This is a genomic window from Microbacterium sp. NPDC089698 (assembly GCF_044749045.1).
Lineage (GTDB): Bacteria > Actinomycetota > Actinomycetes > Actinomycetales > Microbacteriaceae > Microbacterium.
Window position 1 is genome coordinate 1 of record NZ_JBIVHE010000003.1, and the last position, 55,554, is coordinate 55,554.

A 55,554-nucleotide genomic window follows, 5' to 3' on the forward strand; every position below is an offset into this window, starting at 1 on the left:
TCAAACACCAAACCCCCTGGACAGTGACACAACGCGGCGCCGGCATCCTCGAATGGACCAGCCCCACCGGCGCCACCTACACCGACAAACCACCCACACCCGTCACCTTCACCGTCGAAGACCCGGACCCACCCCCAGAACCCGACCCCGAAACACCCGCATTCTGACGCCCCCGAATACTGAGACACCAGGATCCAGACGCGCGACGATCGCCTGACCGCCGCCGGGATCCCGCTCGTCCCGGCTCAGCGCCGGCGCGCTTCAGCGATCCCGGCTCAGCGCCGTCGGGCGTCGGCGATCGCGGCGCGGAGGTCGTCGGCGAGGGTGCGCAACTCCGTGTCGTCGAGGGTGTGCGCGGTGAGCCGGATCTGCGGTGAGGCCTCATCCGCCTCGAGCAGGAACCCGCCGCCCGTGCGCACCAGCCAGCCGCGGCGCATCATCGCCTCGGAGACGGCACGGCCGTCGACGCCGCATTCCACCCACACGTTCAGGCCGTCGTCGCCCCGCACCGTGATGCCGCGCTCGCGCAGCAGGGCCCGCAGGGCGTCGCCGCGCTCGGCGTAGTGCGCACCCGCGCGCTCGAGGGCGGCGGGAGTGTCCGGATGGTCGAGCATGCCCACGGCGACCCGCTGCAGGATCCGGCTGACCCAGGTCTTCCCGGGCGAGAGCCGAGTGCGCAGCTGCGCGGCGGTGTCGGGATCCGAAGCGAGCAGCGCGAGCCGCAGATCCGGCCCGAGGAACTTCGACATCGACCGCACGAGCGCCCAGCGCGGGTGCCCTTCCGGGATCACGGAATGGTACGGCCGGCGCGACAGCAGCGAGTAGTGGTCGTCTTCGATGATGAGCACGTGCGGCGCCTCGGCGAACACCGCGCGCAGGTCCGCCGCACGCTCGGCGGTGAGGCTGATCCCGGTGGGGTTGTGCGCTCGGGGGGTGCACACGACCGTGCGGGCGCCCGCGTCGATCGCCGCGCGCAGGCCCGCGACCGTGATGCCCTCCTCGTCGAGCGGGATGCCGACCGGGCGGTACCCGCCGAGGCGGACCACGTTGATGCTGGAGAGGAAGCACGGATCCTCGAGTCCGACCACGTCGCCGTGCGCGAGCGAGGCGACGAGGAGTCGCTCGAGCGCGTCGACCGCCCCCGAGGTCACCGAGAGCTCGAAGGGACGCGGCTGCGCCTCGGCCAGCCATCCCGTCGCCCAGCTGCGCAGCCCTTCGTCGATGAGCGCATCTCCGTAGAGCGCCGGGGTGCGCAGATCGACCTCGGCGAGCACGGGCAGCGGGAGCAGGTCTGGGTCGGGGTTGCCGCTGCCGAGGTCGCGCAGCACCGTCTCCGCCGCGAACCCCTCCTCCTCGGTGCGCACAGGCCCCGCGACGACCGTTCCGCCGCGCCCACGGCTCTCCACGGCGCCGGCACGGGCGAGCGCCCGATAGGCCGCGGCCACGGTGTTGCGGTTCACACCGAGACTGTCCGCGAGCCCGCGCACGGTGGGCAGCACCTCGCCAGCCGCGAGCGCGCCGGATCCGATCAGGGCGCGGATCGAGTCGGCGATCTCATGCGCCGTGCTGCCCTGGATCGCCGTGTCCGTCACGCCCTCAGCCTATGGGCAGCCGCGGCCTACCCTGGAGGCATGGCCGACATCCGCGATCGCGACGACATCCTCGTGCTGGTGCGGACCTTCTACGAGACCGCGTTCCAGGATCCGCTGATCGGGACGATCTTCACCGACGTCGCCCGTATGGATCTCGACCACCACCTGCCGATCATGGGCGACTTCTGGGAGAGCGTGCTCTTTCAGGCCGGCGGCTATCACCGCAACGCGCTCGCCCTGCACGCCGCGGTGAACGCGAAGCACCCGCTCACCGCGGACCACTTCGATCGCTGGCTGCTGCTGTGGAACGCCACGGTCGACGGCCTGCACGGGGGCCCGGTCGCCGACGCCGCGAAGCAGCAGGCCGCGCGCATCGGGCTGTCCATGCAGCGCCGCCTGCAGGGACTGTCCGGCAGCCTGCTCGAGACGATCCGGATCCGGCCCGACGCCGACCCCGCCTGAGGCCGCGCGGCGGGTCAGCGCGCCGTCGGCACGACCGGGCGGTGCTCGTAGAACGTCTGCAGCACGACCGTCGTCCGGGTGCTGACGTTCGCGGCGAGCCGGATGTCGCGCACGAGCTGCTCCAGGTGACGCGGTGAGGCGACCCGGGCGAACAGCATGTAGCTCGCGTCGCCCGCGATCGAATGGCACGCCTCGATCGCATCGAGGTGCTCGAGCAGCTCGGGTGCGTTGTCGGGCTGGGCGGGATCCAGCGGGGTGATCTCGATGAAGGCCGCCAGCGGCTTGCCCACCGCCTCGGCATCGATCACGGGCCGGTAGCCCGAGATGACGCCACGCGATTCGAGGCGGCGCAGCCGGGCCTGCACGGCCGACACCGACAGCCCCACGGTCTCGGACAGGTGCGCGAGCGTGGCCCGCCCGTCCTGCGAGATGGCAGCCAGGATCGCGAGATCGACAGGATCGTCCATACGTGAAATAATATCGGAGTCCACGAATATTTGCAGGAATATTTCCTGCACTATCTCTGATCGGAGGTCCCGATGTCCCTCATCACCACTCCCAGCAACGCTCTCATCGGCGAACCCGAGGTCGTCGAGGACGCGTCCGTGGCCGAGACCAGTGCCGCGTGGGCTCTCCTCAAGGATGCCGCGATCGCGCTGCGTCCGCTGCAGATCAAGGACGGATCCGTCCCGAACCAGGGCGACCACGAAGCCGCCCGCACCCATGTCGCCGCGATCGTCGCCGGCATCCGCGCCCTCGCGCCGGCCTTCCCGCACGACGCGGAGTATCTCGAGGCCTCGGTCAAGGACTTCGAGCGCTGGGTCGCCGAGGGCTTCGGCGTGCCCGACTTCCTCGACTCGCTGGTCGCGTTCCAGCCGCAGCAGCACCGCGTCGACGGGATCCGCCACCTCGTCGTGTTCCCCATGTACACGCAGAACGGATCCAGCGACCGCCTCGTCGAGGCGCTCATCGTCGAGACCATCTGGCCGGAGTTCATCGCGGATCTGGAGGCCGGCGACTACGGCAACAAGCTGTTCGTCTCGCTGCGCCTGATCGACTTCACCCCCGGCTACGACACGAACTCGGCGGTGCTGTTCCCGGAGACCGTCGCGATGCGCGAGATCCCCTCGTTCACCTGGGGCGCGATCTTCCAGGACCGCGAGGCCGCCCGCTACCGCCGCGTCGTGCGCGCCGCGTCCGAGATCACGAACCTCGACCTCCCCGAGCGGGCCGCGGCCATGCTCGACGACCAGGAGCTCGCGGAGAAGACGTTCGTGATGTGGGACATCATCCACGACCGCACGCACATGCGCGGCGACCTCCCGTTCGACCCGTTCATGATCAAGCAGCGCATGCCGTTCTTCCTCTACTCGCTGGAGGAGATGCGCTGCGACATGACCGCGTTCCGCGAGTCGGTGAAGATCGAGCGCGCGTTCGACGCCCGCGTCGCGGCGGGCGAGCAGCTCACCGCGAGCGAGCAGGAGATGCACGACTACGCGCACCTCGTGCAGTACGCGGTGATCTTCGACCGCATCTTCCGCTTCTCGATCACCGGCAACCGCACCCGCAACTACGACGCCGTCGGCGGGCAGCTGCTGTTCGCCTGGCTGCACCAGCGCGGCGTGCTGCACTGGACCGACACCGCCCTCGCCTTCGACTGGGAGAACGTGCCGGACGCCGTGGTGGCCCTCGGCGACGCGATCGACGACCTGTACTGGCACTCGATCGACCGTCCGAAGGTCGCCCACTGGCTCGCCGCATACGAGCTGGTCCGCGGCACGCTCACCCCGCACCCGGCCTCGCAGTGGGCCCGAGGCCTGTCCGACGAGATCCTCGCCGGCGCCCCCAAGGGCTACACCGACGCCGTGCTGGACGACGAGTTCCCGCTCTCGATGTTCTTCGAGACGCTGGACAAGAAGATGAAGCCGGTCATCGAATCGACCGTGGGGATCCGCGGCACCGACGACTGAGGCTCGCGCTGGGGGCGCTTCACGCCGCTTTGGGGCGTGTCATCCCGTTTTGGGGCGCGCCTCGCCACGATTTCGTGGCGAGGTGCGCCCCAAAACGCATGCTCACGCCCCAAACGGAGCCGGCGCTGCAACAATGGCGCCAGATCCACGGCCGGATCCGACAAGCCGACCGGACCACGAGCCGGATCCGACGAGCCGACCGGACCACGAGCCGGATCCGACGAGCCGACCGAACCACGAGCCGGATCCGACGAGCCGACCGAACCACGAGCCGGATCCGACGAGCCGACCGAACCACGAGCCGGATCCGACGACCCGGCCGGACCACGAGCCGGATCCGACGAGCCGACCGAACCACGAGCCGGATCCGACGACCCGGCCGGACCACGAGCCGGATCCGATGAGCATGGAGGAACCACGATGACCGTCGCAGGACGCACCGTACTTCTCGCCGGGGCCACGAGCCCCTCCGGCCTCGCGATCGCGCGAGCCCTGATCGGCGCCGGCGCGCGCGTCGTCGCCGTCGGCCGGGACAGGGGCAAGCTCGACGCACTCGCGGCGGCGGCGGCGCACCCCGCCGTCGACGCCTCGGCCGACGCCCGTTCCGGCTCGATCCGGGTGGAGAGCTGCTCCCTCACGAACGAATCCGAAGTCGCCGCGCTCGCGACCCGCCTCGCCGAGGACGGCGAGCACATCGACGGTCTCGTGCCGCTGGTCGGCGGCTGGCGCGGCGGCGGCGGTCTCGCCGGACAGACCGAGGAGGACTACCGCGCCCTCGAGCAGGCCTTCACCGCCGTGCGCGTGACGAGCCGCGCGTTCGACGCCGATCTGCGCGCGTCGGAAGCGGGCCGGTTCGCGATCATCTCTTCGACCGCGGTCGCCCGACCGCTCGCGGGAGGCGCGAACTACGCCGCCGTCAAGGCCGCGAGCGAAGCATGGACCCGCGCCGTCGCGCAGGGCTTCGCCAAGGCCGCCCGCGACGCGGAGCAGCCGCTGCGCGCCGCCGCCGTGGTGCTCCGCGTGCGCGGACTCGATGACGCGATCGACCGGGTCGCCGCGCAACTCGTGGAGCTGTGGGACACCGACGCCGCGGAGCTCAACGACCGGGTGATCGATCTGACCTGACGGTTCCGTCCGCCTCCCCCGCGCCGCGTCGGGTCCGCTTCCGCCGGGCATCGCCCTCGCGTGCCACGAACGCCTGCGCGGGACCCGAAAGCAGCAGCAGGAACATCGCCGCGTAGCCGATGTTCGGCACCAGGACCGCGATGACGAGCGAGACCGCGAACAGGACGCTCATGACGACCTCGGCGATGAGACCGCGCCGGAGCGATGGCGGGGCGATGTGATGCAGTTCGGGATGCCGGCGCAGATAGAGCCTGGTGCCGAGCATGAGCAGCGACGAGGCGAGGAGCGCGCCGATGTAGAGCAGCTTCTGCGTCGCGTCGTCGGGCATGACGCCGACCATGGCGGTCGAGACCGGGAGCCAGACGATCGTGAACATCCAGCCGACCTGCAGCCAGACGAGCGCGTTCGTCGCCTTCTCGACCCGGTCGAAGACGCGGTGATGGTTCATCCAGAAGACCGCGATGATGATGAAGCTCAGTGCGAAGCTGAACAGCTGCTTGTTCTCGGTCTGCACGAAGTCCAGGGCGGTCTTGTGCTCCCGCGCGAACTCGGACACGTTCTCCAGCAGCGGCAGGATCAGCAGCGTCATGGCGATCGCGACCACCGCGTCCTCGAACGCCTTCAACCGCTCCGCCGAGAGCAGCGGGCGGGTCGTCTCGATCGTGTCGCTCTGCGGATCGTCCTCTGCGCGGCTCACTCCCGAATGCTCCCGTACCGCAGGGATCCGGTCAAGACGCCGCGCGCGGCGTCGACGGCGAAGCCTCTTCGACCGGGACGCCCCCCTCGGGGGCCTGCGCATAGAGCGCGGTGAGCCTGCGGTACGAGCGGGTGAAAAAGGCGAGACCCGCCGCGACGATCATGATGATCCCCGCCCACAGGCAGATCAGGGCGATCCCGCGGGCGTCGCCATCGCCGAGCAGCCATCCCCACTGGCTACGCCCCGCGTCGCCGTTCATGTACGGGATGATCAGGAACTCCGCCAGCGGCGCGATGAGGAAGGCGGTGATCGGCGCGGCCGCGGCCTCCATCGCCGCCGCGACCCCGAAGACCCGTCCCTGCCGCGCGAAGGGCACGACCTTCTGGATCACGGTCTGCTCCGCCGCTTCGACCGGAGGCACGAGGACCATGTAGACCCACAGCCCGACGACGTACAGCGGCCACCACTCCCGCAGCATGAAGACCGCGCCGAGCAGCCCCATCGCCATCACGAGCAGGAGCAGGGTGCGCATGGGCTTCCGCCCGAGGCCGAACTTCGCCACGAACGCCCCGCCGATGAGGAATCCCGTCGAGGAGAAGGCGAGGGCGAACCCCCAGGTCTGCGCATCGAACAGGGTGAGCCCGTAGGCGTCCATGAGGGCCAGATAGACGCCGCCGATGAGGTTGTTGAACGTGGAGAAGACGATCAGCGCGAACAGGCCGGGAGCCTGCCGGATGGCTCTCGCGCTGCCGCGGACGTCGAACGCGCTCGGCGCATCCGGATCCGGCTGCGGCCGCTCCTCGGGAATACGCACGAACAGCAGGTGGACGAGAGTGAGGACCATCGCCGCGATCGCGATCGCGAGGGTCCACCCCATGCCGAGGAATCCGATCGCGAGGCCGGAGAACACGCTCGTGACGAGGAAGGCGAGGCCCTGCACCGTACCGACGAGGCCGTTCGCGTTCGCGTGCCTCTCCACGGGGACGAGCAGGGTCACGGTCGTGGAGAGGGCGATGCTGCGCAGCTGCTCGATCACGCCGCCGAACAGGATCACCGCCGAGAACAGCCAGAACCACGGACCGCCCAGATCCAGCAGCGACGCCTCCGGGCGCGCGAGGTAGAGGCCGCCCGCGACGAGGAAGGCCGCGGCGGAGACCACGCTCGACAGCACCATGACCGTGTGCTTGCGATGACGGTCCACGATCGTTCCGAAGATCATCGAGAAGAAGGCGATGAAGAGCATGTACGCGCCACCGATGACGCCGGTCGCGAGCACGGACCGGGTCTCGAGGTAGACCCAGAAGGTGAGCGCGAACCAGAGGAAGCTCGTCGTCACGTTGGCGATCAGCGTGTTGATGAGCACGCTCGCGAACGCCCGTGAGGCGACGGTGCCCTTCATGGGTTCGAGAGTAGAACGGGCCTCAGACATGCGGAACCCGTGCTGCCACGGGCACAGCCACGGGCACAGACGCCGGCCGCCGACGGGGCCGGGCGGTCGGCCGGCGGGGCGCCGCGGAATAGACTCTTCAGGTGACCGTTCTGCACGACAAGGCCCTGCGCGGCTTCGCATCCGACAACTACTCCGGCATCCACCCCGAGGTGCTCGCGGCGATCGCGGAGGCCAACGACGGCCATCAGATCGCGTACGGCGAGGACCACTACACCGCGCGGCTGCAGGACGTCTTCCGGCAGCACTTCGGCGAGGGCGTCGAGGCCTTCCCCGTCTTCAACGGCACGGGCGCGAACGTGACGGGGCTGCAGGCGATGCTCCCCCGCTGGGGCGCGGTGATCGCGGCGACGACCGCGCACATCAACGTCGACGAGGGCGGAGCGCCGGAGCGCGTCGGCGGCTTCAAGATCCTCTCCGTGCCCACCGAGGACGGCAAGCTCACGCCCGAGCTCGTCGACCGCGAAGCCTGGGGCTGGGGAGACGAGCACCGCGCCCAGCCGCTCGTCGTCTCGATCACGCAGTCCACCGAGGTCGGCACGCTCTACACCGCGGAGGAGATCCGCACCCTCGCAGAGCACGTGCACTCCCGCGGCATGAAGCTGCACCTCGACGGCGCCCGGCTCGCCAACGCCGCGGCCGCGCTCGACCAGCCGCTGCGCGCCTTCACCCGCGACGCCGGCGTCGACGTGCTGAGCTTCGGCGGCACCAAGAACGGCGCCATGCTCGGCGAGGCGATCGTCGTGCTCACCCCCGGCGCCGCCGACGGCCTCGTCTACTCCCGCAAGTTCAACATGCAGCTGGCGTCGAAGATGCGCTTCGTGTCGGCGCAGCTCATCGCGCTCCTCGAGGGCGACCTGTACCTGCGCAACGCGCGGCACGCGAACGCGATGGCGCAGCGCCTGCGCTCCTCGCTCGAGGCGGGCATCGCCGACGGATCCATCCAGGGCGTGGGCTTCACCCAGCAGACGCAGTCGAACGGCGTCTTCGCGACGCTGCCCGACGGCATCGCCGACCGCCTGCGCGAGACCTTCCGGTTCTACGACTGGGACGCCGCGCGCAACGAGGTGCGCTGGATGTGTGGCTTCGACACCGCCGAGGCCGACATCGACGCGCTGGTCGCGCTCGTCGCCCAGGAGACCAGCCGCTGAGTCGCGTCTCCCCGCAGCACTCTTCGGGACACGGTCCGGGCTTGCCTGGGCCGTGTCCCACTTTTGCCTCTAGAACTGCGGATCCGGAGCCGAATTCGGGACATGGTCCGGGCTTGCCTGGGCCGTGTCCCACTTTTGGCTCTAGAACTGCGGATCCGGAGCCGAATTCGGGACATGGTCCGGGCTTCCCTGGGCCGTGTCCCACTTTTGGCTCCGAAACCGCGGATCCGGAGCCGAATTCGGGACACGGTGGGACCAGAAGTGGGACACGGTCAGCATCGCGACCGGGGATCCGGGCTCAGCGCAGCAGGCCGAGGTGCGCGAGCGCCTGGCGGATGAGCGTGCCGCGGCCGCCCTCCATCTCGGCGGCGAGCGCGTCGCTCGCGGCGTCCTCGGGGCTGAACCAGGTCACCTCGAGCGCGTCCTGACGCGGCTCGCACGTGCCGGTCACCGGCACGACGAACGCGAGCGACACCGCGTGCTGGCGGTCGTCGTGATACGCGCTCACGCCGGGGAGCGGGAAGTACTCGGCGACCGTGAACGGCGCGGGCGACGGCGGCAGCATCGGGAAGGCCATCGGACCGAGGTCGTTCTCCAGGTGCCGGAACAGGGCGTCGCGCACGGTCTCGCCGTAGCGCACGCGTCCGGAGACGATCGTCCTCGTCATCTCGCCCAGGGGCGTCGCGCGCAGCAGGATCCCGATGTCGGTGACCACGCCGGATCCGTCCGTGCGCACCGGCACGGCCTCGACGTAGAGCATCGGCAGCCGGCGTCGCGCCTGGGCCAGCTCGAAGTCGGTCAGCCAGCCCGGGTTCGCCCCGCCGGAGGCGCCGAGGCCGTCGAGACCGGAGGGCAGGCCGGACAGCGCGTCGGGGAGACCGTCGTCGTCGGCCGGATCGGGGTCGGGTGTGCGTACCGCCATGGTCTCTTTCTACCAGCGTCTGCGATGCGCGCCGAGTACGGGACCGGATCCGGGGAGGGGAAGTCCGCGGCCTGGGGCAGGATGGAGGCATGGCCGAACCCGTGGAGATCGATCGCGCCGGGGTGCGCTGGACGCGACAGGGCGAGGCGCTCCCGTTGCTCGTCCTGCTGCACGGATACGGATCCGATGAGCGCGACCTGTTCTCGCTCGTTCCGTTCCTGCCCGAGGGGGTGACCATCGCGTCGCTGCCCGCCCCGCTGAGCGCCCCCTGGCCGATGCCGGGGCGCTCCTGGTACCCGATCGACGAGCTGGAGCGGCGCGACCCCGCCTCCGTGACCGCCGCCGCCGGGGCCGTGTTGCGCTGGCTCGACGCGGAGGCGGCCGACGCGCCGTCGATCGCGCTGCTGGGCTTCTCGCAGGGCGCCTCGGTGGCGCTCCAGACGGCCCGCGAGGATCCCGAGCGGATCGCCGCCGTCGTGAACCTGAGCGGCTATGCGGCGCCAGGGGATCTGCCCGGCGACATCGCACTGCGCGAGCGCCGCACCCCGGTCTTCTGGGGGCGCGGTTCGAGGGACGACGTGATCCCGCCCGCCCTCATCGTGCACACCGCGCAGTGGCTCCCCGAGCATGCGGAACTGACCGGACGCGTGTATCCGGGACTCACGCACAGCGTCTCGGAGGAGGAGCTGACCGACGTCCGGCGCTTCCTCGACGGCTGGCTGGACAGCCTTCAGGCTCCGGTGCCGGAGGATCCGCTCGACGCCTGACCGGGCCCGTCCTCCCGGGGGTCATGGCCGGACGAGCCGGCATCGCCGGCGCCCGCCGAATCAGGAGCCGACTCGCCTTCGGCCTCGGCCTCGGCCCTGCGGCGCTGCTCCTCCCGCTGCATGCGCGTGCCGGAATACGTGAATGCGACCATCACCGCGGCGCCGATCACGAGTCCGACGGCGATCCCGGTGCCCATGTTGTTCATACCGGCGCCGAGCCCCACGCCGACGCCCATGCCGATCGCGAGGCCGGCGCCGAGGCCCACCCGGCGCAACGTCTCGCCGGATCCCGGCCGCTGCTCTTCCATGCGTCCAGGCTAGGGCGCCGCACGAGCCCGGGACCTCCCCCTTGGGACGGATCCTGGTCCGGCCCCGGGTGGGCGCACTCGAAGGGCCGAGGGATCCACGGCCGCGACACGCCCGGGTTGCACGAATCCCGGGCGCCCGGTATCGTCGTCCGGGTCCTGTCCGCCGTGTAAGGAAGTCCCTTGATCTGAGTCGTCGCCTCCGCGTTCCATCCACGCGCTGATCCGACACTCCTTCCTGCCCTCGCTTGTTCCGGCACAGGCATCTCCGGTCCTCGAGATCCGTCCTCTTCGCGACGTCTCGCCTCTGCACAGGACCGATCGGCATCAGCGCACCCGAACACCTTCAGGGAGCCGCCCATGTCATTCCTCACCCCCACCTCCGCGGTCGTGCTCGACCGCGTCACCTTCGCCTGGCCCGACGGGTCCACCGCGCTCGACGCCGTCTCCGGCGCCTTCGGCGCAGGCCGCACCGGTCTCGTCGGCCGCAACGGATCCGGCAAGTCGACGTTGCTCCGCCTCATCGCGGGCGACCTGACCCCGACCTCCGGCCACATCACCGCGACCGGCGATGTGGCGTACCTGCCGCAGCGCCTCACGCTCGACACGCACGCCCGCGTGGCGGAGCTCCTCGGCGTGGCCGGAGCGCTCGACGCGGTCCGTGCGATCGCCGCGGGCGACGTCGACCCCGCCCGCTTCGACGAGGTCGGCGACGACTGGGACGTCGAGGCCCGCGCCGAGGCGGCGCTGGCCGAGGCGGGCCTGGATCCGTCGTTCCTCGACCGCACCGTCGGAGAACTCTCGGGAGGCGAGGCGGTGCTCGTCGCGATCGCCGGCATCCGCGCCCGTCGAGCGCCGATCACGCTGCTCGACGAACCCACCAACAACCTCGACCGCGAGGCGCGGGCTCGGCTCGGCGAGCTGGTGCGCTCCTGGCGCGGCACTCTCGTGGTGGTCAGCCACGACGTCGCGCTGCTGGAGCTCATGGACGACACCGCCGAGCTGTACGGCAGCGAGCTCAGCGTCTTCGGGGGCCCCTACTCCGAGTGGCGCACGTGGCTGGATGCCGAGCAGGAGTCCGCGAAGCAGGCCGAGCGGGATGCCAAGCAGGCCTTCAAGAAGGAGAAGAGACAGCGCATCGAGGCGGAGCTGAAGCTCGCGACCCGATCGCAGATGGCGAAGAAGGCTTTCGAGGAGAAGCGCGTGCCGAAGATCGTCGCGAACGGCCGGAAGATGGCCGCACAGGTCTCGGCGGGCAGGCTGCGCACCGAGGTCGCCGAGAAGGAGGGCACGGCGCGCGACGCCCTCGACGCGGCAGGGCAGCGGATCCGCCACGACGCCACCATGAAGATCGAGCTGCCGGATCCCGGTGTCTCCCGGAGCCGCCGCATCGCGACGATCGGGGACGCCGAGAGGTCCTGGACGATCCAGGGGCCCGAGCGGGTCGCACTGATCGGGCGCAACGGGGTGGGCAAGACCACGCTGCTGCGACGGCTCGTCGAGGCTGCCGGCACGGCTGCGGCCGACGATGGCCCGAGTTCCGGCTGGGTCACCGTGCCGGTCGCGGATCCCGGCTCCGTTCCGAATTCAGGAGCGATCGCCGAAACCACGCCCGCAACGGTCGATTCCCGCGGATCCGCGGATTCCGTGCTGAGAACGGTGCCGCACACCGACCGGATCGGATACCTGCCGCAGCGCATCGACGGTCTCGATGAGACCGCGACCGTGGTGGAGAACGTCGCGGCGCGCGCTCCCGAGATCCCGGAGAAGGAGCTGCGCAACCGGCTCGCTCGCTTCCTGATCCGCGGCGCCGCGATGGACCGTCCGGTGGGAGCGCTGTCCGGCGGGGAGCGCTTCCGTGTCGCACTGGCGACCCTGCTCCTGGCCGATCCGGCGCCGCACCTCGTGGTGCTCGACGAGCCGACGAACAACCTGGACCTCGACACCGTGGATCAGGTGGTGCAGGCGCTCCGCGCCTACCGCGGCGCCGTGCTGGTCGTGAGCCACGACGACGCGTTCCTGCAGCGTCTGGATCTGGATCTGACGCTGGAGCTCAGCCCGGACGGCCTCGCCGAGGTCTCCCCGGCGTCGGCCCGGTGACGAGAACCGGATCCAGCGGCCGTCCAGGACGCGGGGGCAGGATGAGGGGCATGAGCACCCTCGTCCGCCCCCGCAAGGGCCGCGTCATCGCCGGCGTCTGCGCCGCGCTCGCGCACAGGTTCGGCTGGCCCGTCCTCCTCATGCGCCTGCTCGCCATCGTCCTGATGGTGTTCGCGGGACTGCCGCTGTGGGTCTACATCGTGCTCTGGATCCTCATCCCGAAGGAGAAATGAGCCCGCGGAGGCTTCCGGATCAGGCGCGCCGCGCCCGCATCGCGCGGGTGTGGCCGAGCGCCGGATCCGCCGCGAGCCGCGCGTACTCCTCGGACTCGCGAGGGATCAGGGTGACGCGGCCTTCGGCGTCGCTGAGGACGCCCCAGCCGTAGCGCTTGCCCAGCGGAGACGCGCGCAGGCAGGCCTGCCCCTTCGAGAAGAACTCCTCCCGTGCCTCGCCATCCTCGGGATCGATGCCTCGGCGCAGCGCCCAGGTGGCGAAGATGACGTCATCCGAGGTCCGCTCGAACGGGTGCTCGGCGATCATCCGGTAGTGCAGCGCCCCGATCGTCGGGACGGTCCCTGAGTTCGTCGAAGGGCCCGCGGGCGGTTCCTGCGCGTGGTCCGTCGGGCAGTCCTCCGCCACCTCGATGAACGTGCTCGTGTAGTTCGTGGTGTGCGCGGCCATGCCACCATGCTCGCACCGCACGGCGGCGCAGGGCTTGGAGATCCGCGACAGGATCGGAACGCGGGCACGGCGCCCGCCGGGGTAGCGTCGAGGCGTGGAGCCCGCCGACCCGACCGCCCGTCCGTGGCATCGAGCCCGCCCGGCCTCGGCCCTGTGCCTGACCGCCTGGATCCTCGCCGCACTCGCGTGGGTCGTCGCCTCGGGCGCGACACTGCGGTATCTGCACACCGAGGCGAGCATCGTCAGCATCGTCTGGATCCTCATCGCACCCGCCTGCACCGTGCTCGCCGTCGTCGTCGATCTCCTGACCCGTCGCGCGCGCGGCTCCGGCGTGGGGGCTGTCGTGCTGCGCGCGCTCGGCAGCGCCGGCACCGGCCTTTCGTTCGGGTTCGTGATCGCACAGGCGATGATCGTCAGTCGCGGCTACGCGGAGCCGAAGGGGTACGTGCTCGCGATGGCCGCCCTGGTGCCGACAGCGCTCGGCGTGCTGATCTTCTTCGCCCCCGAGATGCGAGAGCGCTCCCGCCGAGCACGCCCCGAACGCGGAGGACGGGAGGAGCGCTGAACCGCACGCCTCCGGTCGGCGTGTTCGGGCCGTTGCGCCCAGGGCGGATCCGCCCCCGAATGTCCGCGGCAGCCGCGAAGATGGACGGATGAGCGACGCTTCGACCGGCTCGGCGCACCGCGTGCTCGACCGCTTCACCCCCGGGACCCAGGACTGGTTCCGCGGGGCGTTCACCGCACCCACCGCCGCCCAGGCGGGGGCGTGGGACGCGATCTCGGGCGGGAGGCACGCGCTCGTCGTCGCGCCGACGGGATCGGGCAAGACGCTGTCGGCCTTCCTCTGGGCGATCGACCGGGTGTTCCGCGAGCGCACCACCGAGGGCGCCGAAACCCTGGGCGAGCGCCCCTCGAAGAAGGACGCCGAACGCCCCGGCCGCACCCGGATCCTCTACATCTCGCCGCTCAAGGCCCTCGGCGTCGACGTCGAACGCAACCTGCGCTCGCCGCTCATCGGGATCGGCCAGTCCGCCCGCCGGCTCGGCGTTCCGGCGCCCGCGGTGACGGTGGGCGTGCGCTCCGGCGACACGACCTCGTCGGACCGGCGCCGGCTCGTCGTGGACCCGCCGGACATCCTCATCACCACGCCCGAGTCGCTGTACCTCATGCTCACGAGCCGGGCCGGCGACACCCTGCGCGACGTGCACACGGTCATCATCGACGAGGTGCACGCGGTCGCCGCGACCAAGCGCGGCGCCCACCTCGCGGTCAGCCTGGAGCGGCTCGACCAGCTGCGCCGCGGGGCCGGAGCCGAGGCCCCCGTGCAGCGCATCGGCCTCAGCGCGACCGTGCGCCCGATCGACGAGGTGGCACGGTTCCTGGGCGGCGCGCAGCCCGTCGAGATCGTGGCGCCTCCCGCCTCGAAGACCTTCGACCTGCAGGTCGTCGTGCCGATTGAGGACATGCTCAATCCCCCGCCCCCGCCGGGCACCGACGAGACCCCGCGTCCCTCCGGCGCCGAGCGCGCGGAGGACTTCGGCGCCGACGCGTTCGGCGAGAACACCGAGATGACTGGATCCGTCTGGCCGCACGTCGAAGAGGCGATCGTCGACAGGATCCTGCAGAACCGTTCGACGATCGTGTTCGCGAATTCGCGACGCCTCGCCGAGCGGCTCACCGGGAGGCTGAACGAGATCTACAGCGAGCGGATCGGGCTCGACCTGCCGGCCGCCATGGTGCCCGCCGCCATGATGGCTCAGGCGGGCTCGACCGCCGGGGCGGATCCGGTGCTCGCGAAGGCGCACCACGGCTCGGTCTCGAAGGAGCAGCGGGCGATCGTCGAGGAGGAGCTCAAGTCGGGTGCGCTGCGCTGCGTCGTCGCGACGAGCAGCCTCGAGCTCGGCATCGACATGGGCGCGGTCGACCTCGTGATCCAGGTGGAGGCGCCGCCCTCGGCCGCATCCGGACTGCAGCGCGTGGGCCGGGCCGGGCACCAGGTCGGCGAGATCAGCCGGGCCTCGCTGTTCCCCAAGCACCGCGGCGACGTGCTGCACACCGCGATCGTGACCGAGCGCATGCTCGCCGGGCAGATCGAGGCGATCAGCGTGCCGCGGAACCCGCTCGACATCCTCGCGCAGCAGACCGTCGCCGCCTGCGCGCTCGAACCGCTCGACGTCGAGCAGTGGTTCGACACCGTCCGCCGCAGCGCGCCCTTCGCCGCCCTCCCCCGCTCGGCGTACGAGGCGACGCTCGACCTGCTCGCCGGACGATTCCCCTCCGACGAGTTCGCCGAGCTGCGTCCGCGCCTCGTCTGGGACCGCGACGCCGGCACCCTCACCGGACGCCCCGGCGCGCAGCGGATCGCGGTCACGAGCGGCGGCACGATCCCCGACCGCGGGCTCTTCGGCGTCTTCGTCGCCGGGGAGACCACCGGCGCACGCGTCGGCGAGCTCGATGAGGAGATGGTCTACGAATCGCGGGTCGGCGACGTGTTCACGCTCGGCACCACGAGCTGGCGGATCGCCGAGATCACGCACGATCGGGTCAACGTGATCCCCGCCTACGGGCAGCCCGGCAAGGTGCCGTTCTGGCACGGCGACGGCCTCGGGCGCCCTTTCGAGCTCGGCGAGGCGCTCGGCGTCTTCAACCGCGAGGTGCAGGGGGCGACCCCGGAGAAGGCGAGGGAGCGGCTCAGCGCGGCCGGCCTCGACGACCGCGCGCAGGCCAACCTGCTCGCGCACCTCAACGAGCAGAAGGAGTCGACGGGCACGCTGCCCACCGATCGCACGCTGACCGTCGAGCGCAGCCGCGACGAGATCGGCGACTGGCGCGTGATCCTGCACTCCCCCTACGGGCAGATGGTGCACGCGCCCTGGGCCCTGGCGGTGAACGCCCGCATCCGCGAGCGCCTCGGGGTCGAGGGATCCGCCGTGGCGAGCGACGACGGCATCATCGTGCGCGTCCCGGACGCCGATGCGGAGCCACCCGGCGCCGAGCTGTTCGTCTTCGCGCCGGAGGAGCTCGAGCGCATCGTCACGGACGAGGTGGGCGGATCCGCGCTGTTCGCCTCGCGCTTCCGCGAATGCGCCGCGCGCGCGCTGCTCATGCCGCGGATGAACCCCAACCGGCGCACCCCGCTGTGGCAGCAGCGGCAGCGCTCCGCCCAGCTGCTCGAGGTCGCCCGCAAGCACCCGACGTTCCCGATCATCCTGGAGACGCTGCGCGAGGTCCTCCAGGACGTCTACGACCTGCCCTCGCTGCGGCGCCTCGCGACCGGCATCGCGGAGCGGCGCATCCGGCTCGTCGAGGTGCAGACCGCGCAGCCCTCGCCGTTCGCCCGCGATCTGCTGTTCGGCTACGTCGGCGCGTTCATGTACGAGGGCGACTCCCCGCTCGCCGAGCGCAGGGCTGCCGCGCTCTCGGTGGATCCGGCGCTGCTGGGCGAGCTGCTCGGCACGGTCGAACTGCGCGAGCTGCTGGATCCGGACGTCATCGCCCAGTTCGAGCGCGAGGCGCAGCGACGGGATCCCTCCCGCCGGGCGCGCGGTGTCGAGGGCGTCGCGGACCTGCTGCGCCTGCTCGGACCGCTCGACGCGGACGAGGTCGCGGAACGGCTCGAACCGACCGATGCACCGGACGCCCTTCGTCTCGCTTCGCTCGCTCAGGGACCGGAAGCCGACCGGTCCCTGAGCGAGGAGCGCAGCGACGAGACGAAGGGCGTGGCCGAAGCCGCCGCCCACCTCGCCGCCCTCGTCGACGCACGCCGGGCGATCGAGGTCACGATCGGCGGCGTCCGCCGGGTCACCGCGATCGAGGACGCCGGGCGGCTCCGCGACGCCCTGGGCGTGCCGCTGCCCGTCGGGATACCGGTGGCGTTCCTGGAGCCGGTCGCTGATCCGCTCGGCGACCTCGTGGCCCGGCATGCCCGCACGCACGGCCCGTTCCTCGGATCCGCCGTCGCCGCCCGGTTCGGACTCGGTTCGGCGATCGTGCGGCAGACGCTGCAGCGGCTCGAGGCCGACGGCCGCGTCACGAGCGGATACTTCCTGCCGGATCCCCCCGGCGCCTCCGAGGCAGGCGCGCGCGCGTCCGCGACGTCCGCGGGCCCGGACGAGACCGAGTGGTGCGACACGGAGGTGCTGCGACGGCTGCGGATGCGCTCGCTCGCGGCCATCCGCGGCAGCGTCGAGCCCGTGCCCCCTGCCGCGTTCGCGCGCTTCCTTCCCGAGTGGCAGCACCTCGCGCGTCCGCTCGAGGGCATCGACGGAGTCGCGACCGTGATCGAGCAGCTCGCGGGCGTTCCGATCCCGGCGAGCGCCTGGGAGTCGCTGATCCTCCCGCAGCGCGTGCGCGACTTCACGCCGGCTCTGCTCGATGAGCTGACCAGCTCGGGCGAGGTCGTCTGGGCCGGCCACGGGGCCCTCCCCGGCCGCGACGGCTGGGTCTCCCTGCACCCGGCGGATCTCGCGCCGTTCACCGTCCCGTTCGCCGCGGAGGCGCCGGAGCCGGGATCCCTCGAAGCGCAGCTGCTCGCCGCGCTCGCCTCGGGCGGCGCGTACTTCTCCGCGCAGCTGCGCGAAGCCACGGGGGCCGACAACGAGGCCTCGGTGGTCGAGGCGCTCTGGAACCTCGCGTGGTCGGGGCACGTCACGAACGACACGTTCGCGCCGATCCGCGCGCTGCTGAGCGGCGGCAACCAGGCGCACAAGGTCGCGCGCCGCGCCCCGCGCGCGCGCACCTTCCGGGGGATGTCGCTCGCGCGGCCGGCCTCCGCGCCGCGACCGCTGAACGTGGGAGGGCGCTGGTCGCTGCTGCCGGAGGCGGAGACGGATCCGGCTCGGCGCGCCACGGTCTCCGCGGGCCTGCTGCTGGACCGGTACGGCGTCGTCACGCGCGGATCCGTGCAGTCCGAGGGCCTGCCCGGTGGTTTCGCACAGGCCTACCGCGTGCTCGCGGACTTCGAGGAGGCGGGTCACTGCCGGCGGGGTTACGTGATCGAGAAGCTCGGCGCCGCCCAGTTCGCCGCCTCCGCCACGATCGACCGGCTCCGCACCTTCGCCGGGCTCGCGGATCCCCCGCCCCGGACCGCTCGCACCCTCGCCGCGACCGACCCCGCCAACCCCTACGGGGCGGCGCTCGGCTGGCCGCGGCGCGACGGAGCCGACACGGCCGCAGGCGCCGTCTCGCACCGGCCCGGCAGGAAGGCGGGCGCGCTGGTCGTGCTGGTCGACGGCGCCCTCGCGCTGTACCTCGAGCGCGGCGGCAAGACCGTGCTCGCGTTCACGGACGACGAGGAGGAGCTGCGCGCCGCGACCGCCGACCTCGCGGCGACGGCGAAGGCGCGGCGGCTGGAGACGCTCACGGTCGAGAAGGTGAACGGCGACGGGATGTACGGCACGACCGGCGGCGCGCTGCTCGGACGGCTGCTGCAGGAGGCGGGGTTCGTCGCCACTCCGCGCGGCTACACGCTGCGGAAGACCCTGTGAGACGTGCCGGATCCGCGACGGCCTCGCGGGGCGCGTACCCTGGCGGCATGATCCGCGAGTTCGCCGCCGGATTCGGCACCCTGGTGCGCGGATTCGGCCTGTGGCGCACGCATCCTCGCCTGCTCGCGCTCGGACTCGTCCCGGCCGCGATCAGCTTCGTCGTGCTCGCGGCCGCGCTGATCCCGCTGGGCCTCTCGCTCGGCGGGATCACGGCCTGGATGACGCCCTTCGCCGACGGCTGGATCGCGGGGTGGCGCGACGCGCTGCGCATCGCCCTCGGCATCGTGCTCTTCATCGCGGCCGCGGTGCTGTCGGGGCTGGTGTTCACGGCGCTCACGCTCACGATCGGCGACCCGTTCTACCAGCGCATCTGGCGCGAGGTGGAACGGTCGCTGGGAGGACCCGAGCCGACCGGCGAGACCGGCTTCTGGAGCACCGTCGGCGAGGGTCTGCGCCTGATCCTGCTGGGCGCGCTCGTCGCCCTGCTGACCCTGGTCCTGGGCTTCATCCCGCTCGTCGGCGGCGTGCTCGCGACCGTGGCGGGCGTGCTGCTGTCGGGCCGGCTGCTCGCGCGGGAGCTGACCGGGCGGGCCTTCGACGCCCGCGGCCTCGATCACGACGCCCGGCTGCGCCTGCTCGGCGCGGGGCGCGCGCGGGTGCTCGGGTTCGGCGTCGCCACCCAGCTCTGCTTCATGGTTCCGCTCGGCGCGGTCGTCACGATGCCCGCGGCGGTCGCCGGATCCACGATGCTGGCCCGCGCCCTGACCGACCGCGCCGCCGTCGACGGATCCGGGAGCCGCACCGGAGAGGCGCCCGCGCATGCCTGAGGGCGACACCGTCTACCGCGTCGCGCACCGCCTCGACGATGCGCTGCGCGGCGGCGTCGTCACCCGGTTCGACCTGCGGGTGCCAGGGCTCGCGACCGCCGACCTCACCGGATCCGTCGTGCACGCGGTGGTTCCGCACGGCAAGCACATCCTGATGAGGATCGGCGACGAGACGCTGCGCTCGCACCTGCGCATGGACGGCGCCTGGCACCTGTACCGCCCCGGCGAGAGATGGCGGGCGCCCGGTTACACCGCCCGCGCGATCGTCGGCACCGTGGAGGCGGTGGCCGTCGGCTTCGACGTCTCGATGCTGGCGCTCGTCCCCACCGCGCAGGAGGACGCGCTCGTCGCGCACCTCGGACCGGATCCGCTGAGCGCCGACTGGGACCTCGTCGAAGCGGCGCGACGCCTCGGCGCCGACCGGCGCCCGATCCACGTCGCGCTGCTCGACCAGCGCAACGTCGCGGGCTTCGGCAACGAGTACGCGGCGGAGCTGCTGTTCCTGCGCGGAGTGCGCCCCACGACGCCCGCGACCGACGTCGACGTCACGGCCTTGCTGGAGCTCGGGGCGCGCACGATCCGCGCCAACCGCGATCGCCTCGACCGCACCTTCACCGGCGTCGCTCAGCGCGGCCGCACCACCTGGGTCTACGGGCGCGCGCACCGCACCTGCCGGCGCTGCGGGGCGCTCATCGAGAGCGGAGAGCTCGGCGCGGATCCGACCGAGGAGCGCCGCACCTTCTGGTGCCCCCGCTGCCAGCGCTGACCCGGGCGCCCGACACGCGCGAACTGCGTGCACGGGAATAGATCCGCGGTCGTCACGGTTGCAGATGTATCCGGGGAAAGTCCCGGGCACGGGAGGTTTTCGTGGGCAAGAACTACGTCGACATCGAGGACGGCCAGGGCGGCACGCTGCGCTATCGCAAGCACGCCAACGGCCGCGGCCTCATCGCGCACGGTGCCAAGGTGCACCCGCAGGCGGTCGTGGAAGCGGGCGCCTACGTCGAACCGCGCGCGAAGGTCGGGGCCGGAGCGCGCGTCGCGCGCGGGGCCTGGATCGAACCCGACGCGGTCGTGGGCGTGAACGCCCGGATCGAGGCCCATGCCCACATCGGGCAGGGGGCCGTGATCGGGGACGGCGCCAGCATCGGCGTGCGCACCGAAGTGGGGGCGGGAGCGCACATCGCGCGCGGCGCCCGCATCGGGGACGACGAGATCATCGCCGCCGGCATGACGCTGGACACCGACCGCAAGGGCCTCTGGCTCGCGGCCTGAGCCGCGCCGGCCGAGCCGCATCGCGCGCACACGACGGGCGCGCGTCCCACCGGGCGCGTGTTCATGACGCGTGCCCGTGATGCGTGCCCGTCTGCGGGCTCGGTCGTGATCAGGGGATCCCGAGTCCTCGCCGGTACGCTGAACCCATGAGCAGGCGAGGCGCATCCGGCGGACGCAAGCCCGCGGTGCGCTCCGCGAAGGGCGGCGCCCGCAGCACCGCCGGCGGTCCGGCCGCCAAGGGCAAAGGCGGCGGGAAGCCCGCAGGAAAGTCCGCGCCGCGCGGCAAGAAGGCGGAGAAGGTCGTCTTCGACGCCCCGGCCCCGGTCGCGGAGGAGCCCCGCACGCTGCGCCTCGGCGCCGTCCCCGGCGCGACCCCCGGCCGCTGGATCGACACCTGGAAGGAGCGGATGCCGCGGGTGACGCTCGAGCTCGTGCCGCTCTCCTTCGCCGCCCAGCGCACCGCACTGGCCGAGGGCGCCGTCGACCTCGCGCTCGTGCGCGGGCCGTTCGACAAGGAAGGCATGCATGCGATCCCGCTCTACGAGGAGCTTCCCGTGGTGATCGCCGGGGCCGAGTCGCATCTGCTCGCCACCGAGGAGCTGTCTCCGGCGGACCTGGAGGGCGAGACGCTGCTCACGACCCACGAGGACGTGCTGGGCGACCTCGACCTCCCGACGACCCCGTCGCTGATCCCTCCGCTCGGGACCATCGAGGACGCGGTCGCCACGGTCGCCTCCGGCGTCGGAATACTCGTCGCGCCCATGTCCCTCGCGCGCCTGCATCACCGCAAGGACGTCGACTACCGGATCCTGCGCGACGCGCCCGTCTCAACGGTGCTCCTGGCCTGGCCCGCCGACGCCACGACGCCCGACATCGAGGCGTTCGTCGGCGTCGTCCGAGGGCGCCGCGCCACGTCGTCCCGCTGAACACCCGCCCGGTCGTCGAGCGAGCCCGCGAAACCCGATCGTCAGGCGAGCAGGGCTGCAGGCCGAGCGAACACCGGTCGTTGAGCGAGCAGGGCCGCAGGCCCAGCGAGACGAAACGCGGCGCCCTCTCGAGAGCACCGCGTTTCGTCCCCGTCGCCTCCGGCGTCTTCGTTCAACGACCGGGTGGGGTCAGCCGCCTCCGGCGTCTTCGCTCAACGCCCGGGTGGGTCGGTCGACCGCGTGCGCTCAGGCCGCCTGGGCCATCTCCGCGGTCGCGGTGACGTGCAGCACATCGCCCGACGCGTCCACGACCACACGGCCGCCGTCGTGCAGCGCGCCCGAGACGAACAGATCCGCGATGCGGTCGTCCACCTCGCGCTGGATCAGGCGGCGCAGCGGACGCGCCCCGTACTCCGGCTCGTAGCCGTGCTCGCCGAGCCAGGCCACGGCGGCGTCGGTGACGTCGAGCGTCACCTCGCGCCCCGCCAGGCGGCGAGACGTCGCCTGCAGCAGGAGCCGCACGATGCGGCCCAGCTCCTCGCGGCTGAGCTTCTGGAACAGCACGATCTCGTCGATGCGGTTCAGGAACTCGGGCCGCATGGCCTCACGGAGCTTGCCCATCACCCGCGCCCGCAGATCCTCCTGGGAGGCGAACCCGTTGGCCGAGGAGTCCTGCGACGCCACGAACCCGAGCGCGCCCGAGCGCGACGCGAGGAACTCGGATCCGATGTTCGAGGTCATCACGATCACGGTGTTGCGGAAGTCGACCGTGCGGCCCTGGCCGTCGGTCAGGCGCCCGTCGTCAAGCACCTGCAGCAGCAGGTTGAACACGTCGGGGTGCGCCTTCTCGATCTCGTCGAACAGCACGATCGCGTAGGGGTTGCGCCGCACGCGCTCGGTGAGCTGCCCTGCCTCGTCGTAGCCGACGTATCCCGGAGGGGCGCCGACGAGCCGCGACACGGTGTGCCGCTCGCCGAACTCGCTCATGTCGAAGCGGATCACGGCGGTCTCGTCGTCGAAGAGGCGGTCGGCGAGGGCCTTGGCCAGCTCGGTCTTGCCGACGCCGGTCGGGCCGAGGAACAGGAAGGATCCGACCGGCCGGCGGGCGTCGCCCATGCCGGTGCGGCTGCGGCGGACGGCCCGCGCAACGGCGGCGACCGCGTCGTCCTGCCCGATCACACGCGCGTGCAGGTCGGATTCGAGGTCCGCCAGGCGCTCGCGCTCCGTCTCGGAGACGCGGCTGACCGGGATCCCGGTCGCGCGCGCGATGACCGCGGCGATCTCCGCCTCCCCCACGATCGCGGGCTCGGAACCCGTGCGCGCGGCCGTGGTGCCGGCGTCGTCGATCCGGGCCTGCACCGCGGCGATCTCGTCGCGGATCCGCGAGGCCTCTTCGTAGTGCTCAGCGCCGACCGCGGCGTTCTTGCGCGCCTCGAGGTCGGCGAGCTCGGCGAACAGCGCCGCGACGTCGGTGACGACGCCGAGGCGGAGGCGCAGCCGCGCCCCGGCCTGGTCGATGAGGTCGATCGCCTTGTCCGGCAGCACCCGGTCGGGCAGATACCGCGCGCTCAGCTCCACGGCGGCGCGGATCGCGTCGTCCGTGTAGGCGACCGCGTGGTGCTGCTCGTACGCGGGCTTGAGACCCTCGAGGATGCGCACCGCGTCCTCGATCGAGGGCTCGGCGACCTTCACGGGCTGGAAGCGCCGCTCGAGGGCCGGATCCTTCTCGATCCGGCGGTACTCGGAGAGCGTGGTCGCGCCGACCAGGTGCAGGTCGCCCCGGGCGAGACGCGGCTTCAGGATGTTTCCGGCGTCCATGCCGCCGCCCTCCCCGGATCCGCCCGCGCCGACGACCGTGTGCACCTCGTCGATGAAGACGATGATCTCGCCCTTGTGCGCGGCGATCTCGTCCATCGTCTTGGTCAGGCGCTCCTCGAAGTCGCCGCGGTAGCGGGTGCCCGCGAGCATCGCCGGCAGATCCAGCGCCACCACCCGGCGGTCCTCGAGCTGCGCCGGCACGGCGCCGTCGACGATCGCGCGGGCGAGACCCTCGACGATCGCGGTCTTTCCGACGCCGGCCTCGCCGATCAGCACCGGGTTGTTCTTGGTGCGACGGCTGAGGATCTCGATCGTCTGGTCGATCTCGTCGGCGCGGCCGATCACCGGGTCGAGCTCGCCGGCGCGCGCACGAGCCGTGAGGTCGAGACCGAACTGGTCGAGCATCGGCGTCTCCGATGCGCCCTGTGCGGCCGTCCCGTCCTGCTCCGGCGCCGTGCTCGCGGGCATCGGCTCGCGCAGACCCTGGGTCAGGGCCTCGGCGGTGACGCCGGCGCGGGCGAGGATCTGGCCCGCGGGGGCGTCCTGGCCGAGCACGAGCGCGAAGAACACGTGCTCGGGCTCGATGTAGGTCGCACCCGACGAGCGCGCCACCTGATAGGCGTGGAACAGCGCGCGGCTCGCGCTCGGGGTGATGGTCGCCGCCTCGACGTCGGAGGGCTCACCGGGCGCGGGCAGGCGCGTGTCGACCGCGTCGACGATCGCCTGCGGGGTTACGCCGATGTTGCGGATCGCCTGGTCGACCGCGTCGTCCTCGACGATCGTGCGGAGGACGTGGAGCGCGTCGAGCTCGGTCTGCCCGCGCTCGAGCGCGAAGCGGCCGGCGCGCTGCAGGATGCGCTGGGTGCGCACGGTGAGGAACCGGCTGAGGTCGATCGACCGGGTCTGCCGGGCCTGCTCACCGGCGAGGTAGCGGGCGAGGAACTCGTCGAACGAGCCCGAACCCGCGTCGGTGAAGTCGTTGGGCATTTCGCTTCCTCTCAAACTTGAGCGTTGTGCTATCAAGTTCAACGCGGCCTCGCCGCTCGTATTCCCGCTCCCCCTCTCGTGTGTTCCGGAGCGTTTCGGCGCGAATCCGCCGACCCCTGCCGCTCGCCTAGAATCCAGGGATGGCCTCGCTTCTGTATGTCGGCGTGCGCCCTGAGCTGGATGCGGCGACGGCGGAGCGCGCGTCCTTCCGTGTCGCCCTCGGCGTCGACGCCGACGCGCTCGACCGCATCGACCTCACCACCGCCGCGCTGCCCGACGATGTCTTCGACCGCTATGCGGGCTTCGTGATCGGCGGCTCCCCGTTCAACGTCACCGACGTCCGCAAGTCCCCGACGCAGCGACGGGTCGAGGCGGATCTGGAGCGCATCGCCGAGCGCGCGATCGACGGCGCCACGACCGCGTTCTTCACGTGCTTCGGGATCGGCGTGGTCACGCGCCTCCTCGGCGGCGACGTCGGCATGGACTCGCCGGAGGAGGCGAGCGCGGCCGAGATCCGCTGCACGACGGACGCCGCGACGGATCCTCTCTTCGGCCCCGCGGGCCCGGTGTTCCACGCCTTCACGGCGCACAAGGAGGGCTCGGCCGAGGTGCCGCCGGACGCGGTGCTGCTCGCCGGCAACGAGACCTGCGCCGTGCAGGCGTATCGCGTGGGCACCGATCTGTACGCGACGCAGTTCCATCCGGAGCCGTCCCCGCGAGACTTCGCCGACCGCATGGTGTTCTACCGCACCACGGGGTACTTCGACCCCGACGCCTTCCACACGGTGCAGGAGGCCGTCCTTGGATCCGTCGTAACCGAGCCGGCCCGCATCCTGCGCCGCTTCGGCGAGCGCGCCCTGACCCGCTGACCCGCCCGCCCTCGCGGCCCTCGCTGCCCTCGCTGCCCTCGCGGTCCCTCCTCTGACCGCGAGACTCCAACTGGGCGACGAGACTGCGCCTCTTTGACGCAGTCTCGTCGCCCAGTTGGAGTCTCGCGGTCAGAGAAGGGGCGCGAGCCGGGGGCGGGGGCGAGGCGAGGGCGGGGGCGCGTCAGGGGCGGGCGGCCCGGAGGAGGGCGATCCGGTCTTCGAGGTAGGACGAGAGGGGGGCGAGGGCGCCGGAGGCCGACCAGCGCACCGACGGGACGCCGTCCACGAGGGCGAGCGGGCCGGACGAGCCTCCGGCCGACACGGCGGCGACGTCGATCGGGGTCCACCCGACGTGCACGGTCTCGCCGTCGGCGAAGCCGCCGCGCGAGGCCTCGGCCCGGCGCTCCGCCCTCGCGCGGGCCGACTCCGCCGCGTAGCCCCGCCGCACGGGCGCGGCAGCGCGCAGCACCTCGGCCGTGGCGAACACAGCGTCGTCGGCGATCAGGAGGACGCCGATGTGCCACGCGGATCCGGCCCGGACGATGCGCGGCGCCCGCCAGCGCGAGGTCTTCTCGCGACCGAGCGCCTCCTGCGGCAGGCCGGAGAGGGCGGCGCGCGCGTCGTCCAGAAGCACCGCGAGCGAGGCGTCGGGTTCCGAGGAGGTCACGGAGCAAGGCTATGCCCGCGCGGCTCCCACGGCGGCACCTCGCACGCCTCCCGGGATGTGATCGATATCATGCACGTGTGCCGGGACGACGCCCGCGCGCCCGCCCACGATCGGACCCCATGACGACCGCACCGACGCCGGATCCCCGCCGCATCCCGGGGATGGCCGACGTCGCCCGCCTGGCCGGGGTCTCCGCGCAGACCGTCTCCCGCACGTTGAGCGGCAACCCGAGCGTGCAGCCGGAGACCAGGGCCAAGGTCCTCGCCGCGGTCGACCAGCTCGGCTACCGGCGCAACAACGCCGCCCGTGCCCTGTCCTCCGGGCGGAGCAGGGCGATCGGCGTCGTCTCGCTCCGCACCGGCTTCTACTCGCGGAGCGCGGTCGCGGTCGGCATCGAGACGACCGCATCCGAGGCCGGCTACATCGTGAACTCCGTCACGACGCCCTCGCTCGATGCGGGCGAGATCGAGCAGGCCATGTCACGTCTGGCCGACCAGGGCGTCGAGGGCATCGTGCTCGCGGTGCCGCTGATCTCGACGACGCGGGCGATCGACGAGCTCACCCGCACCCTGCCGACGATCACGATCGACGGCTCGCGCACCGCGTCGACTCAGGTGGTCGCGGTCGATCAGCGCGAGGTGGGGCGGATCGCGACCCGTCATCTGCTGGATCTCGGCCACGAGACCGTCTGGCACGTCGCGGGTCCGCAGCAGTGGCTCGACGCCTCGAGCCGCACCCGGGGCTGGCGCGACGCGCTCGCGGACGCCGGCCGCGAGGCGCCGCCCGAGATCGTCGGAGACTGGTCCCCCGCCTCGGGCCACCGCGCCGGGCAGATCCTGGCGCGGATCCCCGAGGTCACCGCCGTGTTCGTCGCGAGCGACGAGATGGCGTTCGGCCTCGCGCGGGCGTTCGCCGAGCTCGGCCGGACGATCCCCGACGACGTCTCGATCGTGGGCGTCGACGACATCCCGCTCGCGGAGTTCTGCTCCCCGGCCCTCACCACCGTCGCCCAGCCGTTCATCGACGTGGGCCGCATCGCGGTCGAGCACCTCCTGCACGCGATCTCGCACCCCGGCGCGGTGCCCCCGGCCGAAACGATCGCGCCACAGCTCGTCGTGCGCCGCTCGACGGCCGCGCCCCGACGCTGACCGCACGGCAGGGATCGGCGCCTCTCCGGAACCACGTCACCGCCGGAGCAACCAGAGCGCCCCGACGCCGGGGGACCATCCCCAGGCCGCCCCCGAGGCATGTTTGCGATATCTCCACACCGCGGCGATCACGACAATTCCCGCAAAGTCCTTGATGTTAGCGATAACTTGCGAGTACCGTGGCCCCTGTTCTCCCCGCCTCGATGACGCAGCAAGGAAGACCGATGCCTCCACAGATCCTGTCCCTCCCCCGTCGATCACGGGGCGTCCTCGCCGCCGGCGCCGCGCTCGCGATCGCCGCGACGACGCTGACGCTCGGCGCCGTCGCCGCCCACGCCGACACCGCCCCACCCGCGGGCGCGGCGATCCCGGACACGGGCTACACCCTGCTCGACGTCGACTCCGAGTCGGCGCCCTACCCCGCGCCGCCGTCGCTCGACGGCACCGCGAAAGGCGCGTTCGACGGCGACTACTCGACGCAGTGGGCCTCGAACTACAACGGCGGCACGCCGGATCCGATGCCGCACTACCTCACGTTCGACATCGGGGCCGAGCACACCCTCACGGGGCTCGGCTACTCCGTCAAGGTGCAGGGCAACGGCCCGGCCAAGAACGTGCAGGTCCTCACCACCAACGACCCCTCCGTCGCCAAGGACGGCAAGAGCAGCGCCTGGACGCCTGCGGGCACCGCGACGTTCTCGCAGCCGACCAGCAGCACGCAGATCCAGTACGTCACGTTCGCCCAGCCCGTCTCGGCGCGCTACGTCGAGTTCCGGATCCTCGACGCCGTGAACGGCTCGAACAACGCCTCGGCGTCCGAGATCGTCGCCTACACGACCGACCCGATCGTCACACCCACTCCGACCCCGACGCCCACCCCCGCACCCGAGCCGGCCGCCGCGACCGTGACGACCGACTCGGTCGACAACAGCACGTGGAACTACCCCGACGACACCCCGGCCAGCCCGTTCATCGACGCGGACGGCACGTTCCACTTCGGCGAGTCGCACGCGAACTACTACAACGAGCCCGACGGCAGCAACGGCGACATCCGCCAGTGGAACTGGTACACCGGCTCGAACTTCGACACGGCGAAGCCGGACGACGCGCTCAACGCCGCCGGCACGAATCCCGACACCACCGACTTCTGCAACGCCAGCCCGACCGGCGTCGAGTCGACGAAGGCGCCGGCCGGATCCAGCTACACGCAGCCGAACTACTGCGACATCACGCAGATGTGGGTCGACCCCGACACGGGCGACTGGTACGGGCTGGTGCACAACGAGTTCACGCCCAAGCCCTTCGGCGACGGCCTGCACTACGACGCGATCGACTACGCGGTCTCGACCGACAAGGGCAAGACCTGGAGCATCCCCGGCCACGCGATCACCTCGCCGTACAGCACGACCCGCGGCGACACCACCGCATTCCCGCAGCAGACCTATTACTACGGCGACGGCGATCCCCGCCTCTACGTCGACTACGCATCCGGCTACTTCTACGCGTTCTACGGCTCCCGCGTCGTGAACAAGACCGGCGGCTGGGTGGCCTTCTACGAGCACGTCGCCCGCGCTCCGATCTCCGGGAAGATGGCGACCGGCTCCTGGCAGAAGTGGTACGACGGCGCCTGGACCGAGCCCGGCATCTCCGGCAAGGAGAGCAACATGGTCCCCGTCGCCGATGACAGCGAGACGGGCTACACGCCGGTCGACAAGGAGTACGACCCGAAGACCCCCGGCACGGCCCAGCAGCAGATCAAGAACGGGCAGATGCCCGCGACCTCGCCGCTGTTCGTGATGGACGTCACCTACGACGCCTACCTCGGGCTGTACATCGGACAGCCGCAGAACCCCGACCAGTCGGGCAAGGCGCCGCAGGAGTTCTACGCCACGAAGAACCTCGCTACCCAGAAGTGGTTCCGTCTCGGCGACTCCGGATCCGCGTACACCACGGCGTCCTGGTACCGGTGGTTCGTCGACCCGGCCAACAAGACGAGCTCGGCGATCGTCGGCAAGTCGTTCCGGTCCTACTGCTCCTTCGGCTGCATGGGCGACGCCTACGCGCAGCTCGCGAACATCACGATCGACGCCGGTCCTTCGGTGTCGCCGGCGACCGCGATCGACACGACGAAGGCGTACACGATCGCGAACGCGGACGGGCGCAAGCTCTCGGCCTCCGGCAACGGCAAGAAGCTGACGACGGCGGGATCCGTGAACCGCAAGAACGGCGCGTGGACGTTCACGGCGACCGGCGACGGCGCGTACACGATCGCGACCCAGGCCGGCGCACTGCTGGGCGTCGACGCCTCCTCGACCGCCGGGCGCGCGTGGGGCGCGGGCCTCACGCTCACCGACAAGGCGTCGGCCGGTGTCGGACAGCAGTGGTTCATCGTGCCGAACACGGATCCCGCGAGCGGGGCGGCGACCGGATCCGTCCGGCTCGTGAACCGCTACTCGGGACTCGTGCTGGGCATCGATACGTCCACTGCGGCGACCACGCCCGGCCGCACCTGGGACGCGCCGGCGGCGCACGGCGCCTCCACCACCTCCCAGGCCGGCCACTTCACGCGGCCGGGCGACCAGACGCTGAGCCTGGCCGAGTTCTCCGGGAACTGAGCGCAAAGGGCCTCCCCCGCGGGATCCTCGTCGGAAGGGATCCGGGCCGTGCGCCCGGGTCCCTTCCGGCGTCCGGAGGGCGCGACATCCGCGTGGCGCGCGCACGTTGCACGCGCGATTCGCCTCGCGCGCCGGGGCGCGGCAGAATCGACGGACACCCCCGCTTGCAAGGAGACCTGTCATGGCGCAGCCCGACACCGCACGACTGCTCATCGCCTGCGACGACCAGCCAGGGATCGTCGCCGCCGTGGCCGGGGTGCTCGCCGCGCACGGGGCGAACATCATCTCCCTCGACCAGCACTCCACCGATGCGGCCGGCGGGCGCTTCTTCCAGCGCACGGTGATCCACCGCGACGGCCTCGCCGCCGCGCGTCCCGCCCTCGAAGCGGATCTGGCCGCGGTCGCGGAGCGCTTCGGCATGGAGTGGTCGCTGCACGACGCGTCCAAGCGCAAGCGCGTCGCGATCTTCGTGTCCAAGTACGACCACTGCCTCATGGAGCTGCTCTGGCGCACTCAGCGCGGCCAGCTCGACATCGACGTCACGATGGTCGTCTCGAACCACCCGGATCTGGCGGAGTCGGTGCGCTCGTTCGGCGTGCCGTTCGTGCACATCCCCTCCGGCGACAAGGCCGAGATGGAGCAGCGGCAGCTCGAGCTGCTGCGCGGCAACGTCGACCTCGTCGTCCTCGCGCGCTACATGCAGATCCTCACCGACGATTTCATCGGGAGCCTCGGTGCCCCGGTGATCAACATCCACCACTCGTTCCTGCCCGCCTTCATCGGCGCGAACCCCTACGCGCGGGCCAAGGAGCGGGGCGTGAAGCTCATCGGCGCCACCGCGCACTACGCGACGGCGGATCTCGACGAGGGCCCGATCATCGAGCAGGACGTCACGCGCGTCACGCACGCGGAGTCGGCCTCGGAGTTGCAGAGCCGCGGCGCCGACGTGGAGCGCCTGGTGCTCGCGCGGGCCGTGCAGTGGCACGCCGACGACCGCGTCATCGTGCACGGCCGCTCGACCGTCATCCTCTGACGGCGCTCGCCTCCGCGCCGGGCCCTGTTCCGGACCGGTGTCGGCAAGGGACCGGAGCTCAGGACGGCACTCCCGCCGCCAGCTCGGCGAACGCCGCCGCGGCGGTCTCGTAGCGGGCCAGCGGCGCCGACTGGCCGAGCCACAGCGACTGCAGCTCGCCCCTGTTCTGCTGCCCGGCCGGGGTGCGGAAGCGTCCGGTGATCCAGTTCTGCGCCGGGAACGGCGCGATGGATCCGGCCGCCTCGATGTCCGCGACGACACGGTTGCGCGCACCGCGCGCGAGCCGGCCGCTCATCGCCCGCGTGAGCACCGCGTCCTCGGCCGGCGTCGCCCGGATCGCGGCCCGGTGCGCCTCGTTCGCGGCCGACTCCGCCGTGGCGAGGAAGGCCGTGCCGACCTGCACGCCCTGCGCGCCGAGCGCGAACGCGGCGGCGACCCCGCGCCGGTCCGAGATCCCGCCGGCGGCGATCACCGGCACGTCGACCGCGTCGACGACCTGCGGCAGCAGCGAGAACAGCCCGACGACCGAGTCCTCGGCCGGGCGCAGGAACGAGACCCGGTGGCCCGCGGCCTCGGCCCCGGTCGCGACGATCGCATCCACGCCGCCCTCCGCGAGGGCGCGCGCCTCGGCGACCGTCGTCGCCGTGCCGATCACGCGGATCCCCCTGCGGTGCGCCTCGTCGACGAGCGATGCCGAGGGCACCCCGAAGACCACGCTCAGCACGGCCGGCGCGGCCTCGAGGACCGCGGCGAGCTGCTCGTCGAGCGAGGGCAGATACGCCGCAGGGCGGGCCGGCACCTCGGCGCCCACCTCGGCGAAGAACGGGGCGAGGGCCGCGGCGTAGTCGTCGTGCTCGACGCCGGGCTCGACCTCGTCGCCCCGGGGCAGCCAGATGTTGAGTCCGAACGGCCGGCGCGTCGCGGCCCTGATCCCGGCGACGGTCGTGCGGATGCGCTCCGCGTCATAGCCGTACAGCCCATAGGATCCGAGCCCTCCCGCCGCGCTGACCGCGGCGACGAGCGGGATCGAGCTGAGCCCGCCGAAGGGCCCGAGGAGGACGGGGGTGCGGATGTCGAGGAGGTCGGTGAGCGCGCTCATGGTCCCGAGGCTACGCCCGCGCAGGGCGGGGCCGGCGCGTGTGACGCCCGCCGTCGGGATGCCCTCAGTCGGGGACGACCGCGATGGATCCGGTCAGCGGCGAAGGCGGCTCCTCATCGGGCCGGGCGCCGCGACGACGCCGCGCGCCCGCCGTGACGCCGATGCTCGCGATCACGACCAGCGCGATCGCGGCGAGCCGGAGCGGCGAGGCGTGCTGCCCGAGCACGAGGAGTCCCGCGAGCGTCGCGAAGACCGGCTCGAGGCTGAGCAGGATCCCGAACACGCGCTGCGGCAGGCGGCGCAGCGCCGCGAGCTCGAGGATGTAGGGGATCACCGAGGCGAGCAAGGCCGTGAGCGCGGCGAGTCCCAGCACGCGAGGATCCGCCACCGCGGTCACCGCGGCGGGCACGCCGAACGGCAGCAGCAGCACGGCGCCCACGGCGAGCGCGACCGCGAGGCCCTCGGTTCCCGTGGTGAGCGCGCCGACGCGCGTGCTCATCCGGATGTACATGACCCAGAACCCGGCCGCGATGAGCGCGAACAGCACACCCCAGGGATCCAGCGCCTCGGCGCCGGTGAGCCCGTCGACCCCGAGCAGCGCCATGCCGACCAGCGCGATCCCCACCCAGACGGCATCGGCGAGGCGCCGGGTGAGCACCGCGGCCAGCACGAGCGGGCCGAGGAACTCGATCGCGACCGCGGGCCCCAGCGGGATCCGGTCGATCGCGGCGTAGTAGGTGCCGTTCATCGCGGCGATCGAGACGCCGAAGAGGATCGCCGAGATCCACTGCGCACGGTTCCAGCGCCTCAGCCGCGGGCGCGCGATGACGAGCACCACGATCGCGGCGATGAGCACCCGCAGTCCCGTGACACCCCAGGAGCCGAGCTCCGGGAAGATCGTGGTCGCGACGGCGGCGCCGAACGGCAGGGACAGGCAGGATCCGACGACCAGCAGCACGCCGAGAGCGGGCTGCTGCCGCGGTTCCTGGGGGTTCATCCCTCAAGCCTGGCACGATCCGCGCTGGCCTGCGGCCACCGACCATGTCCCGATTTCGGCTGGATCTGGGGTGGTTTCCCCGCCGAAAACGGGACATGGTGGGGCACGAAGTGGGACACGGTTCCCCCGCGCCCCGCGGACCGGCCTCAGCGCGGGGTGAGCCCCACCCGCAGGGGAGCCCCGGGGGCGGCCGCCTGCACGAGCGCGGCGTCGACCGCGGCGAGCGGATGCACGGTGCCCACGGCGTCGGCGAAGGGGTGCGCGCGCCCGCGACCGGCCATGAACGCGGCCGCGGCGTGCAGCTCGGCTCCCGTGTAGTTGTGCACCCCCGCCACGGTCACGAGCCCCCGCACGATGCGCTCGGCGTCGAGCGGCACCGGATCCGCGGCGAAGACGCTGCCCAGCAGCACCACGGCGCCGCCCACGTCGACCGCGTCCAGCGCCGCGCGCACCGCGTGCCCCGAGGCTTCGATCACGAGGTCGAATCCTTCCTCCGCGACGTCGTCCGGGGCGATCGCGGTGAGCGCGAACCGCTCGGCGAACGCACGCCGGGCAGGGTCCGGATCGGCGATCTGCACGCGCCCGCCCAGCTCCGCGGCGATCACCGCCGCCGTGAGCCCGACGAGTCCCGCGCCCAGCACGAGCACCCGTTCGCACGCGAGCACCTCCGCGTCCTCGCCGGCGGAGGGGGACGGATCCGGCACCCCGCGGCCTCGAAGCACCGCACCGCGCGCGACCCCGGCCCAGGCGGTCGCCGTGGCGCACGACACGGGCGCGAGCGCGGCGGCCGGCAGCGCCTCCGGCACGCGCACGATCCCGGTGCCCGCGCGCAGGTGCACGTGCCCGGCGAAACCGCCGGTGAGCTCCCACCGCGGCTCGATGCGCGCATGCCCGTACTTCGCGAGCTGCCGGCACTTCTGCGTGCGCCCCGCCAGGCACCGGTCGCAATGCCCGCACGAGACCGTGACCGACCAGACCACGCGGTCGCCGATGTGCAGCGCCGCGCCGTCGACCGCGCGGGCGCCCTCGTCGCCGATCGCGATGATCCGGCCCACGCTCTCGTGCCCGAGCACGAGGGGCGTCGGCGCGTGCCGGCGGCCCTGCACGGTGTGGATGTCGGATCCGCAGATCGTGGACATCTCCACCGCGACCAGCACGTCGTGCGGGGCGAGGGCGACACCCGGTACGGCGAGCACCTCGTGCGGGAGCCCGACGCCGAGCCAGGCCATCGCGACGGCGGCGGGCCGCAGCGGCACGTCGTGCCGGTGCACCTCTTCTGCGGGGCGGACCAGCGCCGCGCGCATGTCAGTCGGCCGCGATCGGCGCGAGAGCCGGGACGAGGCCGCGCTCGGCGAGCGCGCCGAGAAGGGCGGTGACGTCGGGCAGCACGGCATCGGGATCGGCGGTCTCGAGCGCGACCGCGTCGTGCGCGCCGCTCAGCACGCCCGCGACGAAGCCGGCGCCGGCCCTGCGACCCGACTGCACGTCGCTGACCGTGTCGCCGGCGACCGCGACCGCGTGCACCGAGGAGGCGCCTGCGCGCAGCAGCGCGGTGAGCACGAGGTCGGGGGCGGGGCGCCCGCGACCGGCGTCGACCGGGCTCAGCACGCCGTCGACGAGGTCCCGCCAGCCCAGGGCGTCCAGGATCGCGTCGCGCGTGACCGGGGCGAACCCGGTGGTCAGCCAGACCTTCAGGCCCGCGGCCCGCAGGGCGCGGATGGCGTCGGCCGCACCGGGGATCTCCGTCGCGCCCTGCTCGGCCACGATCTCGGCGTAGGCGGCCTCGAACTGCGCCGTGGCGCGCTCCGCCGCCTCGACGTCGCCCTCGGCGAGGTGCGTGAAGACGTCGATCTTGGACTGCCCCATGGTGTCGCGCACGTACTGCAGCGCCTCGTCCCAGCCGATCCGCGCGGCCACGCCGGTGCGCTCGGCCGCGCGCTGGAACGCCTGCTCCACGATGCCGTCGTCGAGCACGGTGGTTCCTGCCATGTCGAGCACGACCAGTTCGATCGGGGTGTGCGGGTTCATGCGTTCTCCTCCTGTGCGATGCCGCCGACGATGGCGGTCGTTCCTGCGCCGCCGGCGATGGCGGGTGTCTGTGCTCCGTCGGCGACGGACGCGTCGGCGTCCGCGGATCCGGATCCGCCCCAGCCGAAGACGCGGGCGGTCTCGAGCTCGGCGAGCCCGAGTCCCGTGGTCATGCCGATACCGGTGGTCGCGGCGAGCGCGAGCACGCGCGGCGCGACCTCCTCGATGAGGAACTCCTCGCCCGCGGCGGCGTACACGCCCTGCCAGCGTTCGAGCACGCGCATCCCGCCGACGTCGAAGAGCTCGCGCGCCTCGGCGAGGAACGCGTCGAACGCGGCCTCGGGCTGGAACGGCTCCGGCTGCACCGCCTTGTGGTGCGAGTCGCCGAGCAGCAGCGTCCCGTCGGGCAGCTGCGTGTACATCTGGTTCAGATCGAGCGCGGCCAGCTCCGGGCGCTCGGCGTGCAGCCGCTCGCGGAGCGCCGTCGCGGTGCCCAGGCCGGCGAATCGGCGGTAGCGCACGAGCGACCAGCCGGTGAGCAGCGGCGCCTGCAGCGGCGAGCGCAGATCGGCCGAAACGCGCATCATGTCGAGAGCGCAGCGGATCACGCCCGCACGCTCGGCGAGAGCGGGAAGCAGCTGGTCGACGTCGTGGTTCACGGCCACGACCACGTCGTCCGCCGCGATGTCGCCGCGGGTCGTGCGCACGAGCCCCGTCTCGACCGCGGTGACCGCGGTGCGGAAGCGGAACTCCACGCCGAGCGCCGCGAGGCGCCGCACGATCGCTCCGGCGGCCTCCCGCGGATTCACCTGCAGGTCGCCGGCCACGAGCGCGCCGCCGCGCACGACCTCCGGACGGACCGGGGCGAGCTCGGTCACCGCGGAGGGAGAGAGAAGGCGGATCCCGCCGTGCTCGCCCTCGGCCCCTGCGGCCTCCTCGAGGAGCGCCCGCTCGTCCTCCGCCCTGGCGACGACGAGCGTGCCGCTCTCGCGCACCCAGAATCCGGTCTCGGCGGCGAGGCGCAGCCAGATCCCGCGGGACGCCTCGCCGTAGGCGCGCGCCGCGCCGTCCTGCGCGCCGATGCAGAGATGTCCGAAGTTGCGGATCGTCGCGCCCACGGGCCGGTCGGTGCGGTCCACGACCACGACACGCAGCCCTCGTCGCACGGCCGCGTACGCCGCGCCGAGGCCGACGATGCCGGATCCGACGATCGCGACGTCGAACCTGTCGTCCGGAGAAGCGGTCATCGCCTTCCCTTCCGTCATCGGAAAACCCTCCGCATCCACATCGCGAGCCCCTCGACCACGAGCACCGTGGCGAGGATCATCAGCACGATCGCCGTCACGACCTCGTAGCGCGAGCCCTGCCCGGCGTTCAGCAGGTAGTAGCCCACACCGCCGCCGCCGACGATGCCGAGGATCGTCGCCGCGCGGATGTTCGTGTCGAGCATGTAGAAGCTGTGCCCGATGAGCGCGCGCGTGCCCTGCGGCACGGTCGCGGAGGCATAGGTCTGGATCCGGGTGGCGCCGACCGCGCGCAGAGCGCGCTCCGGGCCGCGGTCGACCTCTTCGAAAGAGTCCGCGACGAGCTTGCCCAGCAGGCCGATCCCGCCGATCGCGAGGGCCACGATGCCCGCGGTCGGACCGAGGCCGGTGACCACGATGAGCACGATCGCGAGGATGAGCTCCGGGATGCCGCGGATGCCGACGAGCAGGAACCGGGCGATGCCGCGCACCGTGCCGTTCGGGGCGACGTTGCGGGCCGCGAAGGAGCCGAGCAGGAGCGAGGGCAGCAGCGTCAGCACGGTGGCGGCGAGCGCGATCGCGATCGTGTCCCGCATGGCGCCGAGCATGACGGAGGCGTCGTAGTTGCCGAAGTCGGGCGGCCAGAACTTCGCGGCGGTCTCCGGGATCTTCGCCCACACCGTGAGGAGGTCGCTCCACTGGATCTGGCAGACGAGGAGGCTGCCGATCACGATCGCGACCGCGATCCAGCCGGCGATCGTGTTGCGGCGGCGCTCGCGCGTCCACGGGCGGCGCACGGCCGCGGCGGGAGAGGCCGCCCATGCCGGCTTCGCGGCGCCGGTGGCCAGCGCGATGCCAGCTCCGGCGGTGCCCGTCGCCGCGTCGGTGCGGCGGAGGCGCGGGTGCAGGATCCGGTCGATCCAGGAGCGCGTCTGCGCGGTCTCGCCGAGCATCGCGCCGCGCACGGCGCTCGAGACGATCTCCATGACGACGCAGAGCACGAAGATCACCAGGGCGATCCCGAGGCCTCGGCCGTAGTTGAGCGCCTTGAACGCGTAGGACATTTCCAGGCCGAGGCCCGCGACGCCGACGTAGCCGAGCACGACGCTGCCGCGCAGGTTGATGTCGTTGCGGTGCAGCACGGTCGCCACCCAGCTGGGCAGCACCTGCGGCAGCACGCCCGCGGTGAACTGCTGCAGCCTGGTGCCTCCCGCGGCGCGGATCGCGAGACGCGGGCCCTCGTCGATCTGCTCGATCGCGTCGGCGAACATCTTCGAGATCATGCCGATCGAGTGGATGCCGATCGCGAGGATGCCGGGCAGCGTGCCCAGCGAGAACATGAGCACGAACGCCATGGCGAGCACGACGTCCGGGATCGAACGGGTGAGCACGCCGATGAACCGGGCGATCCCGCGCCAGACGGGTCCCGGCGTGGTGTTCGCGGCGGCGAGGTAGGCGATCGGCACCGAGAGCACGGCGGCGACGAGGGTGCCGACGAGCACCAGGCCCACGGTGAGCGCGATCAGCCAGAGCAGGTCGAGCGGCGCGGGGAACGTGAGCGCCCCCACCCGGGTCATGAAGCGCTGCGCGTTGCCCCAGCTCTGGAAGACGCCGGCGAGCGAGAAGCCGCTCTGCACGAGCGAGGCGATGCCGAGCCCGACGAGCACGATGAGCGTGAGCGAGGCCGCGATGCGCTCGGGCGAGACCCGGTGCTTCGGCGCGCGGGAGAGGAGGCCGCCGACGTAGCCCTCACGACGGGGCGCCGCGACGACCGTCACGAGCGCGCCCCCGACGGCGCGGCAGGCGTCGCGATCCCCTGCTCGATGAGCTCGGTCGTCACGGCGGTGAGGTCGGCAGTGGTCGTGGCGACCCGGCCGTAGATCTCCATGACCTCGGCCTTGCTGAGGCCGGTGGTGGATGTGTTCAGCACGACCTCGCCGTGGCGCAGGCCCACGATGCGGTCGGCCCAGCTGATCGCCAGGTCGACCTGGTGCAGGCTGCACACCACGGTGAGGCCCTGATCGGCCGCGATCTCGCGGATGAGCGCCATGACCTGGTCGCTCGATTCGGGGTCGAGCGAGGCGACGGGCTCGTCGGCGAGCAGGATCTCGGGGCGCTGCATGAGCGCTCGGGCGATGGCCACGCGCTGCTGCTGGCCGCCGGAGAGGGTGTCGCTGCGCTGGTAGGCGCGGTCGAGCAGCCCCACGCGCTCCAGATGGCCGAGGGCGCGCAGCTTCGCGTCCTTCGAGTAGCCCCAGAGGCCGAGGCGCGGGCCGCGCACGGAGGAGAGGGATCCGGTCAGCACGTTCTCCAGCACCGTGAGTGAGGGCACCAGCTCGAACTGCTGGAAGATGAAGCCGACCCGGCTGCGGAGGCTGCGCAGGGCCTTGCCCTTGAGCGCCGGGACGGAGGATCCGAGCACCTCGACGCTGCCCGAGGTCGGCGTCTCCAGTCCGTCGAGATGCCGCAGCAGGGTCGACTTGCCGGATCCGGAGAGCCCGAGGAGCACGACGATCTCGCCGCGCGCGACCTCGAGGTCCGCGCCCCTGAGGGCGGTGGTCGCGCCGAACTGCTTGGTGACGCCGGCGAGGCGGATGACCGGCTCGGACGAGGCGGGGGTGCTCATGTGTTTGCGCTCCTGGTTGTGACGGGTCGTTGCGCGAGAAACCAGATCCGGCATGAGACACCACGGCTGCCGTGGTGTCTCATGCGGGGAGTGGTGTCTCGCAAGCCGGGGCCGCCGGCGCGTGCCGCCGGCCCCGGTGTGATCGGTCAGATCACTTCTTGCACTGATCGGCCTTGGTCTTGTCGCAGATGTCGCGGATGATGTCGTAGTACTTGTCATCGACCGGCTTGGTCGCGTAGAACGTCGCCTTGAACGCGTCGCTGTCCGCGTTCTTGACGCCCGCCTTCACGATGTCGTCGATCGTGATCTCCTTGAGCGCGGTCACGACCTTGTCGGAGGTCTCCTTCGGCAGGACCGAGCTGTAGACCAGCGGGGCGCCGGGGACCATCGTCTTGTCGACGACGGTGACCTTGTCGCTCTTGGCGACCTCGCTGTCCTCGGCGAAGCCCGCCTCGCACTCCTTGCCCTCGCCGACCTTCTGCACGCTGACGTCGTGCTTGCCCGCGAAGACCGGGGTGACGCCCGTCTTGGGGTCGATGCCGTCCTTCAGGAGGTTGTAGCTCGGGAAGAGGTAGCCCGAGGTCGAGGACGGGTCCACGAAGCAGACCTTCTTGCCCTTGAAGTCCTTGATCGAGGTGATCGAGGATCCCTTCGGCACGATCGCCTCGGAGTAGTAGCCCGGCTCCTGGCCCTGCTTGGTGACGATCGAGGAGATCGGGGTCAGCTTGGCGCCGGCGTTGGTGGCGGTGATGTAGGTGAAGCCGGAGAACGAGGCGACGTCGACCTTGCCGGCGACGGCGGCCTCGATGAGCGCGGCGTAGTCGGTCGACTCGTGGTACTCGACCTTCTTGCCGGTCTCCTTGGCGAGGTAGTCCATGAGCGGCTGGTAGTTGGTCTGGGTGTCGACCGAGTCGGGCACGACGCCGAAGACGAGGGTGTTCGCGTCGACGGCGTAGCCGCCGTTCGCGGCAGCGGGCGCGTCGGTGCCGGTGGCGGCACCGGCGGTGCCGGAACACGCGGCCAGGCCGAGGGCGAGCACGGCGGCGCCGGCTGCGACGGTGAGAGCGCGAAGCTTCATGAGGACCTTTCGGGTTTCAGGTGCGGAGGGAATCCTCGAAGACTCTCTCAAGCCCACGGTCGAGATGTATACCTAACTCGGCACTGTTCCCCGACTGTTCACCCGAGCTTCGCCTGAATGAACACCACAGGAACAGGGGTGCGCCCGAAGGAGGCGACGAAGTAGTATGCCTATGTGCCCAAGGTTGTCTACACCCAGATCGCCGACGATCTGCGCGCCAGGATCACGGCGGGCCGGTTGCGCCCGGGAGACGCCGTGCCGACAGAGGCCGAGCTCGCGGAGCGCTGGAGCACCTCGCGCGGTCCGATCCGCAACGCCCTCGCCGCCCTCCGCGCCGAGGGCCTCATCGAGACCGCCCGCGGGCGGCCCGCGCGCGTCGTCGAGCGCAAGGCCACCCAGGCCGTCGACGTGTCCGTGCCGTTCACGCGCTGGGCGCGCGAGCTGGGCGCTCGGCCCGGCGCCCGCACGCAGGAGCTGAGCCTGCGTCGCGCGGGTGCCGAGAAGGCGCAGGCCCTCGGCGTGGATCCCGGCGACACGATCGTGAGCGTCGTCCGGCTGCGCTTCCTCGACGACCGCCCGACGATGCTCGAGCGGCTGTTCTACACCGAGGAGGTCGGCCGCCTGCTGTTCGCGATCGACACCGATGCCGTCTCGATCACCGAATTCCTGGGCTCGCAGGGTCACCCGATCGTGGGCCTGCAGCACGAGATCGACGCGGTCGCCGCCGACGAGCAGGACGCGGCACTGCTGCAGGTGCCGCAGGGAACCCCGATCCTCCGCCTCAGCCGCACCTCCCGCGGCGCCGACGGCCGCGTCTTCGAGGCCAGCGAGGACCGCTACCTCTCCAGCATCGTGCGCTTCACGGTCTCCGGATCCGGCATCTCCCCCGACGGCCAGTACCTCCGCGCGGTGGGCGGCTGAGGCCGGCCGGATCCGCCCCCGGGGCCCGTCGGGCGCCCGAGCGCATCGGACGGGCCTCCCTCACACCGCGAGCAGCGCGATCCCGGCGACGACCACCGCGGCGGCGCCGACCCGCCAGACCGGGCGGCCCTCGCGCAGCACGAACGCGCCGAACAGGCTGACCAGCACCACGCTCACCTCCCGCAGTGGCGCGACGAGCGCGACGGGGGCGATCGTGATCGCCTGCAGCACGAGGATGTACGACAGCGGCGACAGGATCCCGAAGGCCACGATCCGGCGCCACTCGGTGCGCCACAGCGCCGCAGCGGCGGCCCACCGGCGGCGCATCGCGGCGGAGTAGTAGACCGCCTGCATGCCGGCGGTGCCGACCATGAACGCGACCGGGGAGAGCGAGAACGAGCGCACGACGAACGCGTCCCAGATCGTGTAGAGCGCGATCGCGACGCCGGTGAGCACGCCGAAGAGCAGCCCGGGATCGATCCGCCGGCGATCGTGGGACACGGCGTCCAGGCGCACCGCCCCCGCCCGGTCCACGAACCCGATCGCGACGATGCCGACGATGACCACCGCCACCCCGGCCAGCGCGAGAGGCGAGGGGCGCTCGCCGAACAGCAGCATCGCGATGATGACCGACAGGAACGGACCCGTGCCGCGCGCCGTCGCATAGACCGTGGACAGGTTGCCGACCCGATAGCCGTGCTGCAGCACGGCCATGTAGGCCACGTGGAGCACGCTCGAGACGAGCACGCCGAGGACGAAGCCGCCGAAGTCGTCGGTTCCGAGGCCGCCGGTGAACGGCACCGCTCCGATCCAGAGAACTGTGCTCGCGACGGCGCCCCACCAGAGGAACGGGAGCCCCGCCCGGCTGATGCCGTGCGCGAGCACGTTCCAGCCCGCGTGCGCGACGGCGGCGGAGAAGACGAGGACGAATGCGAGAAGAGACATGGGAACCTTCGGTCCGTCGCGGGCGCGACGGACGTGGTTCCTCCAGGCTTTTGTCCGTTCAGATGACGTCGGACCCACGAAGGCCCGGCGTGGCGCCGCTCGGACCAGTCGGGCGAACCCCGGAACCCTAGGCGCTGTCGGACCTCAGCTTAGCGGCGTTGCCGATCCCGGCGCCGCCCCTGCACGAGCATGGTGGCGGGACGCAGGCGCGCGACGGCGAGCGGGACGAATCCTGCGGCGACGCTGACGAGGAGCGCGCCGCCCGTCAGGATCGCGATGCGGGTGGGGAATCCGCTCTCCTCGGGAAGAGTCGGGAGCGGGTATTCGATGTACTTGGCGGCGGTCTCGGCGAGATGCCGCCCGTCGGTTCGAGCGATGTCGGCGAGGACGGGGTCGAAGCTGGTGTTTCCGCTCGTGGCCCCTGCCGCGGGGAGGAAGACGGGAGTCTCGTTCGCTGCGAGGGAGGTGGCGGTGACTCCGGGGACGATGAGGCGGTCGAGCCTTCCCGCACTGTCGAGAGGTGTGGCGAGGAGCCGGAGCCCGTGTTTCGTCGTCACCGTGGAGGTTTCGGCGACGGGTGTGATGTGAGCGGTGAACGCGGCTCCGCCGTAGAGTTCGGCGGCGGCTGCGACATCGATCTCGTCGACGCCGGGAGTCAGCCCGAGTCCGTATCGAGGCTGCCCCCACGGCATCGTCGCACCGAGGACATAGGGGTAGTCGTCCAGAGACGCGGTGTTCACGGGGATGCCGGTGGCGCCGTGCGGATCCCAGTGCGGGTAGCGGATGTCGTCGGCGATGCGCTCGGCCTCGGCGACGCCGGCGAGCTTCTGCACCACATGCAGGCTGGCCGCGATCCCGGAGCTGACGCCGGCCGTGGTGATGATCTCGCGATCCTCGACCCAGCGCTGGCCGCTGACCCACACGGTTTCGGGGTGAGACGAACGCATGCCGTCGATGTCCGACCAGAACGAGGTCGCCCTCTTTCCGCGGAGGACATCCGTCTCGACGAGCACTCGCGCCCCCGCGCACACGCCCATGATGGTCCTGCCGCCCCTGTGCGCGGTTTCGATCATGGAGCGGAGGTCGGCCTCGACGGATCCTGCAGGGTCGGTGATCGCGGGGACCACGAGCAGATCCGGAAGGCGAAGCCGCCCGGAAGCGTAGTCCGCGAACGTGCTGTCCGGGACGACGGTGAGACCGCCGGACAGCGCGACGGGTTCGCGAGTGGATGCGACGGTCCGGACATCGAACCGGGGTGAGCTGGCGAACACGTCGAACGGGCCCATCACGTCGGTGGCGACGCTTCCGCCCGCGCCCAGCAGCACCGCGACGTGGATGCGGCCCTCCTCCGGCGGGGAGGCGGGTCTGCGGTCGATGGTGTGGGAGGCGGGGACCGTGACGGAGAAGTCGCGGGCCATCGTGGTGGCGAATCCGGCGGCGGCTGTGCCCGTCAGGACTGCAGCGGACAGGGCGATGCCGCCGACCGTGAGAAGGGCGCGACGAACGTAGGTCTTCATGGGTGATCTCCGGTGAGGGTGGGAAAGCAGGAAGGGGGCCTCAGGCGTTCAGGGCCTCGCGGTAGTCCCGCGGTGGTACGCCCTGCGCCTGGGTGAAAGCGCGGCGGAAGTGGCGCGGGTCGGCATAGCCGCACGCGAGCGAGATGTCTTCGATCGACAGCTCGGTGGTCGCCAGCAGGGTTCGAGCGTGGCCGATCCGGAGCGACTGCTGGTACTGCAGCGGGGTCATGCCGATCGTCTTCACGAAGTGGTTCGTCAGCGTCCGAGGCGCGAGGTTGACCGCGGACGCGAGTGCCGAGAGCGGATGCTGCTGATCGAAACCGTCCGACAAGATCTGCTGGACCGCCTGCACCTCCCGGACGACATGCTCCCGGTGAGCGACGAACGGACTGAGAGGTGCCGCCTCGCCGTTGCGTCGCGTGTAGACGACCAGCTCGCGCGCCACGCGAGCGGCCATCGCGGGGCCGTGATGACGGTCCACGATCGCCAGCGCCAGATCGATCCCGGATGCGATGCCGGCACTGCTCAGGATCTGCCCGTCCATCACGAACAAGACGTCGTCCACGACCCTCGCACGCGGGTAGCGCTGCCGCATGCCCTCGATCACGCTCCAGTGGGCCGTGCAACGGCGCCCGTTCAACAGGCCGGCCTCCCCCAGGAGGAACGCCCCCGTGCAGACGGACGCCAGCGTGGCGCCCGCCTCCGCGGCGCCCTGGATCCAGGCGATCAACGCCGGGTCGACTTCCAGAGAGCGGGTGAGATCGGGTCCCGGGATCAGCACGAGGTCCTCTCCCGCTACCGTGGGAAGCGGCTCCAGCGACGACAGCACGACGCCCTGGGCAGAGGACACCGCCTCCACGGGGGACACGTAGGTCAGCTCGTAGTCGGCCCCCAGATGCGACGCCGCAGAGAACACCTGCACCGGACCGGACAGGTCCAGCAGGTTCACGTGCGGAAGTGCGGCAACCAGGACTCGCTTAGGCATGTCCCAAAACTATGCGGCCGGTGCGGCAGCGACCAGGCCCGTTCTGGACGACGCACCGGACGCATCAGGCATGATCTCGTGCGCTCGAAGGATCGGACGCAGCACCTCATGCTGTGACGGGACGCGCTGACCCCGCCTCTGGATCGTCGAATACAGGTTCTATACTGGTAATCCCCAGATCCGGATTCAGGCCCGCGAATGTCGGTGCTGCGTTCTAGGCTGGAAGCATGGAGATCGCCCCCGACCACACGCTCCGCCGCAGTGCGGCGCTGGTCGAGGAGTGCGCGGAGATCGACCGTGAGATCGCCCGGCTGCATGCCAGGAAGGCAGAGAGACTCGCCGAACGGGTGCGGCTGCTCCTCGATGAGATCCGACCGGGGCAGGACGGGTTCGAGCAGGCCGAAAGATCCATGATCAGCGAGTTCTCCGCAGGGCTTCGGGTCACCGCCTACGCCGCGGCGAAGCAGCTCGGCAATGCGCACACCCTGCACGAGCGCCTCCGCAGCACGCGTGAAGCCCTCGCCGCCGGCGCGCTCACGCTGGCGCACGCCGACGTAATCGTCGAGGCCGCGCGCGACCTCCCCGCCGAGGACGATGCCGTGGCTGCCGCCTACGAGACGACCGTCGTCCCCTACGCGTCCGCGGAGACCCGCGCGCGCACGAAGGCCTTCGCCGAGAGCGTCGTCGCCGCCCTCGCACCCGCGACCGTGCAGGAGCAGCACGATCGCGCACAGGACGAGCGGAGCGTCACGGTGACCGACGAGGGACGCGGACAGGCGACTCTGCACGTCCACCGGCCCCGCCGTGCTCGTCCACGCCGCCTACGACCTGGTCACGCAGGAGGGCCACGCGACCCTCCATGCGGCGAAGCAGGACAGCGCCGACCCCAGCACCCGGGGCGACGCGCGCACCCTGGATCAGGTGCGCTGCGACCGGATCCTGCTGCGGCTGCTCGCCGGCCGCCTCGACCACGACGCCGAGATCCTCGACAGCATCCGCCCGACGGTGCAGGTCACCGTCAGCGCCGCCACCCTCGCGGGGATCGACGACCGCCTCGCCGAGCTCGACGGCCACGGCCCGATCGACGCCGACACCGCGCGCGGCCTCGCCGCATCCGCCGCCGCCTGGCGACGCCTGCACCTCGACGACGCCGGGATGATCACCCGCACCACCGCCTATCAGCCCACGGAGGCGATGCGACGACATCTCCGGGCCCGAGATCGCACCTGCCGGTTCCCCGGTTGCCGCAGACCCGCACGCCGATGCGAGATCGATCACACCTACGACCACGCCCGGGGCGGACCCACCGCGATCACGAACCTCGCCTGCCTCTGCGCCGCCCACCACGCCCTCAAGCACCCCGACATCGACCCGAGATGGCGCTGGACCGCGCGACAGTGCCGGGACGGCACGATCGTCTGGACCACCCCCGCCGGCGTCGAGTACTCGGATGCGCCGCCACCCCGGGTCATGTTCATGGAGGACGACGCGATCGACAGGGGCTCCGTCTCGACGGCGGCCGCATGAGGGCGGCGCCGGATACGGCGCCTCGTCTACACGCTCGCGTCTACACACTCGCAGCGCCGATGACAAGTGCATCGCGGCGAATCCCGGAGTGCAGCGATGGCTTCGATCACAGACGCTTCCGAAGCGCCGATGAAATACTGGACATGTTCAACGACAAGGAGGTCGCCCGTGCCGGACAACACGACCGCGAACGAGCGAGCGCTCGAAGAGGGCATCGTCACCGATCTGAAGGATCGGATGACCTACGGGTCGTACCTCGACCTGGATCGGCTCCTCAGCGCACAGCACCCGGTCAGCGTGCCGCAGCACCACGACGAGATGCTGTTCATCATCCAGCACCAGACGACGGAGCTGTGGCTCAAGCTCGTCCTGCACGAGCTCGGCACCGCGCGCGACCGGCTCGCGGAGGACGACCTGCGCTCGGCTCTCAAGCACATCGCGCGCGTGAAGCACATCCAGGAGGTGCTCACGCAGCAGTGGTCGGTGCTGGCGACGCTCACCCCCACCGAGTATGCGGAGTTCCGCGGCGACCTCGGCAACTCCTCGGGCTTCCAGTCGGTGCAGTACCGCGCCGTGGAGTTCGCGCTCGGCAACAAGAACGAGCGGATGCTGAGCGTGTTCCGCACCCACCCCGAGAACCTCGCGATGCTCACGGCCGAGTTCGAGCGCCCCACCCTGTACGACGAGTTCCTGCGATTCGCCGCGCGTCGCGGCCTGCCGGTCCCCGCCGAGATCCTCGATCGGGACGTCCGCCAGCCCTACCGGATGCACGATTCGCTCGTGCCCGTGCTCACCGAGATCTACGAGAACCCGCACGACCACTGGGACCTGTACGAGGCGTGCGAAGAGCTCGTCGACGTCGAGGACAACTTCCAGTTCTGGCGCTTCCGGCACCTGCGCACGGTGACCCGGACGATCGGGCGCAAGATCGGCACGGGCGGATCCAGCGGCGTCGACTTCCTGCAGCGCGCACTCGATCTGACGTTCTTCCCCGAGCTCTACGCGGTGCGCACCGAGATCGGACGGTGACGGCGTGAGCGTGGCGGACGGCACGGTGATCGGCGGGTTCACGGACCACCACGTGCATCTGCAGCTCGTCGATCCCGCGCGCCTGGCGGGCGGCCTGCTGGGCCGGGTGCTGGATCTCGGATCCGCTCCCGCGACCATCGCCTCCCTCGCCGCGGACCCGCCGGGCGGCATCGCGATCTCCTTCGCGGGCGCATTCCTGACCCCGATCGGCGGGTACCCCTCCGACCGGAGCTGGGCGCCGGAGGGATCCTTCCGTGAGGTCGCCGACGCCGATGCGGCGGAAGCCGCCGTCGCCGAGATGAAGGCCGCAGGAGCCTCGGTCATCAAGGTCGCCAGCAACAGCACGGCGGGCCCCGTGTTCGGCGACGACCTGCTGCAGGCGATCGTGCGCATCGCCGATCGCCACGGGCTGCCCGTGGTCGCCCATGCGGAGGGCCCCGGCGAGGCGCAGCGCATGCCGCGGCTCGGCGTCAGGGCACTCGCCCACACGCCGTTCACCGAGCGGCTCAGCGATGCCGAGGTCTCCGCTCAGGCCGGGCGGATCGCCTGGATCTCGACGCTCGCGATCCACGAGGGCGAGGCCCGGACGATCGCCCTGGACAACCTGCGCCGCTTCCACGCCCACGGCGGCACGGTCCGCTACGGCACCGACCTCGGCAACGGCGATCAGCCGGAGGGACTCAATCCCGCGGAGATCGAGGCCCTGCGCGAGGCCGGCGTGCGCGGGGCCGCACTGATCCGGGCGCTCGTCCCCGTCGCCGCGACCGCCGAGCGGCGCTTCCTGCTGCCCGCGCGCGACGCGGATCCGTTCGACCTGGAACCCGTGCCGCTTCCGCACGGGTCGGCACGATCGCACGGACGCGGCCACGCGGCCGGATCCACCCGGCCTGCGCATCTGATCTCACCGGAGAACGCCCGGTAGCCGCAGCCCGCCAGTCCGGCGTCGCATCGGATTCGCGTCGGCCGGACGTCAGACCGCGCCCAGGTCGATCCCCGCCACAGCCGGTTCCGCATAGGCGACCTCGCGCCACACGTCGCCGACGCGCTCGAACGAGGTGACGCTGGACAGCGCGCAGCGGCGGGTCCGCGGATCGTGCCGCAACGGCAGCCCCGCGACCGACAGGTGCGTGATCCAGATCGGCGCCTGGTGCGAGACGAACACCACGTCGCCGCCGTCGGCACCGTGCCAGGCCTCGTCCATCGCGTGGCGCATGCGCGCGGCGACGGAGGCGTACGGCTCGCCCCAGCTCGGCACCGAGGGGCGGCGCAGGTGGCGCCAGTTCCACGGGTTCATCAGGGCGCGGCGCATCTGCGTGCCCTCGAACACGTTCCACGGCTCGATGATGCGCTCGTCGAGCACGGGGTCCAGGCCGAACGCCGCGGTGAACGGCTCGGCCGACTCCTGCGTGCGCTCGAGCGGGGAGCACCGCAGCGCGGAGACCGGACGGTCCAGCCCGGCGACGTGGTCGGCGGCGGCCTGCGCCATCCGCCGACCCGCGTCGCTCAGGTGATAGCCGGGCAGGCGTCCGTACAGGATCCGCCCGGGATTGAAGACCTCGCCGTGGCGGACGAGGTGCAGACGCTCCGCCGGCATCCGCTCAGGCGCGGCGGTACTCGGCCGAGCCGAATCCGATGATGAAGTAGCCGATGAACGAGAACAGCCACAGCAGGAAGAACGAGAACACCCCGCCCTTGCCGAAGTTCTTGCCGAGCTTCACCGCGACCACGATCGCGAAGATGATGTTCACGAGCGGGATCAGGTACAGCAGCACGAGCCAGCCGCTCATACCGGCGATCTTGATGAGGAAGATGAGGTTCACGATCGGGATGATCGCGAGGATGCCGGGGTGCCCGGCCTTCGTGAACACGCGCCACAGCGCGATCGCGATGACGATGTAGAGGATCAGCGAGAAGGTGATGCCGGTGCCGGAGAAGATCGCGGCGTAGACGCCGCTGACGGCGTCGGTCGCATCGGACGCGTGGACGATGTTCATCTGCTGTGCCTTCCGGGCGTGGGATGAGGTTCACCGCAGTCTAGTGAGGCCGCATCGCCCACCACGAGGCCTTCCGCGCGTCCCCGTAGAATGGCGGGGATCCCTTTTCCCTCCTTGGAAGGCATATTCCGTGCTTCGCACCCACACGGCAGGCTCGCTGCGAGCCGAGCACATCGGTCAGACCATCACCCTTGCGGGATGGGTCGATCGCCGTCGTGACCACGGAGGAGTCGCCTTCATCGATCTGCGGGACGCATCGGGCATCGCCCAGGTCGTCATCCGCGACGAGGAGATCGCGCACCCGCTGCGCAGCGAATTCGTGCTGCAGGTGACCGGAGAGGTGTCGCGCCGCCCCGCCGGCAACGAGAACCCGAACCTGCCCTCGGGTGAGATCGAGATCGTCGCGCAGGATGTCGTCGTGCTGAACGAGTCGGCTCCGCTGCCGTTCCAGGTCTCCTCCGGCCTCGCCGAGACCGACCCGGTCGGCGAGGACGTGCGCTTCAAGCACCGCTACCTCGACCTCCGCCGCCCCGCCGCGATCGCCCCGCTGCAGCTGCGCTCGAAGGTCTACAAGGCCCTGCGCGACGTGCTGCACGAGCGGGAGTTCGTCGAGGTCGAGACCCCGACGCTGACCCGCTCGACCCCGGAGGGCGCCCGCGACTTCGTCGTGCCCGCGCGCCTTCACCCCGGCAGCTGGTACGCGCTGCCGCAGAGCCCGCAGCTGTTCAAGCAGCTGCTCATGGTCGGCGGTGTGGAGAAGTACTTCCAGATCGCGCGCTGCTACCGCGACGAGGACTTCCGCGCCGACCGTCAGCCCGAGTTCACCCAGCTCGACATCGAGATGTCCTTCGTCGACCAGGAGGACGTCATCGAGATGATGGAGGCCGTCATCCGCGCGATGTGGGCCACCATCGGCGTCGAGGTGCAGACCCCGCTGCCGCGGATGACCTACGCCGACGCGATGGCGAAGTACGGATCCGACAAGCCCGACCTGCGCTTCGGACTCGAGCTCGTCGAGGCGACCGAGTACTTCTCCGAGACCACCTTCCGCGTCTTCCAGGCCGACTACGTGGGCGCGGTCGTCATGCCCGGCGGCGCCTCGCAGCCGCGCAAGGTGCTCGACGCCTGGCAGGACTGGGCCAAGCAGCGCGGCGCGCGCGGTCTCGCGTACGTCCTGTTCAACGAGGACGGCACCCTCGGCGGCCCCGTCGCGAAGAACCTCAGCGAAGCCGAGCAGGCGGGCCTCGCCGAGTTCGTGGGCGCGAAGCCGGGCGACTGCGCCTTCTTCGCCGCCGGATCCGCGAAGGACTCGCGCGCGCTCCTCGGCGCCGCGCGCGTCGAGATCGGCCGCCGCCTGGGTCTGCTCGACCCCGAGGTCTTCGCCTTCACCTGGGTCGTCGATGCCCCCATGTTCGAGCCGGCCGCAGACGCGGTCGCCTCGGGCGACGTCGCCGTCGGCGCGGGCGCCTGGACCGCCGTGCACCACGCCTTCACCGGCCCGAAGCCGGAGTTCGAGGCCACCTTCGACACCGACCCCGGATCCGCCCTCGCCTACGCCTACGACATCGTCTGCAACGGCTCCGAGCTCGGCGGCGGATCCATCCGCATCCACCGCGAGGACATCCAGAAGCGCGTCTTCGAGGTCATGGGCCTCTCCGACGACATCGCGCAGGAGCAGTTCGGCTTCCTGCTCGACGCGTTCAAGTTCGGCGCCCCGCCGCACGGCGGCATCGCGCTCGGCATGGACCGCGTGTTGCAGCACCTGTCCAAGACCGAGTCGATCCGCGAGGTCATCGCCTTCCCGAAGACCGGCAACGGCTTCGACCCGCTCACCGCCGCGCCCGCCCCGATCACCGCGGAGCAGCGCAAGGAGGCCGGCGTCGACGCCGTGGCCGAGCGGACAGAAGACCCCGAGTCCGTCGAGGCCTGACCCGAGCATGCTCACCGACCTCGCCCTCCCCGTTCCGCTCGACACCCGGATCGGGGAGGTGGTGCTGCGCCGCGCGCGCACCGAGGACACCGCGGCGATCGTCGCGCTGCTCGCCGATGACGCGATCAGCGCAGCGCGCGGAGACACCGCCTCCGACGACGACCTGCCCGCCTACGCCGCGGGCCTGGAGTCGGTGCTCGCCGACGGCTCCAACGACCTCCTCGTCGCCGAGCACGACGGCCGGATCATCGGCACGTTCCAGCTCACCCGCATTCCGGGGATGTCCCGCCGCGGCTCGACCCGCCTCCTCGTCGAGGCGGTGCGGGTGAGCTCGGATCTGCGCTCGAGCGGCGTCGGCTCCGCGCTCATGCGCTGGATCATGGACGTCGCGACCGCCGACCTGGGCAGCCCGCTCGTGCAGCTCACCTCGGATGCGCAGCGCGTGGAGGCGCACCGCTTCTACGAGCGCCTCGGCTTCACCGGATCGCACCGGGGCTTCAAGTACAACGCACCGTCCTCTGCCCGTTGAGCGCCCTTACCGGTCGCTGAGCGAGCACGGCCCGGCACCGGTCGTTGAGCGAGCCCGGCCCACTCAGACGTCGTCGGGATCCGACAGGTCCTCGACCGCGACGGGGACGCGGCCGGCGAACATGACGCCCACGCCGTAGTCGTCGCCGATCTCCAGGCCGCACTCCGCGAAGCGCATCATCCAGGTGCCGTCCTGCCACACCACGGCCTCGGGCGCGCCGAACGGCGGCTCCTCCTCCGCGAGTCGCGCCCTGTCGGCGTCCGACAGGTCGCCACGTGGTCCGGCGAGCTCCTCCACGAGGTAGCGGATCGCGGCCTCGCTGAGCTCCGCGAACTCGGTCACGATGCCCTGAGCCGCCTCCCGCGCCTCCGCGCTCGGTGCCTCCGCCGGCTCGGCGATGATGCTCACGGTCCAGCCGCCGTCCCCGCCCTCGACGCCCGCGGTCCAGCAGGCGATGTCCTCCGGCGCGTCGATCCGGATCAGGGTGGCGCCGTCGAGCTCGATCGTCTCGGGAAGGGTGCTCATGCTCCGATCCAACCAGACCAGGCCTGTCCCCAGCCAGGCCGGCCCTCTCTCCGGCCCCGCCGGCCCTCGCGCCGGCGCGCGATCCACGGGACCCGCCCCACGGCCGGACCGCCCTGGACCCGAACCGTTCATCCCGCATTCACCCCGGTCGGCCTGACCGGTAACTCCGTCGCCGTACATTCCCTCTCGACCCGACCCCGGCGGCAGCGCCGGACACCGAGAGGAAATCATGCTCATCAGCAACCGTCGTGCGCGCATCGGCGCCGGCATCGCGCTCGCGACCAGCGCCGCGCTCCTGCTCTCCGCCTGCTCCGGATCCGCCTCCGCCGACCCGGCGAGCTCCGGTTCCGCCGCGAAGGCCTCGACCGCCACCTCGCTCAAGGACTTCGGCTCGCTGGCCGACCTCGAGAAGGCCGCAGAGGCCGAGGGCAAGCTCAACGTCATCGCCCTCCCCCACGACTGGGCCAACTACGGCGAGATCCTCGCCGCCTTCACGAAGAAGTACCCGAAGATCACCATCAGCGAGGCCTCCCCCGACGCGTCGAGCGCCGAGGAGATCCAGGCCGCCAAGACGAACGAGGGCCTCGACACGGCGCCCGACGTGTTCGACCTCGGCCTCACGGTGACCCTGCAGAACACCGACAAGTTCGCCGCCTACCAGGTGGAGAAGTGGGACGAGATCCCCGCCCAGCTCAAGGACAAGGACGGTCTGTTCACGGGCGACTACGGCGGGTACATGTCGATCGGCTACGACTCCTCGAAGTTCCCGGAGCCGAAGAGCCTCGACGACCTGAAGAAGTCCGAGTACAAGGGCGCCGTCGCGCTCAACGGCGACCCGACGCAGGCCGGTGCGGCCTTCGCCGCCGTCGGTCTGGCGACCGTGCAGTCCGGCGGGAAGCTCGACGACTACCAGAAGGGCATCGACTTCTTCGCCGACCTGCAGAAGGCCGGCAACCTGCTCAAGGTCGACGTCACCACGGCGACCGTCGCGAGCGGCGAGACCCCCGTCGTCTTCGACTGGGACTACCTGAACGCCGCCCACACCAAGGACAACAAGAACTGGAAGACGGTCGTCCTGCCGGGCACGGGCTACGCCGGCTACTACAACCAGGCGATCAACAAGGCCGCCCCGCACCCCGCGGCGGCACGCCTGTGGCAGGAGTTCCTCTACAGCGACGAGGGTCAGAACCTCTGGCTCAAGGGCGGCGCACGTCCCGTCCGTATGGACGCGATGACCAAGGCCGGGACGATCGACAAGACCCTCGCCGCCGCGCTCCCCACCGCTCCGAAGGACACGGTCGTACCGACCGAGGCGCAGAGCACCGCCGCCGGCAAGCTGCTCGGCGAGAAGTGGGCCGCGGCCGTCCAGTGACCGCCGACACCACCGCGGCTCCCGCCGCATCCCGCGCCGGGTCGGAGCTGCGCGCTCCGGCCCGGCGCGGGCCGTCGGGCGGAGCCTCCCTCCCCGCCCGCCTGTCCCGCGGGCTCGCCGCGATCGGGCTCGTCCCGTTCGCGGCGTACCTGCTGCTCTTCCTCGTGCTGCCGACGATCCTCGCGGTCGCGACCGGCTTCTTCACCCGCAACGGCGCGTTCACCACGAGCAACATCTCGGCCCTCTGGGATCCGACCGTGCTGCTCACCTTCGCCAATTCGGCGGGGCTTTCCCTGCTCACCGCGGCGATCGGCGCGATCATCGGAGCCCTCGTCTGCTACGCCCTGCTCGGCATGAGCCCCTCCGGCGGCGTGCGCACCGTGATCGACGCCGCCTCCGGCGTGCTCGCGCAGACCGGCGGTGTGATGCTCGCGTTCATGTTCATCGCGACGCTGGGTCTTCGCGGCGTCCTGACCGAGCTGCTCAAGAACACGCTGGGCATCGACCTGTTCGCCCACGGTCCCTGGATCTACGAGCTGCCCGGGCTGATCCTTCCCTACCTGTACTTCCAGATCCCGCTCATGGTCATCACGTTCATGCCCGCCCTCTCGGCGCTGAAGCCGCAGTGGGCCGAGGCCAATCTCACCCTCGGCGGCACCCGCGGGAGCTTCTGGCTGCGGATCGGGATCCCGGTGCTCACCCCGGCCTTCCTCGCCAGCTTCCTGCTGCTGTTCGCGAACGCGTTCTCGTCCTATGCGACCGCGGCCGCGCTCGCGAGCCAGGGCTCGCAGATCGTGCCGCTGCAGATCCGCGCCGCGCTCACGAGCGAGACCGTGCTGGGCCGGGAGAACCTCGCCGGGGCCCTCGCGCTCGGCATGATCGTCGTCGTGGGGATCGTCATGTGGCTCTACTCGCTCGTCCAGCGCCGGGCAGCGAGGTGGCAGGCATGAACCGGCTCGCCCCGTCGCCGCTCACCCGCTGGATCATCGGGATCCTGGTCGGGCTCTTCTTCCTGGTCCCGCTGGTCGCGACGCTCGCCTACACGTTCCGCGGCGAGGACGGCGGCTTCACCCTCGCGCACTGGGTCGGCCTCGGCGATCCCGCGAAGGCGGCCGTCTACCAGCCGATCTGGACCGGGCTCGGCAACTCGCTGATCCTCGCGATCGTCACGGTGCTCATCGTGCTGCTCGTGCTCGCTCCGACCATGATCCTGGTGAACCTGCGCTTCCCGCGGCTCCGTCCCGTGTTCGAGTTCGTCGTGCTGCTGCCCATCTCGATCCCGGCGATCGTGCTCGTGGTCGGGCTCACCCCGATCTACCTGCAGATCGGACGTTCGGTCGGCACCGGCGCCTGGACGCTCGCCTTCGCCTACGGCATCACCGTGCTGCCGTTCGCCTACCGGTCCATCCAGGCGTCGATCGACGCGGTCGACATGACCACGCTCGCCGAGGCCGCCCGTTCGCTGGGCGCCGGCTGGGGCACGGTCGTGCTGCGCGTGCTCGCTCCGAACCTGCGCCAGGGCCTGCTCGCCGCGTCCCTCCTGTCGATCGCGGTCGTGCTCGGCGAGTTCACGATCGCCTCGCTGCTGAACCGCGACGTGCTGCAGACCGCGCTCGTGGTCGTGCAGAAGCAGGACGGCTGGGCCCCGGCGATGTTCGCCCTGATGGCGCTGACCTTCAGCTTCCTCCTGCTCCTCATCATCGGACGGGCCGCCCGCGGCCGGTCCGGAAAGGCCGACTCATGAGCGACATCGCGCTCCCCCGCACCGCGGACAACTCTCTGCTCGCAGACCGGTCGGACGGCACGCGCGTGCAGTTCGACGGCATCGTCAAGAGCTACGGCCGCACGCAGGTGCTGCACGGGATCGACCTCGACATCGCGCCCGGAGAGTTCGTCTCGCTGCTCGGCCCCTCCGGCTGCGGCAAGACCACGCTGCTGCGCGTGCTCGCAGGACTCGAGGACGCCGACGGCGGCGCCGTGCTGCTGGGCGGCAAGGACGTGTCCGGCGTCCCGACGAACAAGCGCGATCTGGGCATGGTGTTCCAGTCCTACTCGCTGTTCCCGCACCTGCGCGTCGTGGACAACACCGCGTTCGGCCTCCGCCGGCGCAGGGTGGCCACGGCCGAGGCCCGGCGGCGCGCCCTCGACGCGCTCGCTCTGGTCGGGCTCGAGGCGCACGCCGACAAGTTCCCGCATCAGCTCTCCGGCGGCCAGCAGCAGCGCGTGGCGCTCGCGCGGGCGCTCGTGACCGAACCCAGGGTCCTGCTGCTGGACGAGCCGCTCTCGGCCCTGGACGCCAAGGTGCGCGTGCAGCTGCGCGATGAGATCCGCCGGCTGC

General features: G+C 71.6%; 52 protein-coding genes (1 of these 52 only partly in view). 27 read left to right on the top strand and 25 right to left on the bottom strand.

What is annotated here, in order from left to right; all coding sequences use genetic code 11:
* Positions 1 to 275: 275 nt before the first annotated feature.
* Entirely contained in the window at positions 276 to 1,592 is a 1,317-nt protein-coding gene (locus tag ACIPY5_RS09860; RefSeq protein WP_400969915.1) for an aminotransferase class I/II-fold pyridoxal phosphate-dependent enzyme, read from the bottom strand.
* 39 nt (positions 1,593 to 1,631) lie between these two features.
* Between ACIPY5_RS09860 and ACIPY5_RS09865 the strand changes: the two genes are divergently transcribed.
* Positions 1,632 to 2,054 (top strand): group III truncated hemoglobin, encoded by a 423-nt coding sequence (locus ACIPY5_RS09865; protein WP_400969917.1) that lies wholly within the window; start codon positions 1,632 to 1,634, stop codon positions 2,052 to 2,054.
* 14 nt (positions 2,055 to 2,068) lie between these two features.
* Here ACIPY5_RS09865 and ACIPY5_RS09870 read toward each other — a convergent pair whose 3' ends face one another.
* Positions 2,069 to 2,521: an Lrp/AsnC family transcriptional regulator gene (locus tag ACIPY5_RS09870; protein WP_292722285.1), complete on the bottom strand. Its 453-nt coding sequence runs from the start codon at positions 2,519 to 2,521 to the stop codon at positions 2,069 to 2,071.
* Between the two features lie 72 nt (positions 2,522 to 2,593).
* Here ACIPY5_RS09870 and ACIPY5_RS09875 point away from each other — a divergent pair, with 72 nt between their 5' ends.
* The gene (locus ACIPY5_RS09875) at positions 2,594 to 4,024 is read left to right on the top strand and encodes a DUF6421 family protein (RefSeq protein WP_309356983.1); all 1,431 of its coding nucleotides are present in this window, start codon (positions 2,594 to 2,596) and stop codon (positions 4,022 to 4,024) included.
* A 102-nt stretch (positions 4,025 to 4,126) separates the two neighbouring features.
* Here ACIPY5_RS09875 and ACIPY5_RS09880 read toward each other — a convergent pair whose 3' ends face one another.
* Positions 4,127 to 4,432: a hypothetical protein gene (locus ACIPY5_RS09880; protein WP_400969922.1), complete on the bottom strand. Its 306-nt coding sequence runs from the start codon at positions 4,430 to 4,432 to the stop codon at positions 4,127 to 4,129.
* 12 nt (positions 4,433 to 4,444) lie between these two features.
* Between ACIPY5_RS09880 and ACIPY5_RS09885 the strand changes: the two genes are divergently transcribed.
* Positions 4,445 to 5,149: an SDR family NAD(P)-dependent oxidoreductase gene (locus ACIPY5_RS09885; RefSeq protein ID WP_400969925.1), complete on the top strand. Its 705-nt coding sequence runs from the start codon at positions 4,445 to 4,447 to the stop codon at positions 5,147 to 5,149.
* Here the strand turns inward: ACIPY5_RS09885 and ACIPY5_RS09890 are convergent.
* Together ACIPY5_RS09890 and ACIPY5_RS09895 are read right to left on the bottom strand one after the other, a co-directional pair.
* Positions 5,121 to 5,846: a TMEM175 family protein gene (locus ACIPY5_RS09890; protein WP_400969928.1), complete on the bottom strand. Its 726-nt coding sequence runs from the start codon at positions 5,844 to 5,846 to the stop codon at positions 5,121 to 5,123. The genes ACIPY5_RS09885 and ACIPY5_RS09890 overlap by 29 nt on opposite strands.
* 31 nt (positions 5,847 to 5,877) lie before the next feature.
* Positions 5,878 to 7,245 carry an MFS transporter gene (locus tag ACIPY5_RS09895; protein WP_400969931.1) on the bottom strand — a complete coding sequence of 456 codons (1,368 nt, stop codon included), beginning with the start codon at positions 7,243 to 7,245 and terminating at the stop codon, positions 5,878 to 5,880.
* Positions 7,246 to 7,376: 131 nt separating this feature from the next.
* Here ACIPY5_RS09895 and ACIPY5_RS09900 point away from each other — a divergent pair, with 131 nt between their 5' ends.
* Positions 7,377 to 8,444, top strand: coding sequence for a threonine aldolase family protein (locus tag ACIPY5_RS09900; protein WP_400969934.1), 1,068 nt, complete (start codon positions 7,377 to 7,379; stop codon positions 8,442 to 8,444).
* Between the two features lie 298 nt (positions 8,445 to 8,742).
* Here the strand turns inward: ACIPY5_RS09900 and ACIPY5_RS09905 are convergent, their stop codons facing one another.
* Entirely contained in the window at positions 8,743 to 9,366 is a 624-nt protein-coding gene (locus tag ACIPY5_RS09905; RefSeq protein WP_309338862.1) for an NUDIX hydrolase family protein, read from the bottom strand.
* An 89-nt stretch (positions 9,367 to 9,455) separates the two neighbouring features.
* On the opposite strand from ACIPY5_RS09905, the gene ACIPY5_RS09910 reads away from it, so the two are divergent.
* Positions 9,456 to 10,133 carry an alpha/beta hydrolase gene (locus ACIPY5_RS09910; RefSeq protein ID WP_400969937.1) on the top strand — a complete coding sequence of 226 codons (678 nt, stop codon included), beginning with the start codon at positions 9,456 to 9,458 and terminating at the stop codon, positions 10,131 to 10,133.
* Here ACIPY5_RS09910 and ACIPY5_RS09915 read toward each other — a convergent pair.
* Complete coding sequence (locus ACIPY5_RS09915; protein WP_400969940.1) at positions 10,097 to 10,441, bottom strand: hypothetical protein; 345 nt, start codon at positions 10,439 to 10,441, stop codon at positions 10,097 to 10,099. The genes ACIPY5_RS09910 and ACIPY5_RS09915 overlap by 37 nt on opposite strands.
* A 357-nt stretch (positions 10,442 to 10,798) precedes the next feature.
* Here ACIPY5_RS09915 and ACIPY5_RS09920 point away from each other — a divergent pair, with 357 nt between their 5' ends.
* Together ACIPY5_RS09920 and ACIPY5_RS09925 are read left to right on the top strand one after the other, a co-directional pair.
* Positions 10,799 to 12,538 carry an ABC-F family ATP-binding cassette domain-containing protein gene (locus ACIPY5_RS09920; RefSeq protein ID WP_400969943.1) on the top strand — a complete coding sequence of 580 codons (1,740 nt, stop codon included), beginning with the start codon at positions 10,799 to 10,801 and terminating at the stop codon, positions 12,536 to 12,538.
* 50 nt (positions 12,539 to 12,588) lie between these two features.
* Positions 12,589 to 12,771 (top strand): PspC domain-containing protein, encoded by a 183-nt coding sequence (locus tag ACIPY5_RS09925; protein ID WP_292720700.1) that lies wholly within the window; start codon positions 12,589 to 12,591, stop codon positions 12,769 to 12,771.
* 19 nt (positions 12,772 to 12,790) lie between these two features.
* Here the strand turns inward: ACIPY5_RS09925 and ACIPY5_RS09930 are convergent, their stop codons facing one another.
* Positions 12,791 to 13,219: a DUF6157 family protein gene (locus ACIPY5_RS09930; protein ID WP_400969946.1), complete on the bottom strand. Its 429-nt coding sequence runs from the start codon at positions 13,217 to 13,219 to the stop codon at positions 12,791 to 12,793.
* Positions 13,220 to 13,313: 94 nt separating this feature from the next.
* Between ACIPY5_RS09930 and ACIPY5_RS09935 the strand changes: the two genes are divergently transcribed.
* The 6 genes from ACIPY5_RS09935 to ACIPY5_RS09960 all read left to right on the top strand — a co-directional run bounded on the left by ACIPY5_RS09935 (position 13,314) and on the right by ACIPY5_RS09960 (position 21,733).
* Positions 13,314 to 13,784, top strand: coding sequence for a hypothetical protein (locus tag ACIPY5_RS09935; RefSeq protein ID WP_400969949.1), 471 nt, complete (start codon positions 13,314 to 13,316; stop codon positions 13,782 to 13,784).
* Positions 13,785 to 13,872: 88 nt separating this feature from the next.
* On the top strand, positions 13,873 to 18,705 hold the full coding sequence (locus ACIPY5_RS09940; protein WP_400969952.1) for a DEAD/DEAH box helicase: 4,833 nt from the start codon (positions 13,873 to 13,875) through the stop codon (positions 18,703 to 18,705).
* Between the two features lie 47 nt (positions 18,706 to 18,752).
* The gene (locus ACIPY5_RS09945; protein WP_400969955.1) at positions 18,753 to 19,532 is read left to right on the top strand and encodes an EI24 domain-containing protein; all 780 of its coding nucleotides are present in this window, start codon (positions 18,753 to 18,755) and stop codon (positions 19,530 to 19,532) included.
* Positions 19,525 to 20,298 (top strand): DNA-formamidopyrimidine glycosylase family protein, encoded by a 774-nt coding sequence (locus ACIPY5_RS09950; RefSeq protein ID WP_400969958.1) that lies wholly within the window; start codon positions 19,525 to 19,527, stop codon positions 20,296 to 20,298. Before ACIPY5_RS09945 ends, ACIPY5_RS09950 begins: the two co-directional genes overlap by 8 nt.
* A gap of 101 nt (positions 20,299 to 20,399) precedes the next feature.
* Entirely contained in the window at positions 20,400 to 20,807 is a 408-nt protein-coding gene (locus ACIPY5_RS09955) for a transferase (RefSeq protein ID WP_045272888.1), read from the top strand.
* A 146-nt stretch (positions 20,808 to 20,953) separates the two neighbouring features.
* Complete coding sequence (locus tag ACIPY5_RS09960) at positions 20,954 to 21,733, top strand: LysR family substrate-binding domain-containing protein (RefSeq protein WP_400969962.1); 780 nt, start codon at positions 20,954 to 20,956, stop codon at positions 21,731 to 21,733.
* 246 nt (positions 21,734 to 21,979) lie between these two features.
* Here ACIPY5_RS09960 and ACIPY5_RS09965 read toward each other — a convergent pair whose 3' ends face one another.
* A complete protein-coding gene (locus tag ACIPY5_RS09965; protein WP_400969965.1) occupies positions 21,980 to 24,538 on the bottom strand; it encodes an ATP-dependent Clp protease ATP-binding subunit in 2,559 nt (852 codons plus the stop codon).
* A 140-nt stretch (positions 24,539 to 24,678) separates the two neighbouring features.
* On the opposite strand from ACIPY5_RS09965, the gene ACIPY5_RS09970 reads away from it, so the two are divergent.
* On the top strand, positions 24,679 to 25,407 hold the full coding sequence (locus tag ACIPY5_RS09970) for a GMP synthase (protein WP_400969968.1): 729 nt from the start codon (positions 24,679 to 24,681) through the stop codon (positions 25,405 to 25,407).
* Between the two features lie 181 nt (positions 25,408 to 25,588).
* Here ACIPY5_RS09970 and ACIPY5_RS09975 read toward each other — a convergent pair whose 3' ends face one another.
* Positions 25,589 to 26,074, bottom strand: coding sequence for a glutaminase (locus ACIPY5_RS09975; protein ID WP_400969969.1), 486 nt, complete (start codon positions 26,072 to 26,074; stop codon positions 25,589 to 25,591).
* 119 nt (positions 26,075 to 26,193) lie between these two features.
* On the opposite strand from ACIPY5_RS09975, the gene ACIPY5_RS09980 reads away from it, so the two are divergent.
* The 3 genes from ACIPY5_RS09980 to purU all read left to right on the top strand — a co-directional run bounded on the left by ACIPY5_RS09980 (position 26,194) and on the right by purU (position 30,870).
* Entirely contained in the window at positions 26,194 to 27,222 is a 1,029-nt protein-coding gene (locus tag ACIPY5_RS09980) for a LacI family DNA-binding transcriptional regulator (RefSeq protein ID WP_309339466.1), read from the top strand.
* Positions 27,223 to 27,446: 224 nt separating this feature from the next.
* On the top strand, positions 27,447 to 29,837 hold the full coding sequence (locus ACIPY5_RS09985; protein WP_400969973.1) for a discoidin domain-containing protein: 2,391 nt from the start codon (positions 27,447 to 27,449) through the stop codon (positions 29,835 to 29,837).
* Between the two features lie 181 nt (positions 29,838 to 30,018).
* Complete coding sequence (purU, locus tag ACIPY5_RS09990; RefSeq protein WP_309339470.1) at positions 30,019 to 30,870, top strand: formyltetrahydrofolate deformylase; 852 nt, start codon at positions 30,019 to 30,021, stop codon at positions 30,868 to 30,870.
* A gap of 58 nt (positions 30,871 to 30,928) precedes the next feature.
* On the opposite strand, the gene ACIPY5_RS09995 is transcribed toward purU, so the two are convergent.
* The 8 genes from ACIPY5_RS09995 to ACIPY5_RS10030 all read right to left on the bottom strand — a co-directional run bounded on the left by ACIPY5_RS09995 (position 30,929) and on the right by ACIPY5_RS10030 (position 39,942).
* Positions 30,929 to 31,969 (bottom strand): NAD(P)H-dependent flavin oxidoreductase, encoded by a 1,041-nt coding sequence (locus ACIPY5_RS09995; RefSeq protein ID WP_400969977.1) that lies wholly within the window; start codon positions 31,967 to 31,969, stop codon positions 30,929 to 30,931.
* Positions 31,970 to 32,033: 64 nt separating this feature from the next.
* A complete protein-coding gene (locus ACIPY5_RS10000; RefSeq protein ID WP_400969980.1) occupies positions 32,034 to 32,966 on the bottom strand; it encodes an EamA family transporter in 933 nt (310 codons plus the stop codon).
* 146 nt (positions 32,967 to 33,112) lie between these two features.
* The gene (locus ACIPY5_RS10005) at positions 33,113 to 34,270 is read right to left on the bottom strand and encodes an alcohol dehydrogenase catalytic domain-containing protein (protein ID WP_400969983.1); all 1,158 of its coding nucleotides are present in this window, start codon (positions 34,268 to 34,270) and stop codon (positions 33,113 to 33,115) included.
* A gap of 1 nt (position 34,271) precedes the next feature.
* Positions 34,272 to 34,994 carry a phosphonatase-like hydrolase gene (locus tag ACIPY5_RS10010; protein WP_309339478.1) on the bottom strand — a complete coding sequence of 241 codons (723 nt, stop codon included), beginning with the start codon at positions 34,992 to 34,994 and terminating at the stop codon, positions 34,272 to 34,274.
* Positions 34,991 to 36,259: a TIGR03364 family FAD-dependent oxidoreductase gene (locus ACIPY5_RS10015; RefSeq protein WP_400969987.1), complete on the bottom strand. Its 1,269-nt coding sequence runs from the start codon at positions 36,257 to 36,259 to the stop codon at positions 34,991 to 34,993. The genes ACIPY5_RS10010 and ACIPY5_RS10015 overlap by 4 nt, the downstream gene beginning before the upstream one ends.
* Entirely contained in the window at positions 36,256 to 38,016 is a 1,761-nt protein-coding gene (gene phnE / locus ACIPY5_RS10020; RefSeq protein WP_400969991.1) for a phosphonate ABC transporter, permease protein PhnE, read from the bottom strand. The genes ACIPY5_RS10015 and phnE overlap by 4 nt, the downstream gene beginning before the upstream one ends.
* A complete protein-coding gene (phnC, locus tag ACIPY5_RS10025) occupies positions 38,013 to 38,864 on the bottom strand; it encodes a phosphonate ABC transporter ATP-binding protein (RefSeq protein ID WP_400969994.1) in 852 nt (283 codons plus the stop codon). The genes phnE and phnC overlap by 4 nt, the downstream gene beginning before the upstream one ends.
* 151 nt (positions 38,865 to 39,015) lie before the next feature.
* On the bottom strand, positions 39,016 to 39,942 hold the full coding sequence (locus ACIPY5_RS10030) for a phosphate/phosphite/phosphonate ABC transporter substrate-binding protein (RefSeq protein ID WP_309339485.1): 927 nt from the start codon (positions 39,940 to 39,942) through the stop codon (positions 39,016 to 39,018).
* 174 nt (positions 39,943 to 40,116) lie between these two features.
* Here ACIPY5_RS10030 and ACIPY5_RS10035 point away from each other — a divergent pair, with 174 nt between their 5' ends.
* Positions 40,117 to 40,863, top strand: coding sequence for a GntR family transcriptional regulator (locus ACIPY5_RS10035; RefSeq protein WP_400969997.1), 747 nt, complete (start codon positions 40,117 to 40,119; stop codon positions 40,861 to 40,863).
* A 60-nt stretch (positions 40,864 to 40,923) separates the two neighbouring features.
* Here ACIPY5_RS10035 and ACIPY5_RS10040 read toward each other — a convergent pair whose 3' ends face one another.
* The 4 genes from ACIPY5_RS10040 to ACIPY5_RS10055 form a co-directional block, all read right to left on the bottom strand.
* Positions 40,924 to 41,808, bottom strand: a complete 885-nt coding sequence (locus ACIPY5_RS10040) for an EamA family transporter (RefSeq protein WP_400970000.1) — start codon at positions 41,806 to 41,808, stop codon at positions 40,924 to 40,926.
* A 149-nt stretch (positions 41,809 to 41,957) separates the two neighbouring features.
* Positions 41,958 to 43,325: a DJ-1/PfpI family protein gene (locus ACIPY5_RS10045; protein ID WP_400970003.1), complete on the bottom strand. Its 1,368-nt coding sequence runs from the start codon at positions 43,323 to 43,325 to the stop codon at positions 41,958 to 41,960.
* 40 nt (positions 43,326 to 43,365) lie between these two features.
* A complete protein-coding gene (locus tag ACIPY5_RS10050; protein WP_400970006.1) occupies positions 43,366 to 44,310 on the bottom strand; it encodes a GlxA family transcriptional regulator in 945 nt (314 codons plus the stop codon).
* Complete coding sequence (locus ACIPY5_RS10055) at positions 44,271 to 45,104, bottom strand: hypothetical protein (protein WP_400970009.1); 834 nt, start codon at positions 45,102 to 45,104, stop codon at positions 44,271 to 44,273. Before ACIPY5_RS10055 ends, ACIPY5_RS10050 begins: the two co-directional genes overlap by 40 nt.
* A 10-nt stretch (positions 45,105 to 45,114) precedes the next feature.
* Between ACIPY5_RS10055 and ACIPY5_RS10060 the strand changes: the two genes are divergently transcribed.
* The 3 genes from ACIPY5_RS10060 to ACIPY5_RS10070 all read left to right on the top strand — a co-directional run bounded on the left by ACIPY5_RS10060 (position 45,115) and on the right by ACIPY5_RS10070 (position 47,788).
* Positions 45,115 to 45,837 carry an HNH endonuclease signature motif containing protein gene (locus ACIPY5_RS10060; RefSeq protein WP_400970011.1) on the top strand — a complete coding sequence of 241 codons (723 nt, stop codon included), beginning with the start codon at positions 45,115 to 45,117 and terminating at the stop codon, positions 45,835 to 45,837.
* Between the two features lie 168 nt (positions 45,838 to 46,005).
* Positions 46,006 to 46,866, top strand: coding sequence for a tryptophan 2,3-dioxygenase (gene kynA / locus ACIPY5_RS10065; RefSeq protein ID WP_400970014.1), 861 nt, complete (start codon positions 46,006 to 46,008; stop codon positions 46,864 to 46,866).
* A 4-nt stretch (positions 46,867 to 46,870) separates the two neighbouring features.
* The gene (locus tag ACIPY5_RS10070; protein WP_400970017.1) at positions 46,871 to 47,788 is read left to right on the top strand and encodes a hydrolase; all 918 of its coding nucleotides are present in this window, start codon (positions 46,871 to 46,873) and stop codon (positions 47,786 to 47,788) included.
* 48 nt (positions 47,789 to 47,836) lie between these two features.
* On the opposite strand, the gene ACIPY5_RS10075 is transcribed toward ACIPY5_RS10070, so the two are convergent.
* Together ACIPY5_RS10075 and ACIPY5_RS10080 are read right to left on the bottom strand one after the other, a co-directional pair.
* Positions 47,837 to 48,460 (bottom strand): histidine phosphatase family protein, encoded by a 624-nt coding sequence (locus ACIPY5_RS10075; protein ID WP_400970019.1) that lies wholly within the window; start codon positions 48,458 to 48,460, stop codon positions 47,837 to 47,839.
* 4 nt (positions 48,461 to 48,464) lie between these two features.
* Positions 48,465 to 48,860 carry a DUF5684 domain-containing protein gene (locus ACIPY5_RS10080; protein ID WP_309339500.1) on the bottom strand — a complete coding sequence of 132 codons (396 nt, stop codon included), beginning with the start codon at positions 48,858 to 48,860 and terminating at the stop codon, positions 48,465 to 48,467.
* 130 nt (positions 48,861 to 48,990) lie between these two features.
* Here ACIPY5_RS10080 and aspS point away from each other — a divergent pair, with 130 nt between their 5' ends.
* Both aspS and ACIPY5_RS10090 read left to right on the top strand, forming a co-directional pair.
* Positions 48,991 to 50,790, top strand: a complete 1,800-nt coding sequence (gene aspS, locus ACIPY5_RS10085) for an aspartate--tRNA ligase (RefSeq protein WP_400970022.1) — start codon at positions 48,991 to 48,993, stop codon at positions 50,788 to 50,790.
* A gap of 7 nt (positions 50,791 to 50,797) precedes the next feature.
* Complete coding sequence (locus ACIPY5_RS10090; RefSeq protein WP_400970025.1) at positions 50,798 to 51,319, top strand: GNAT family N-acetyltransferase; 522 nt, start codon at positions 50,798 to 50,800, stop codon at positions 51,317 to 51,319.
* 63 nt (positions 51,320 to 51,382) lie between these two features.
* Here ACIPY5_RS10090 and ACIPY5_RS10095 read toward each other — a convergent pair whose 3' ends face one another.
* On the bottom strand, positions 51,383 to 51,844 hold the full coding sequence (locus tag ACIPY5_RS10095; RefSeq protein WP_400970028.1) for a hypothetical protein: 462 nt from the start codon (positions 51,842 to 51,844) through the stop codon (positions 51,383 to 51,385).
* A gap of 229 nt (positions 51,845 to 52,073) precedes the next feature.
* Here ACIPY5_RS10095 and ACIPY5_RS10100 point away from each other — a divergent pair, with 229 nt between their 5' ends.
* The 4 genes in view from ACIPY5_RS10100 to ACIPY5_RS10115 are tightly spaced (each overlapping or abutting the next) and all read left to right on the top strand, a layout consistent with a single transcriptional unit that may run on beyond the window.
* Positions 52,074 to 53,216: an ABC transporter substrate-binding protein gene (locus ACIPY5_RS10100; protein ID WP_400970031.1), complete on the top strand. Its 1,143-nt coding sequence runs from the start codon at positions 52,074 to 52,076 to the stop codon at positions 53,214 to 53,216.
* Positions 53,213 to 54,166 carry an ABC transporter permease gene (locus tag ACIPY5_RS10105; protein WP_400970034.1) on the top strand — a complete coding sequence of 318 codons (954 nt, stop codon included), beginning with the start codon at positions 53,213 to 53,215 and terminating at the stop codon, positions 54,164 to 54,166. The genes ACIPY5_RS10100 and ACIPY5_RS10105 overlap by 4 nt, the downstream gene beginning before the upstream one ends.
* Entirely contained in the window at positions 54,163 to 54,960 is a 798-nt protein-coding gene (locus tag ACIPY5_RS10110) for an ABC transporter permease (protein ID WP_400970037.1), read from the top strand. Before ACIPY5_RS10105 ends, ACIPY5_RS10110 begins: the two co-directional genes overlap by 4 nt.
* Positions 54,957 to 55,554, top strand: the 5' portion of a protein-coding gene (locus ACIPY5_RS10115; RefSeq protein ID WP_309339511.1) for an ABC transporter ATP-binding protein. It continues 491 nt past the right edge of the window; only the first 598 of its 1,089 coding nucleotides appear in the window; the start codon lies at positions 54,957 to 54,959; its stop codon lies off the right edge, out of view. Before ACIPY5_RS10110 ends, ACIPY5_RS10115 begins: the two co-directional genes overlap by 4 nt.

Bases quoted from the DNA above. Each gene is read 5' to 3' on its own strand.
- ACIPY5_RS09980 (WP_309339466.1), top strand. From the start codon at position 26,194: ATGACGACCGCACCGACGCCGGATCCCCGCCGCATCCCGGGGATGGCC.
- ACIPY5_RS10080 (WP_309339500.1), bottom strand. From the start codon at position 48,860: ATGAACATCGTCCACGCGTCCGATGCGACCGACGCCGTCAGCGGCGTC.
- ACIPY5_RS10030 (WP_309339485.1), bottom strand. From the start codon at position 39,942: ATGAAGCTTCGCGCTCTCACCGTCGCAGCCGGCGCCGCCGTGCTCGCC.
- ACIPY5_RS10110 (WP_400970037.1), top strand. From the start codon at position 54,163: ATGAACCGGCTCGCCCCGTCGCCGCTCACCCGCTGGATCATCGGGATC.
- ACIPY5_RS10000 (WP_400969980.1), bottom strand. From the start codon at position 32,966: ATGAACCCCCAGGAACCGCGGCAGCAGCCCGCTCTCGGCGTGCTGCTG.
- ACIPY5_RS09995 (WP_400969977.1), bottom strand. From the start codon at position 31,969: ATGAGCGCGCTCACCGACCTCCTCGACATCCGCACCCCCGTCCTCCTC.
- ACIPY5_RS09905 (WP_309338862.1), bottom strand. From the start codon at position 9,366: ATGGCGGTACGCACACCCGACCCCGATCCGGCCGACGACGACGGTCTC.
- ACIPY5_RS10095 (WP_400970028.1), bottom strand. From the start codon at position 51,844: ATGAGCACCCTTCCCGAGACGATCGAGCTCGACGGCGCCACCCTGATC.
- ACIPY5_RS09865 (WP_400969917.1), top strand. From the start codon at position 1,632: ATGGCCGACATCCGCGATCGCGACGACATCCTCGTGCTGGTGCGGACC.
- ACIPY5_RS09950 (WP_400969958.1), top strand. From the start codon at position 19,525: ATGCCTGAGGGCGACACCGTCTACCGCGTCGCGCACCGCCTCGACGAT.
- ACIPY5_RS09925 (WP_292720700.1), top strand. From the start codon at position 12,589: ATGAGCACCCTCGTCCGCCCCCGCAAGGGCCGCGTCATCGCCGGCGTC.
- ACIPY5_RS09915 (WP_400969940.1), bottom strand. From the start codon at position 10,441: ATGGAAGAGCAGCGGCCGGGATCCGGCGAGACGTTGCGCCGGGTGGGC.
- ACIPY5_RS10005 (WP_400969983.1), bottom strand. From the start codon at position 34,270: ATGCGCGCGGCGCTGGTCCGCCCCGCAGAAGAGGTGCACCGGCACGAC.
- ACIPY5_RS10075 (WP_400970019.1), bottom strand. From the start codon at position 48,460: ATGCCGGCGGAGCGTCTGCACCTCGTCCGCCACGGCGAGGTCTTCAAT.
- ACIPY5_RS10100 (WP_400970031.1), top strand. From the start codon at position 52,074: ATGCTCATCAGCAACCGTCGTGCGCGCATCGGCGCCGGCATCGCGCTC.
- ACIPY5_RS10015 (WP_400969987.1), bottom strand. From the start codon at position 36,259: ATGACGGAAGGGAAGGCGATGACCGCTTCTCCGGACGACAGGTTCGAC.
- phnC (WP_400969994.1), bottom strand. From the start codon at position 38,864: ATGAGCACCCCCGCCTCGTCCGAGCCGGTCATCCGCCTCGCCGGCGTC.
- ACIPY5_RS10045 (WP_400970003.1), bottom strand. From the start codon at position 43,325: ATGAAGACCTACGTTCGTCGCGCCCTTCTCACGGTCGGCGGCATCGCC.
- ACIPY5_RS09985 (WP_400969973.1), top strand. From the start codon at position 27,447: ATGCCTCCACAGATCCTGTCCCTCCCCCGTCGATCACGGGGCGTCCTC.
- ACIPY5_RS10090 (WP_400970025.1), top strand. From the start codon at position 50,798: ATGCTCACCGACCTCGCCCTCCCCGTTCCGCTCGACACCCGGATCGGG.
- ACIPY5_RS09895 (WP_400969931.1), bottom strand. From the start codon at position 7,245: ATGAAGGGCACCGTCGCCTCACGGGCGTTCGCGAGCGTGCTCATCAAC.
- ACIPY5_RS09930 (WP_400969946.1), bottom strand. From the start codon at position 13,219: ATGGCCGCGCACACCACGAACTACACGAGCACGTTCATCGAGGTGGCG.
- ACIPY5_RS09940 (WP_400969952.1), top strand. From the start codon at position 13,873: ATGAGCGACGCTTCGACCGGCTCGGCGCACCGCGTGCTCGACCGCTTC.
- ACIPY5_RS09965 (WP_400969965.1), bottom strand. From the start codon at position 24,538: ATGCCCAACGACTTCACCGACGCGGGTTCGGGCTCGTTCGACGAGTTC.
- ACIPY5_RS09945 (WP_400969955.1), top strand. From the start codon at position 18,753: ATGATCCGCGAGTTCGCCGCCGGATTCGGCACCCTGGTGCGCGGATTC.
- ACIPY5_RS10040 (WP_400970000.1), bottom strand. From the start codon at position 41,808: ATGTCTCTTCTCGCATTCGTCCTCGTCTTCTCCGCCGCCGTCGCGCAC.
- ACIPY5_RS10050 (WP_400970006.1), bottom strand. From the start codon at position 44,310: ATGCCTAAGCGAGTCCTGGTTGCCGCACTTCCGCACGTGAACCTGCTG.
- ACIPY5_RS09910 (WP_400969937.1), top strand. From the start codon at position 9,456: ATGGCCGAACCCGTGGAGATCGATCGCGCCGGGGTGCGCTGGACGCGA.
- ACIPY5_RS10010 (WP_309339478.1), bottom strand. From the start codon at position 34,994: ATGAACCCGCACACCCCGATCGAACTGGTCGTGCTCGACATGGCAGGA.
- ACIPY5_RS09885 (WP_400969925.1), top strand. From the start codon at position 4,445: ATGACCGTCGCAGGACGCACCGTACTTCTCGCCGGGGCCACGAGCCCC.
- ACIPY5_RS09870 (WP_292722285.1), bottom strand. From the start codon at position 2,521: ATGGACGATCCTGTCGATCTCGCGATCCTGGCTGCCATCTCGCAGGAC.
- ACIPY5_RS09880 (WP_400969922.1), bottom strand. From the start codon at position 4,432: ATGCTCATCGGATCCGGCTCGTGGTCCGGCCGGGTCGTCGGATCCGGC.
- ACIPY5_RS09920 (WP_400969943.1), top strand. From the start codon at position 10,799: ATGTCATTCCTCACCCCCACCTCCGCGGTCGTGCTCGACCGCGTCACC.
- purU (WP_309339470.1), top strand. From the start codon at position 30,019: ATGGCGCAGCCCGACACCGCACGACTGCTCATCGCCTGCGACGACCAG.
- ACIPY5_RS09960 (WP_400969962.1), top strand. From the start codon at position 20,954: ATGAGCAGGCGAGGCGCATCCGGCGGACGCAAGCCCGCGGTGCGCTCC.
- ACIPY5_RS09875 (WP_309356983.1), top strand. From the start codon at position 2,594: ATGTCCCTCATCACCACTCCCAGCAACGCTCTCATCGGCGAACCCGAG.
- ACIPY5_RS09970 (WP_400969968.1), top strand. From the start codon at position 24,679: ATGGCCTCGCTTCTGTATGTCGGCGTGCGCCCTGAGCTGGATGCGGCG.